Annotated in this window: 50 protein-coding genes and 1 tRNA gene (2 of these 51 cut by a window edge); 34 read left to right on the top strand and 17 right to left on the bottom strand. The window is 65.6% G+C overall.

What is annotated here, in order from left to right; translation table 11 throughout:
• Window positions 1-65, top strand: the 3' end of a protein-coding gene (locus SD72_RS04725) for a pyridoxal phosphate-dependent aminotransferase (protein ID WP_420038414.1). It extends 1,051 nt beyond the left edge of the window; only the last 65 of its 1,116 coding nucleotides appear in the window; the start codon falls outside the window, past its left edge; it ends in the stop codon at window positions 63-65.
• Here SD72_RS04725 and SD72_RS04720 read toward each other — a convergent pair.
• The 4 genes from SD72_RS04720 to ald form a co-directional block, all read right to left on the bottom strand.
• Entirely contained in the window at window positions 62-574 is a 513-nt protein-coding gene (locus SD72_RS04720) for a helix-turn-helix domain-containing protein (protein ID WP_042543287.1), read from the bottom strand. The genes SD72_RS04725 and SD72_RS04720 overlap by 4 nt on opposite strands.
• A gap of 13 nt (window positions 575-587) precedes the next feature.
• Window positions 588-911, bottom strand: coding sequence for a hypothetical protein (locus tag SD72_RS04715; RefSeq protein WP_157000459.1), 324 nt, complete (start codon window positions 909-911; stop codon window positions 588-590).
• A gap of 91 nt (window positions 912-1,002) precedes the next feature.
• Window positions 1,003-1,512, bottom strand: a complete 510-nt coding sequence (locus SD72_RS04710) for a hypothetical protein (RefSeq protein ID WP_042543285.1) — start codon at window positions 1,510-1,512, stop codon at window positions 1,003-1,005.
• 32 nt (window positions 1,513-1,544) lie between these two features.
• Window positions 1,545-2,672 carry an alanine dehydrogenase gene (ald, locus tag SD72_RS04705; protein ID WP_042543284.1) on the bottom strand — a complete coding sequence of 376 codons (1,128 nt, stop codon included), beginning with the start codon at window positions 2,670-2,672 and terminating at the stop codon, window positions 1,545-1,547.
• 198 nt (window positions 2,673-2,870) lie between these two features.
• Here ald and SD72_RS04700 point away from each other — a divergent pair, with 198 nt between their 5' ends.
• Both SD72_RS04700 and SD72_RS04695 read left to right on the top strand, forming a co-directional pair.
• Complete coding sequence (locus SD72_RS04700; protein WP_042543283.1) at window positions 2,871-3,353, top strand: Lrp/AsnC family transcriptional regulator; 483 nt, start codon at window positions 2,871-2,873, stop codon at window positions 3,351-3,353.
• A gap of 189 nt (window positions 3,354-3,542) precedes the next feature.
• Complete coding sequence (locus SD72_RS04695; RefSeq protein ID WP_042543282.1) at window positions 3,543-4,124, top strand: isochorismatase family protein; 582 nt, start codon at window positions 3,543-3,545, stop codon at window positions 4,122-4,124.
• Window positions 4,125-4,166: 42 nt separating this feature from the next.
• Here the strand turns inward: SD72_RS04695 and SD72_RS04690 are convergent, their stop codons facing one another.
• The 4 genes from SD72_RS04690 to SD72_RS04675 form a co-directional block, all read right to left on the bottom strand.
• Window positions 4,167-5,603 (bottom strand): amino acid permease, encoded by a 1,437-nt coding sequence (locus SD72_RS04690; protein WP_042543281.1) that lies wholly within the window; start codon window positions 5,601-5,603, stop codon window positions 4,167-4,169.
• Window positions 5,604-5,837: 234 nt separating this feature from the next.
• On the bottom strand, window positions 5,838-7,577 hold the full coding sequence (locus tag SD72_RS04685) for a cation:proton antiporter (protein WP_042543280.1): 1,740 nt from the start codon (window positions 7,575-7,577) through the stop codon (window positions 5,838-5,840).
• 114 nt (window positions 7,578-7,691) lie between these two features.
• Window positions 7,692-8,900 carry a winged helix DNA-binding domain-containing protein gene (locus SD72_RS04680; RefSeq protein ID WP_042543279.1) on the bottom strand — a complete coding sequence of 403 codons (1,209 nt, stop codon included), beginning with the start codon at window positions 8,898-8,900 and terminating at the stop codon, window positions 7,692-7,694.
• A gap of 3 nt (window positions 8,901-8,903) precedes the next feature.
• A complete protein-coding gene (locus SD72_RS04675) occupies window positions 8,904-9,992 on the bottom strand; it encodes an NADH:flavin oxidoreductase/NADH oxidase (protein ID WP_042543278.1) in 1,089 nt (362 codons plus the stop codon).
• A 186-nt stretch (window positions 9,993-10,178) separates the two neighbouring features.
• Here SD72_RS04675 and SD72_RS04670 point away from each other — a divergent pair, with 186 nt between their 5' ends.
• The 5 genes from SD72_RS04670 (at window position 10,179) to SD72_RS04650 (ending at window position 18,491) form a co-directional block, all read left to right on the top strand.
• The gene (locus SD72_RS04670) at window positions 10,179-11,390 is read left to right on the top strand and encodes an exonuclease SbcCD subunit D (RefSeq protein WP_042543277.1); all 1,212 of its coding nucleotides are present in this window, start codon (window positions 10,179-10,181) and stop codon (window positions 11,388-11,390) included.
• Complete coding sequence (locus SD72_RS04665) at window positions 11,387-14,560, top strand: AAA family ATPase (RefSeq protein ID WP_042543276.1); 3,174 nt, start codon at window positions 11,387-11,389, stop codon at window positions 14,558-14,560. Before SD72_RS04670 ends, SD72_RS04665 begins: the two co-directional genes overlap by 4 nt.
• The gene (locus SD72_RS04660) at window positions 14,557-17,139 is read left to right on the top strand and encodes a DEAD/DEAH box helicase (RefSeq protein WP_042543275.1); all 2,583 of its coding nucleotides are present in this window, start codon (window positions 14,557-14,559) and stop codon (window positions 17,137-17,139) included. The genes SD72_RS04665 and SD72_RS04660 overlap by 4 nt, the downstream gene beginning before the upstream one ends.
• 123 nt (window positions 17,140-17,262) lie before the next feature.
• Window positions 17,263-17,952, top strand: coding sequence for a deoxyribose-phosphate aldolase (gene deoC / locus SD72_RS04655; protein WP_042543274.1), 690 nt, complete (start codon window positions 17,263-17,265; stop codon window positions 17,950-17,952).
• Window positions 17,953-17,966: 14 nt separating this feature from the next.
• Window positions 17,967-18,491, top strand: coding sequence for a GNAT family N-acetyltransferase (locus tag SD72_RS04650; protein WP_052492474.1), 525 nt, complete (start codon window positions 17,967-17,969; stop codon window positions 18,489-18,491).
• 18 nt (window positions 18,492-18,509) lie between these two features.
• On the opposite strand, the gene SD72_RS04645 is transcribed toward SD72_RS04650, so the two are convergent.
• The 3 genes from SD72_RS04645 to SD72_RS04635 form a co-directional block, all read right to left on the bottom strand.
• Entirely contained in the window at window positions 18,510-18,884 is a 375-nt protein-coding gene (locus tag SD72_RS04645) for a GntR family transcriptional regulator (protein WP_042543273.1), read from the bottom strand.
• 65 nt (window positions 18,885-18,949) lie between these two features.
• Entirely contained in the window at window positions 18,950-20,377 is a 1,428-nt protein-coding gene (locus SD72_RS04640) for an APC family permease (RefSeq protein WP_042543272.1), read from the bottom strand.
• A gap of 32 nt (window positions 20,378-20,409) precedes the next feature.
• Window positions 20,410-21,522, bottom strand: a complete 1,113-nt coding sequence (locus SD72_RS04635; RefSeq protein ID WP_042543271.1) for an alcohol dehydrogenase catalytic domain-containing protein — start codon at window positions 21,520-21,522, stop codon at window positions 20,410-20,412.
• Window positions 21,523-21,661: 139 nt separating this feature from the next.
• Here SD72_RS04635 and SD72_RS04630 point away from each other — a divergent pair, with 139 nt between their 5' ends.
• The gene (locus SD72_RS04630; RefSeq protein ID WP_042543270.1) at window positions 21,662-23,098 is read left to right on the top strand and encodes a PucR family transcriptional regulator; all 1,437 of its coding nucleotides are present in this window, start codon (window positions 21,662-21,664) and stop codon (window positions 23,096-23,098) included.
• Between the two features lie 12 nt (window positions 23,099-23,110).
• Here the strand turns inward: SD72_RS04630 and SD72_RS04625 are convergent, their stop codons facing one another.
• A complete protein-coding gene (locus SD72_RS04625; RefSeq protein ID WP_042543269.1) occupies window positions 23,111-24,223 on the bottom strand; it encodes a Zn-dependent alcohol dehydrogenase in 1,113 nt (370 codons plus the stop codon).
• A gap of 159 nt (window positions 24,224-24,382) precedes the next feature.
• Here SD72_RS04625 and SD72_RS04620 point away from each other — a divergent pair, with 159 nt between their 5' ends.
• From SD72_RS04620 to SD72_RS04535, 16 genes are all read left to right on the top strand, one after another.
• A complete protein-coding gene (locus SD72_RS04620; RefSeq protein ID WP_042543268.1) occupies window positions 24,383-25,342 on the top strand; it encodes a Ppx/GppA phosphatase family protein in 960 nt (319 codons plus the stop codon).
• A gap of 251 nt (window positions 25,343-25,593) precedes the next feature.
• Window positions 25,594-26,199 (top strand): hypothetical protein, encoded by a 606-nt coding sequence (locus tag SD72_RS04615; RefSeq protein WP_042543267.1) that lies wholly within the window; start codon window positions 25,594-25,596, stop codon window positions 26,197-26,199.
• Between the two features lie 124 nt (window positions 26,200-26,323).
• Entirely contained in the window at window positions 26,324-26,506 is a 183-nt protein-coding gene (locus SD72_RS04610; protein ID WP_042543266.1) for a hypothetical protein, read from the top strand.
• Window positions 26,507-26,601: 95 nt separating this feature from the next.
• Window positions 26,602-26,934, top strand: a complete 333-nt coding sequence (locus SD72_RS04605) for an SAV_915 family protein (RefSeq protein ID WP_232299644.1) — start codon at window positions 26,602-26,604, stop codon at window positions 26,932-26,934.
• Entirely contained in the window at window positions 26,931-27,227 is a 297-nt protein-coding gene (locus SD72_RS04600) for a hypothetical protein (protein ID WP_042543265.1), read from the top strand. Before SD72_RS04605 ends, SD72_RS04600 begins: the two co-directional genes overlap by 4 nt.
• A gap of 229 nt (window positions 27,228-27,456) precedes the next feature.
• Window positions 27,457-28,374, top strand: coding sequence for a hypothetical protein (locus SD72_RS04590; RefSeq protein ID WP_157000458.1), 918 nt, complete (start codon window positions 27,457-27,459; stop codon window positions 28,372-28,374).
• Window positions 28,375-28,495: 121 nt separating this feature from the next.
• On the top strand, window positions 28,496-29,140 hold the full coding sequence (locus tag SD72_RS17665; RefSeq protein WP_232299643.1) for a hypothetical protein: 645 nt from the start codon (window positions 28,496-28,498) through the stop codon (window positions 29,138-29,140).
• Between the two features lie 256 nt (window positions 29,141-29,396).
• On the top strand, window positions 29,397-30,497 hold the full coding sequence (locus SD72_RS04580) for a BMP family lipoprotein (RefSeq protein ID WP_042543261.1): 1,101 nt from the start codon (window positions 29,397-29,399) through the stop codon (window positions 30,495-30,497).
• 116 nt (window positions 30,498-30,613) lie between these two features.
• A complete protein-coding gene (locus tag SD72_RS04575; protein WP_042543260.1) occupies window positions 30,614-32,128 on the top strand; it encodes an ABC transporter ATP-binding protein in 1,515 nt (504 codons plus the stop codon).
• Window positions 32,125-33,381: an ABC transporter permease gene (locus SD72_RS04570; protein ID WP_042543259.1), complete on the top strand. Its 1,257-nt coding sequence runs from the start codon at window positions 32,125-32,127 to the stop codon at window positions 33,379-33,381. The genes SD72_RS04575 and SD72_RS04570 overlap by 4 nt, the downstream gene beginning before the upstream one ends.
• Window positions 33,378-34,667 carry an ABC transporter permease gene (locus tag SD72_RS04565; RefSeq protein ID WP_042543258.1) on the top strand — a complete coding sequence of 430 codons (1,290 nt, stop codon included), beginning with the start codon at window positions 33,378-33,380 and terminating at the stop codon, window positions 34,665-34,667. The genes SD72_RS04570 and SD72_RS04565 overlap by 4 nt, the downstream gene beginning before the upstream one ends.
• 4 nt (window positions 34,668-34,671) lie before the next feature.
• The gene (locus SD72_RS04560) at window positions 34,672-35,073 is read left to right on the top strand and encodes a cytidine deaminase (protein WP_042543257.1); all 402 of its coding nucleotides are present in this window, start codon (window positions 34,672-34,674) and stop codon (window positions 35,071-35,073) included.
• 76 nt (window positions 35,074-35,149) lie between these two features.
• On the top strand, window positions 35,150-36,454 hold the full coding sequence (locus tag SD72_RS04555) for a thymidine phosphorylase (RefSeq protein WP_042543256.1): 1,305 nt from the start codon (window positions 35,150-35,152) through the stop codon (window positions 36,452-36,454).
• 113 nt (window positions 36,455-36,567) lie between these two features.
• Window positions 36,568-36,642: transfer RNA gene (locus SD72_RS04550), tRNA-Gln, on the top strand.
• A 1,056-nt stretch (window positions 36,643-37,698) separates the two neighbouring features.
• Window positions 37,699-37,935 (top strand): hypothetical protein, encoded by a 237-nt coding sequence (locus SD72_RS04540; protein ID WP_157000456.1) that lies wholly within the window; start codon window positions 37,699-37,701, stop codon window positions 37,933-37,935.
• 47 nt (window positions 37,936-37,982) lie between these two features.
• Window positions 37,983-39,695 (top strand): long-chain-fatty-acid--CoA ligase, encoded by a 1,713-nt coding sequence (locus SD72_RS04535; RefSeq protein ID WP_042543253.1) that lies wholly within the window; start codon window positions 37,983-37,985, stop codon window positions 39,693-39,695.
• A 139-nt stretch (window positions 39,696-39,834) separates the two neighbouring features.
• On the opposite strand, the gene SD72_RS04530 is transcribed toward SD72_RS04535, so the two are convergent.
• Window positions 39,835-40,710 carry a 3-hydroxyacyl-CoA dehydrogenase family protein gene (locus tag SD72_RS04530; RefSeq protein ID WP_042543252.1) on the bottom strand — a complete coding sequence of 292 codons (876 nt, stop codon included), beginning with the start codon at window positions 40,708-40,710 and terminating at the stop codon, window positions 39,835-39,837.
• Between the two features lie 94 nt (window positions 40,711-40,804).
• On the opposite strand from SD72_RS04530, the gene SD72_RS16830 reads away from it, so the two are divergent.
• On the top strand, window positions 40,805-41,509 hold the full coding sequence (locus SD72_RS16830) for a TetR/AcrR family transcriptional regulator (RefSeq protein WP_052492473.1): 705 nt from the start codon (window positions 40,805-40,807) through the stop codon (window positions 41,507-41,509).
• Here the strand turns inward: SD72_RS16830 and SD72_RS04520 are convergent.
• Window positions 41,466-42,389: an ADP-dependent NAD(P)H-hydrate dehydratase gene (locus SD72_RS04520; protein WP_042543251.1), complete on the bottom strand. Its 924-nt coding sequence runs from the start codon at window positions 42,387-42,389 to the stop codon at window positions 41,466-41,468. The genes SD72_RS16830 and SD72_RS04520 overlap by 44 nt on opposite strands.
• Window positions 42,390-42,529: 140 nt before the next feature.
• On the opposite strand from SD72_RS04520, the gene SD72_RS04515 reads away from it, so the two are divergent.
• Window positions 42,530-43,483, top strand: a complete 954-nt coding sequence (locus SD72_RS04515) for an alpha/beta fold hydrolase (protein ID WP_042543250.1) — start codon at window positions 42,530-42,532, stop codon at window positions 43,481-43,483.
• A gap of 2 nt (window positions 43,484-43,485) precedes the next feature.
• On the opposite strand, the gene SD72_RS16825 is transcribed toward SD72_RS04515, so the two are convergent.
• Complete coding sequence (locus tag SD72_RS16825; protein WP_052492472.1) at window positions 43,486-44,568, bottom strand: collagen-like protein; 1,083 nt, start codon at window positions 44,566-44,568, stop codon at window positions 43,486-43,488.
• Window positions 44,569-44,699: 131 nt separating this feature from the next.
• Between SD72_RS16825 and SD72_RS04505 the strand changes: the two genes are divergently transcribed.
• From SD72_RS04505 to SD72_RS04480, 6 genes are all read left to right on the top strand, one after another.
• Window positions 44,700-45,623 carry a helix-turn-helix domain-containing protein gene (locus SD72_RS04505; RefSeq protein WP_042543249.1) on the top strand — a complete coding sequence of 308 codons (924 nt, stop codon included), beginning with the start codon at window positions 44,700-44,702 and terminating at the stop codon, window positions 45,621-45,623.
• A gap of 39 nt (window positions 45,624-45,662) precedes the next feature.
• A complete protein-coding gene (locus SD72_RS04500) occupies window positions 45,663-46,442 on the top strand; it encodes a helix-turn-helix domain-containing protein (protein ID WP_052492471.1) in 780 nt (259 codons plus the stop codon).
• Window positions 46,443-46,626: 184 nt separating this feature from the next.
• Window positions 46,627-47,424: a siderophore-interacting protein gene (locus SD72_RS04495; protein ID WP_042543248.1), complete on the top strand. Its 798-nt coding sequence runs from the start codon at window positions 46,627-46,629 to the stop codon at window positions 47,422-47,424.
• Window positions 47,424-49,133 (top strand): ABC transporter ATP-binding protein, encoded by a 1,710-nt coding sequence (locus SD72_RS04490; RefSeq protein WP_198141862.1) that lies wholly within the window; start codon window positions 47,424-47,426, stop codon window positions 49,131-49,133. Before SD72_RS04495 ends, SD72_RS04490 begins: the two co-directional genes overlap by 1 nt.
• On the top strand, window positions 49,130-50,866 hold the full coding sequence (locus SD72_RS04485) for an ABC transporter ATP-binding protein (RefSeq protein WP_157000454.1): 1,737 nt from the start codon (window positions 49,130-49,132) through the stop codon (window positions 50,864-50,866). Before SD72_RS04490 ends, SD72_RS04485 begins: the two co-directional genes overlap by 4 nt.
• 209 nt (window positions 50,867-51,075) lie before the next feature.
• Window positions 51,076-52,593 (top strand): ABC transporter substrate-binding protein, encoded by a 1,518-nt coding sequence (locus SD72_RS04480; RefSeq protein WP_042543247.1) that lies wholly within the window; start codon window positions 51,076-51,078, stop codon window positions 52,591-52,593.
• A 29-nt stretch (window positions 52,594-52,622) separates the two neighbouring features.
• On the opposite strand, the gene SD72_RS04475 is transcribed toward SD72_RS04480, so the two are convergent.
• Window positions 52,623-54,065, bottom strand: a complete 1,443-nt coding sequence (locus SD72_RS04475) for an amidase (protein WP_042543246.1) — start codon at window positions 54,063-54,065, stop codon at window positions 52,623-52,625.
• Between the two features lie 27 nt (window positions 54,066-54,092).
• On the bottom strand, window positions 54,093-55,634 hold the full coding sequence (locus tag SD72_RS04470) for a flavin-containing monooxygenase (RefSeq protein WP_042543245.1): 1,542 nt from the start codon (window positions 55,632-55,634) through the stop codon (window positions 54,093-54,095).
• Window positions 55,635-56,275: 641 nt separating this feature from the next.
• Between SD72_RS04470 and SD72_RS04465 the strand changes: the two genes are divergently transcribed.
• Window positions 56,276-57,671, top strand: partial view of an ABC transporter substrate-binding protein gene (locus SD72_RS04465; RefSeq protein ID WP_042543244.1) — the 5' portion only. It continues 131 nt past the right edge of the window; 1,396 of the gene's 1,527 nt are visible here — the first part of the coding sequence; the start codon lies at window positions 56,276-56,278; its stop codon lies beyond the right edge, outside the window.

The following is a 57,671-nucleotide window of genomic DNA, read 5'->3' as shown; positions in this document are numbered from 1 at the left end:
ACGCGGCTGGCGAACCGGCGGTGGCTGAAGCGCTTGACCGGATTATTCGGTTTCAACGCGACTAGCGCGCAGCGAACTGTCCGACGGTCTTCCCAAACGGGGAGGTGATGGGGCGCCCTTCCCGGGCCCCATCGCGCGCACCGGCCTCCCGTTGGGTGGCGTCCCGTTCACCGGCTTCCCTCTCGGTGGTCTCCGCGCTGCGGCCGGAACGAGCGTGCTGCCCGTCGCCCGGTTCCGCCTGACGCGGAGAGGTTTCCTCGTCGCCCGCGGAGTGCACTGTTGTTCCCTCCCGATCGACACTCACCCTGAGGACGCCGGCTCGTGCGAGTCGCTGGAGCGAGTCGAGAGACGGCGTCACATCGCCCCGCTCGAGCCGCGCAACGTGCGGCTGCTGCCAGCCGAGGAGTCTGGCGAACTGGGTCTGCGTGAGCTGATTGCTTGCGCGGAACTGGACGACCGCGACACTGACAGCGCCGGCGAGCGCGACCCGATCCGACTCCGCAGCGTATGCGGGGCTGGTCGATTGCTGGGTGCACGCGAGCTCGGCATGACTCTTGAAATCTTCAAGATCCATTGTGCTCATTTCCTCATGTAAGGCTCTCGAGCCTGGCTTCTGCGAGTTCGCAGGCGCGCGTGAACGCTGCTGGCTCGCCCGCTTCCTCGGGGCCGTACGCCCCGATCACGAAGCGATCGCCAAACTGGCGGTAGAGCGCCTGCGTGATGCTCCGGCCGCCCCGCGGGCGAAGCTCGCGGAGGCGGTAGGTGCCTTTGACCGCACTACTGTGCGGAAACCCCAGCGCTGGACCGATCGCGCGGAGTTTGGCGATCGCGTTGTCGACCGCCACCTGTTCACTAGCATCGAGCACCGCATACTCTGCTGCAGCGCTCGGATGATCCCGAATATCCCACATGTGTCTATTATAACACGAATGTTATATAAGTCCACTGCGTGCATTTCCGCCAGGGCCAAGCTTGCCTTCGCGGCGGGGCAGAACTACCGGGCTAGCGAGCGTGGACAGGGGTGCCCGCGGAGACTCCCCACCTTGCCTGCAGCGCGTCGTCGACGGTGCCGGACGCAGGAACTCCGAGCAACTCGATGATCGAATCGGCGTTTGGTACATCAAGCTCAATCGACGTTACCGCTGAGGCGAGTGGGCCTTCGAGTGCGGCGACCGCGCGCGAGATGGCCGAGCGAACTGCCCGCATCACCGCGTCGGTATCGGCGGGGTCAATGGGCTCACCCGAGTCGATCGGGAGTGGGCCGCCGACGCCCTGGGCGCGCTTGAGGGTCACCTCGCTGCGTGTGTAGGTCACACCGTCACCGGTAATGACCTCTGCGATGGCCGTTGCGCCCTCGGGTGACGTTACGAGGCGCACGAAGATGCCGAGCTCGCTCGAGGTTGAGGTTGCGGACGACGCGACGCCGGCGAAGGGGAGGGGGATGCCCGAAGGGGCGCCACCGTGATCGTGTTGATCAGGTGACGCCCCTCCGAAGGAGAACTTAAGATCCATGAGATCCAGCGTACTCCTGTGTGATTGTGAGATTACGCGTTTGCCGCGAGAACCTCGTCAACAGCCTTGAACGGCAGCTCGGGGAACGCGTCGACGACACCCTTGAAGGTGATGACACCGTCGTGGGCGTTCAGGCCCTTGGCGAGTGCCTCGTCGGCAGCGAGCGCCTTGACCCAGCCCTTGTCGGCGAGTGCGACGACGTAGGGGAGGGTTGCGTTGGTGAGCGCAGCGGTCGAGGTCTCGGGGACAGCGCCGGGCATGTTTGCCACGCAGTAGTAGATCGAGTTGTGCACCGGGAAGGTGGGGTCGTCGTGCGTGGTGGGGCGCGAGTTCTCGAAGCAGCCACCCTGGTCGATTGCGATGTCGACGAGGACGGAGCCTGCCTTCATCTGCGCAACCATCTCGTCGGTGACGAGCTTGGGGGCCTTCTCGCCGGGGATGAGGACCGATCCGATGACCAGATCGGCGTCCTTCAGCGCCTCGGTGATGTTGTGTGCGTTCGAGGTGCGCGTCTGGATGCGACCGTTGAACTCGTCCTCGAGCTGCTTGAGGCGGGGGATCGCGATGTCGATGACGGTGACCTCTGCGCCCATGCCGTAAGCGATGCGTGCTGCCTGCTCGCCGGCTGCGCCGCCGCCGATGACGACGACCTTGCCACGACGGGTCGCGGTGACGCCGCCGAGCAGGATGCCACGGCCGCCGTTCGCCTTCATGAGCGAGTAAGCGCCCACCTGAACGGAGAGGCGGCCAGCCACCTCTGACATCGGTGCGAGGAGCGGGAGGCCGCGGTTCGCGAGCTGCACGGTCTCGTACGCGATCGCGGTCGTGCCCGAGGCGACGACAGCTTCGCTGAGGGTCTTGTCAGCAGCGAGGTGCAGGTAGGTGAAGAGCACCTGATCCTTGCGCATCTTGCTGTACTCGGAGGGGATCGGCTCCTTGACCTTCAGGATCATGTCACTGTCGGCCCATACCTGGTCGGCCGACGGCACGATGGTCGCGCCAGCTGCGACGTACTCGTCGTCGGTGATGGCCGAGCCGAGGCCAGCGCCCGCCTGCACGAGAACCTCGTGGCCGCGTCGCTTGAGCTCGAAGACGCCCGCCTGCGTGATGGCGACGCGATTCTCGTTGTTCTTGATTTCGGTGGGAATACCGACGCGCATGATCTTCTCCAAATAAATGCGTAACGGGTGTGTGGTGAAACCGCGCGATCCACTGGGTTTTCCCCAATAACGGGGTCGAAACCGCGGATGTGGCGCGATAGAATTGAAGTATATTCGAGATCCGTAGAGATTTGGTGAATTCTCTTCGGAATCAGTTGTTATGCTCACCTCGCACGAAGCGGAAGAGGGAAATCACGCATGGAATCGAAGAATCTGCGCCCCGAGAGCGATCTCGATGCGGTAGACCGCAAGATCATGGAAGAGCTGCAGGCGAACGGTCGAATGACCAATGCTGAGCTCGCTGAGCGCGTCGGCGTCGCCGCGTCGACCTGCATTGCGCGGGTGCGTAGCCTCGTTTCGCGGCGTGTGATTACGGGATTCACCGCCGCGGTCGACCCGCGAGCGATGGGGCTCGACCTGCAGGTGCTTGTGAGCGTGACCGTGCGATCCGGCGCGCGGCAGCGCATAGCCGAGATGAGTGACGAACTGCGTTCCCTCCCAGAAGTGATGCAGCTCTTCTTCCTCGGCGGAGTCGAAGACTTCATCATTCATCTTGCTGCCCGCGACTCAGACCACGTGCGCGACTTCGTGATGGAGAACCTCTCAGCGCATCCCGCTGTGTCCTCGACTCGGACGAGCATCGTCTTCAGCCATCACCAGAACCCCGTCAGGCAGGCGTAACAGCCCCCACCGACTCCGCTCGGGGCGGGAGAGTCGCCCCATCGCATTCCGCCAGCTGCCGTGACGGCGACTTCCGCTGGGCGACGGGGCGCCTGGCGGCGTATGGTGGGAGTGGTCGCAGCGGATCAGCTGCGCGCCAGTCGAACACGACCCGCCGCGCTATCGGCGGAGACTGAGGGGTGGATCGCTGTGTCTCGTGCGCTACTGATTGTTGACGTGCAGAACGACTTTACGGAGGGCGGAGCGCTCGGAGTCACCGGCGGCGCGGCGATCGCGCAGTCAGTGACGAAGCTCCTCCGGAACGAGCGGGAAGCCGAGCGCTACGCCCTTGTCGTCGCGTCCCGCGATTGGCATGACCCCGAGGGTGACAACGGCGGCCATTTCGCGGCAGCTGGCACAGATCCCGATTTCGCCGGAACCTGGCCCGTTCACTGCGTAAGCGGCACACCGGGCGCGCAGTATCATCCGGCGCTCGACATCGACCGGATCGACGTGCACATCCGCAAGGGCATGGGGGAGCCGGCATACTCCGCCTTTGAGGGTGTTGCCGGCGACGGCCGCACCCTCGCCACCGTTCTTGCGGAGGCAGGCGTAACCGAGCTTGACGTTGTCGGCATCGCGACCGATTACTGCGTGCGCGCGTCAGCGCTCGACGCGCAAGACCTCGGGCTGCGGGTGCGGGTGTGCGGCGAGCTCATCGCCGGGGTCGCGCCTGAGACATCGGTCGCAGCGATTAAAGAGCTCGCGGCCGCCGGCATCGAAATCGTGTAACGATGCCGCCGGCCGCGATGGGCGGGACGTTCCAGCGCTCGGCTAGTGGTGCGCGGCGTCGGGGAGATCGACCGCGGCCGTGAGCGGCTGACCGTTCTTCACCAGGCGGCGCTTTGTGAACTGCCAGAGCACAGCGAGCAGCACGAACCACACCGGGGTGAATAGCAGCGGCAGCCTGGTGTCCTCAGCGAGGGACAGCGTGACGAGGATGAACGCGAAGAACACGAGCACGGCCCACGGGGTGATGCGGGCGAGCGGTGTGCGGAACGCGGAGGACCTGTGCCGCTCAGGGTAGCGGCGCAGGTAACGGATGAAGCTGATCGCGATCATGCTCCAGACGAACAGAATGAACGTCGATGCGACCGAGGTGACGAACGTGAACGCTTCGATGACGCTGTCACCGAGCAGCAAGATCGGCACAGAGGAGAGCACGAACACGGTCGAGAAGAACACTGCGCGGCGCGGAACGCCGCGCGAATCGGTGAGCGCGAAACCGCGCGGCGCGTGGCCATCGTGCGCGAGCGAATGCATCATGCGGGTGCCGGAATAGAACCCGGAGTTCGCGCTTGACGCCGCAGACGTGAGCACGACGAGGTTGATCGCGAACGCGGCCGCGCTGAAGCCCGCGTAGGCGAACGTCGTAACGAACGGGCTCAGCGCTGGGTCGAGTTTGTCCCACGGGGTGATCGCCATGATCACGGTGAGGGCACCGATGTAGAAGATGAGCACGCGCACGACGATCGAGTTGATCGCCCTGGGGAGGTTGTGCTGGGGGTTCTTCGTCTCGGCCGCCGCGGTACCGACGAGTTCGACACCGATGAAGGAGAAGATTCCGAGCTGGAAGCCGAGAAGGAACCCGCTCGCACCAAACGGGAACATGCCGCCGTGATCCCACAGGTGCGTGATCGACGATGCCGTGCCGGTGTCCGGGTTTGTGAAGCCGGTGACGAGCAGGATCACGCCGGTGACGATGAGCGCGAGAATGGCGACAATCTTGATGATCGAGAACCAGAACTCGAACTCGCCGAAGAACTTCACTGGCTGCAGGTTGAGGATGACGAGGACGAGCGCGGTGACGAGCGCTGGCACCCAGTTCGGGATGTCGGCGTTGATGTAGGAGACGTAGCTCGTGATGGCGATGATGTCGGCAATGCAGATGACGATCCACGTCACCCAGTAGGTCCACGAGACGAAGAATCCCGCCCAGGGGCCGATGAGGTCCTTCGCAATGTCACCGAAGGTCTTGTAATTGAGGTTGGAGAGCAGCAGCTCTCCGAGCGCGCGCATGAGGAGGAACATCATGCACCCGATGACCGCGTAGATGAACAGCACCGACGGGCCAGTGAGGCTGATCACCTTGCCCGAGCCGAGGAAGAGCCCCGTGCCGATTGCGCCGCCAATTGCGATGAGCTGGAGGTGGCGGTTGGTTAACCCGCGCTCGAGCTCGTCGTGTGTGCCTGATGGGCCGGTCTGAGTCATGGTGGATCCCGTCTCTGCTCGGCTCCGAGCCGAGTTCGTTCTTCTGCGCGTGCCGTGGAGCGCACGGAAACCGTGCCCTACGATCGCGTTAGCCGCCACACAGACTACCCCGGCCAGAGACCGCAACAGGCAGTAGAAACCTCAAGGCTTGCTCAAGGTTTTCGGGCGTGAGCGTTCCGCCCAGATTCGGTGCGACGACGGGGGTCGTGCACGCCTCACCCGCGAGCGGCGCGACTATCCCTCGCCGAACTGTGGGTGGATACGCGCCTCCTGCGCATCAAGCGCCAGGCCTGCTGCGCGCAGCGCGCGTGAGCTGTAGCGGCCAATCGCGCGCTCCTCAATGAGCGTCGCTCGCTGGGCCTCGAGCGCGATGCGGGTGAGCCGCATGTACGCCTCGGCCGGTGTCTCCGCCGTTGGCACGGCGAGCGCACCCGTCTCGTGAAACCGCAGTGCGAGCGGCCCGAGCGCCGCCTTCGTTGCGATCTTCGCCCGCTGCACGACCGGCTCAGGGGTGATCGTGCGTTCCGGATCCTCGCTCTCGATCGTGAGCTCGTCATCGATCGCACTGATGCCAGCATCGACGAGGTCATGGCTCAGCGCAGCGACCTCGGTGTTGTCCGCACCGGACTTCACCCCGAGGGGCCAGAGCCAGTTGATCACCGCGGGGAGTGTGAGCCCGTGGAGCAGCAGGGTCGCGACCGCGACAACAAACGCGATGAGGATGATCTGCGGCCGGTACGGAACATCTGTCGAGATTGACTGGGCGGCGGCGAGCGTCACCACGCCGCGCATCGCACTCCACGTGAGCACGACGCCGTCGCGCCACCCGAGCTGCTGCTCAATCTCGTGGTCGAGATCGGCCTGCGCGCGATCCCGCAGCAGTTTCAGGCGCCGCTGCGCCCGTTCGTCGTTCGCACGGCCGTTGCGCGCGAGGCGCGCTTCAACCCGTGCGAGCTCGTCGCCGCGTGCCCGCTTCCTGCGGGTCTCGCCCCGCATCAGGAACACCAGCGGGACGACAAATAGCGCCCTGCTCACAATGAGGAGTACGACGAGCCCGCCAGCGATGAGCGCAACGTGGCCGAGGTGGAAGGTCGAGTCCGTCACCTGGTTGACGAGCACGTGCAGTTGCAGCCCCATGATGAGGAAAACGCCGTTTTCCAGGATGAACTGCACCGTGCGCCAGTTGAGGCGTTCGTTGGTGCGGGCGACCGCGCTGAACCTCCGCACCGAGTGGTAGCCCGTGTACAGGCCGGTCACGACGACCGACAGCACGCCGGAGGCGCCGATGACCTCTGCCGGGATGAACGCAACGAACGGCACAACGAATGAGACGAGCGTGTCGTGGACGGGGTTATTGAGCCTTGCGCGGATCCACACCGTGATGAACCCCATGAGCAGGCCGACGCCGATCGCTGCGACCACGGAGAAGGCGAACGCGCCCGCAGCCTCCCAGAAGACAAAGCTCCCCGACACCGCTGCGAGCGCGGTTCGCAGGAGCACGAGTGAGGTTGCGTCGTTGACCAGGCTCTCGCCCTCGAGGATGGAGACGATCCGGTCTGGCAGGCCGAGTCGCTTGCCGATTGACGTCGCGGCGACCGCATCCGGTGGGCTGATGACCGCGCCTAGCGCGACCGCAGCTGGGAACGGGAGCACCGGGACTGCGAGGTGCAGGATCCACCCTACGAGCAGCGCAGACAGGATGACGAGGAGCACCGAGAGGTCGGCGACCGGTCGGAGGTTTCGGCGGAAATCGACGAAGGGGACGTTCATCGCTGCGGCGTAGAGCAGCGGAGGCAGCACGCCGAGCAGGATAATTTCCGGGTCGATCTCGATGAGCGGCACCCACGGGAGGTAGCCGATCCCGATCCCGACAACGACGAGCACCAGCGGGGCGGCAATGCCGATCCTGCCGCTCACAAGCGAGACGCCGACGAGCACGACAACGGCAGCCACTGCGACAAGTGCTAGCTCCATCGCCCCAGTTTCTCATGTGCGTTGGCATTGCGCTCGGTCAGCTTGCGCTGTGTCCGGTCCGCTGCGGTCTTGCCGAGCACCCACCACCGGCGGATGACGGCGGCGCGAAGCCGGTCACACCTCTGATGCACCCGCAGCAAGCTCAGGCTCAGGCTCTCCGTAGAATGCGGCCCATCGCCGCAGCTCTGGGGCGAGCGCAGCGGCATCCAAGCGTTCACCGGGGAACGGCGAAGCGGTCACCGCTCGGCTCTTCGGGTCGCGCCGCCACGTGCCAACCGTGCGGCCGTCGTGCACAACGGTCGCAAGAAACACGCCGTTCTTTCCCGGAACGAGATGCTCCAGGTGTTCCGCTGCGAACTGTGGGGACCGGTCGGAATACCCGAGCAGGTGTTCATCGAAGGCGGGGAGCAGCTGCCACCCGCTCGACGTCTCCGTTGCCGGCCCGTGGTCTGTGGTGTCGAGCGCGGCGGGATCCGCCCACAGCGCCCCGGCAGCCCCGGGGATGCCTGCCCGCGTTGCCGCGACAACCAGGCCAGCCTCCGCGGCGAGCTCGAGCGCGCGTGAGACAGCCGCAGCGGGCAGCTGCGCCCACGAAGCGAGGTCCTTGCGCGACACCGCGCCGCGCCCACGAACGTAGCGCGCAGCGAACTCGCACAGGGCCTCATCGCCAGTGAGGTCGCGCGGCGACGGAATCCATTCAGACGCGAGCACGAGTCGCGGCTCAGGGTCGGATTTGGCTCCGGATGCCGCCGGTACCGGCCCGAATGTCGTCAACCCGTTCTGGCACAGCCACCAGATGAGGTGGTAACGCCAGTTCGGCTTCCAATCGATTCCAGCGTCCGTCCAGACCTGCGCGATTTCTGTGCGATCAAGACTGTTTCCGCCTGCCAGGGCCGCGAGCGACACCTCCGTTGCGCGCTCGAGCACTGCGTCACTCATCCCAAGGAACGCGCGTCGCTTAGGTGCGCCCGCGAGTACCCGCGCGTTGGTGAGCTGCTGCATCCACCCGATATCTTCCGCCGCAACCAGGTGCACCGTGCCGCGCATCGGCCACGAACGCACGATCATCCCCGCATTCATCGCAGCAACAACGTCAGCCGCCGCGATTCCAGGTGCGCGCACCCCGACCGCCCACTTCGACGACCGCCAGTCCTGCCCCTGCAGGCCGAACATGTGCGAAACCACCGCGCTCGCGCTGGCCGCACCAGCCGCGACGTCAGCAGGGGGCGACGGCACCGCGGGAGTTGCCGAGCTGGCCGCACCGAGCCGGAGGGCCCGCATGCGCACCCGCAGCACCTCCTCCGCACTCAGCACGGCAGCCATCGGCTAGAACCTTGCCCGGTGGTACTGCGGCGGCACAAGGCCCGCGGCGTTGGGCGAGCGAAGCTCAGCGGCCCACTGCAACGGCAGATGCGGGTTCGCGAGCAGTGGCCGCCCAAGGGAGATGACGTCGGCCTGACCCGTAACGAGAATCCCTTCGGCCTGCTGCGCCGACGTGATCGCGCCGACGGCGCCAACTGCAAGCGCACCCGCTCGCCGCACCCGTGCGGCGAGCGGCACCTGATAGGACGGGCCGACCGGGATGACGCTCAGCGGCGAGTTCCCAGCAGACGACACGTCGACGAGATCGGCGCCGTCCTCTGCGAACCACTCGCTCACGGTCGCAGCTTCCTCGACCGTGAAGCCACCGTCCACCCAGTCAGTGCCGGAAATACGCACGATGATCGGAAGATCCGGGTGGTCGCCCCGGATCGCGCGAATGACCTCCCGCGTGAACCTCGCGCGGTTTTCGAGCGGCCCGCCGTACGCGTCTTCGCGGTGGTTCGACAGCGGCGAGAGGAACTCCTGGAGCAGGTAGCCGTGCGCGGCATGCACCTCGACGGCGTCAAACCCCGCCTGCACGGCTCGGCTCGCCGCCGCAGAAAACGCACCAACAAGGCCAGCAATCTCATCCACCGTGAGCTCGCGCGGCGTCGCGTATTGCTCGTCGAACGGCAGCGCGGAGGGCGCAACGGTTTCCCAGCCTCCCTCGGACTGCGGCACGGAGCCGTTGGGCTCACCCGGCCACGACCGGTAGGTGCTCGCCTTCCGGCCGGCGTGGGCGAGCTGCACAGCGATTGCGGCGCCGTGGGCGTGGGCGATACCGCTGATCCTCGCGAAGGCCGCCTGCTGCTCCTCGTTCCACAGACCAAGATCCTCTGGGGAGATGCGCCCTTCTGGTGCGACCGCGGTTGCCTCCATCACAACGAGCCCCGCACCGCCACGCGCCAGCGCGCCGATGTGCTGCAAATGCCAGTCGCGGGGCACCCCGTCGCGCTCGGTGACGGAGTACTGGCACATGGGCGCCACCCACAGCCGGTTGCGCACGGTAAGGCCGCGCAGCGCGAACGGTTCAAAGAGGAGCGGATGTGCCATGCACATAGGGTAGCGAATAGCGCACCCAGCTCCGCAACACTGCAATCGGGCAGCCTCGCGGTGGCGTGCGCCGCAGAGTGACACCCCGACGCCCGAATGTCGCAACCCTGTGCCAGGCTTGACCCAGTAGAAGCCACGCCGCAGCAGATGCGCGTGCGGCACTGCCCGATTGAGAGAGGACCCGTCTTGCGACTGCTGCACACCTCCGACTGGCACCTTGGCAGGAGTTTCCACGGCAACTCCACGCTGCCGCAGCTGCGTGAGGTGCTCGGCGCAATCCCCGGCATTGTTCGCGAGCACGGGATAGATGCTGTCCTCGTCTCAGGCGACGTGTTCGATCACGCCGCTCCCGCGGCCGAGCTTTATGGCGTGCTCGCGAGCGTCATCCAGGGCATCCGCGCAGCCGGAGCCACCGTGGTAATCACGAGCGGCAACCACGACAACGCGGCGCGCCTCGGCTTCCAATCCGAGTGGGCAGCGCTCGGCGGCGTGCACGTTGTCACACACGCAGACGCGTTTCGGCGTCCGGTGCAACTCACTGACGAGCTCGGCACGGTCGACGTGTACGCGATCCCGTACCTCGAACCCATGCTCAACACCACCCTCTTCCCCGGCGAGCAGCTGCGCAGTCACCAGGCGTTGCTCGGCCGAGTGATGGACGAGGTGCGCGCGCTCGCCGCAGCTCGTGGCAACCGTTCCGTGGTGATGGCTCACTGCTTCGCGGTGAACGGCGGGGGAGACGCCGCTGAATCTGAGATCGAGAAGGCCGGTGAGGGGTTGGTGTGGGATCTCACCGCCGGTGGGCTCGACGTCGTGCCTACGGCGGTGTTCGCGGGAGTCGACTACGTCGCGCTCGGGCATATTCACGGCCGCGCGGAGCTCACCGCCCAGATCCGATACAGCGGTGCGCCAGTGCATTTCTCCTTCAGTGAAGCGGCGAAGCCGCGCGGTGGGTGGATCGTGGAGCTGCACGCCGAGGGGTATCACGACGCGACCTGGGTCGACTTCCCGGTGCCGCGCCCGCTCGCGAGGATTCGCGGCACACTCGACGAACTTCTCGGTGACGCCGGGCTCGCAGAGCACGAGGCAAGCTGGGTCGAGGCGACACTCACGGACGCGGTGCGCCCGATCGATGCGATGCGGCGGCTCAGGGAACGGTTCCCGCACTGCGCCCACATTGAGTTTGCTCCCGCTGCCCGTGGCGAGCGTGTTGAGACGAGTTACACGGAGCGCGTCGCGAAAAAGAGCGATGTTGACATCGTCGACGAGTTTCTCGGACTGGTGCGGGGCGGCGAACGGCTTGACGAGTCCGAGCGAGAGCTCATACGCGCGGTAATCACGCAGGTGACAGGCGCCTCAGGGGCTACCGCCGTGGCCGCTGAAGGGGGCGACTCATGAGGATCGTGAGGATCGACATTGAGGGCTTCGGGCCGTTTCGCGACAGGCAGGTGCTCGACTTCGCGGCGGCGGCGGCCGGCGGGCTGCTGCTCATCTCTGGGCGCACCGGTGCGGGGAAATCGAGCCTGCTCGACGCAGTGAGTTTTGCGCTTTATGGGGCGGTGCCGCGCTACGACGGGCAGGTGTCGCGCGTGCGTTCCCACCACGCTTCGGCTGAGCGGCAGACGCTCGTGCGTCTCGACTTCGAGGTTGCCGGTGAGCGATATCGGGTCGAACGAAGTCCCGAATACAGCCGCCCAGCGAAGCGTGGCGGCGGCACGACAACGCAGAAGACAGAGGCGCGACTGTGGCAGTGGGACGCCGCGACGGACGAGTGGCGCGGGCTCGCGTCGCGACCCGTCGACGTTGCCGCGTTGCTCGCGCCAGTGCTTCGCCTCAACCACCAGCAGTTCTTGCAGGTTGTCATGCTCTCCCAGGGAGGCTTTCAGCGCTTTTTGCGCGCCGCAGACGACGAGCGACAGGCCACGCTCCGCACACTCTTTCAGACGGAGCGATTCGCGGACATAGAGGCGGCGCTCGCCGAGCAGCGCCGTGAGCTTGATGGCGCAGCGCGTGAGAGCGAGGCGAGAATCGAAGGGCTGCTCGGCGGGCTTGAGGATGCGCTCGAGCGTGACGCAGTCGCGGCCAATGACGGCAGCGCCGCCGCGCTCTCTGCCGCCGCGATCTCCGCCGCTGAGGTGCCACAAACACTCGTCGCAAGGCAACGCGCCGCGGGCGCCGCCGTCGCCGGTCTCGAGGCGCGTGCCGACGGGCTCGCTCGCGAGTCTGAGCGGCGCCGCAGCGAACACGGCGAGGCCGTTGCTGCGCTCGACCGAGCGCGGACCATAGCCGCAGCGCAGGAGCGGGTGCAGCGTGCCGAGGCGAGGAAGGTTGAGCTCGACGAGCAGCGGGCAGACGTTGAAGCGCTCCGCGTGCGGCTTGACCGTGCGGATCGCGCATCCAGGGTCGTAGGAGCACGCAGCACCCGCGACCGTGCGCGCCAGCAACTCGCGGAAGCGGACGCGCTGTGGGATGAGGCATGGAGCGCGCTGCTTCGTGAGTACGCTGACGGGGATCCGCTTGCGCAGGGAACCGAAGGCGCAGAACCCGCCGCACAGGAAATCCCCGAGCAGGGCGCCGCCTGGGAGCTGGTTTCTCAGTGGCTCACCACGGAGCGAGACCGCGTCGCACGGCTCCTCGGCTCGTTGGTCGAGGCCCAATCCGACGAACAACAGCACGAAAAGCTCACCGGCGAGGTTGAGGAACTCCGCGCCGCTGTGGCACAGTCCTCAGCTGAACACGAGATCGAGACGTCAGCGCTTGCCGCCCTCCCCGCCAGCGTCGCCAAGCTGCGGTCTGAGCGTGAGCGGGCGGCGCTCGACGCGGCGCTCGAGGCGCCACGCAGCGAGGACGTTGCGCGGGCGAGCACTCGACTGGATGCCGCACGGTTGACGAACGCGCTTGCGGCTGAGCTTCGCGCGCTCGAGGAACGGTCCGCTGAGCGTGCGGCGACGAGCGCTGAGCGCGCGGCGACGGTCAGCGATCTCCTTGCCAGGCGTATCGCTGGCATGGCGGGCGAGCTCGCGGACTCGCTTGCGGCAGGCGCACCATGTCCGGTGTGCGGATCAAAGACCCACCCGCAGCCAGCTGAGCACTCTGACCCGGTGACGCCGGAGGCGATCGCGCACGCCGAGGCGCAGCAAGCGCTTGCGCAACGCGCACTCGACGACGCGCGCGCCGAGGAACAACTGACAGCCACCAGGCATCTCACCGCGCGCGAGGGGGCGGCAGGATACACCGAAGCGGACGCAGCGGCGGCGCTGGAATCGGCGTCCGCAGCGCTCGCACAAGCGCGGGAAGCGTCCGCAGCGCTCGCCGAGCTTGACGCACAGCTCAGCGCGCTCGAAGCGGAGGCAGGGAGCCGCGCCGAGCGTGTGAGTGAGCTCGCAGCCAGATCGGCTTCGCTGCACGCAAGCGCTGAGGCCAAAGCGGCGCAGGCTGCGGCGCTCATGGCCGAGATTACGTTGGCGCGCGCCGGGTTCGATCGCATCGCGGCTCGAGTCGCGATGCTGGAAGACCTCGAGGCAGCCCTCGAGCGGGCCCTCAGCGGCGGCGGCGCGCTGGATTCCGCCCGTTCCGGGCTCGCAGCAGCAGAGGAACGCCTGGCCGATGAACTGGTCGTCGGGGGCTTCGCCCAGCCACACAGCGAAGCTCCGGAGTACCAGCGCGCAGCCGATGAGGCCGCGGGGGCCCACCTCGAACCGGGGGAGCGGGAGCAGCTCCGCGCTCGAGTGAGCGGCTTCGACGCGGAGACACAGCGCAATGCTGGTGAGCTCGCGGCGCCCGACCTTGCGGAGCTTGACAGGACGCCTGTGGCGCTCGAGCCGATCGCCGAGGCGGCCGCGACGGCAAGCATGTTGGCGGAGAGCGCGATAGCCGAGCACGCCGCAGCCGCCCGAATTTCGCGTGAGCATCGATCCACCCTCGAACGGGTCGACAGGGAGATCGCTGGCTCATCGGCTACGGGGGAGGCGCTCCTGCGGCTGCGACGGCTCGCCGACACGCTGCAGGGCAAGGACCCGAATACGAAACGCATGCGCCTCGAGGTATTTGTACTCGCAGCCAGGCTCGAGTCGATCGTCGTGGCGGCAAATCGACGGCTCTCCACGATGGTCGGCGGGCGCTACCGGCTGCAACACGACGACGGCCTGCGTGCCCGTGGACGGCAGTCGGGCCTCGGGCTCGCCATCATCGACGAGTACACGGGCAGAGCGCGATCGACCGATTCGCTGTCCGGCGGTGAGACCTTCTTGGCCTCCCTCGCACTCGCGCTTGGTCTGGCCGACGTGGTCACCGCGGAGTCTGGCGGGCTCGAACTCGATACGCTATTCATTGACGAGGGGTTCGGATCGCTCGACCCCGATGCGCTCGATCAGGCGCTCGCCACTCTCGACGCGCTGCGGGAGGGAGGCCGCACGGTCGCACTCATCAGCCACGTGGCAGAGCTCAAAGAGCGACTTGCAGGCGGGCTCGAGGTCGTCGCAGACGGCCAGGGCGTGAGTAGCCTGCGCGGCGACGGGGTTGTTTCCCCCGGCCTCGCCACCCAGCACAACGGAAAGGACCCGCGATGAGTCTTGCGCGCCAGCTCGACGAGGCCGCCAGGTCGGGGAAGACTCCGACGGCGGACGACACGTTCGCAATGTTCGAGGAATGGGCTTGGGAAGAGCGCGGTCTGAGGCTCTACCCCGCGCAGGAGGAAGCGATCCTCGGGATGGCGATCGGCTCGAACGTCGTGCTCGCGACCCCGACGGGAACGGGGAAATCACTCGTTGCGCTCGGGGCGCACTTCGCGGCGCTCGCTGAGGGCCGACGCACCGCATACACGGCCCCCATCAAAGCGCTGGTGAGCGAGAAGTTCTTCGAGCTCGTCGCGGTGTTCGGGGCCGACCGTGTCGGCATGATCACGGGTGACACGGCAATCAACGCCGATGCCCCGATCATCTGCTGCACCGCAGAGATCATTGCGAACCTGGCGCTGCGCGACCGCGATGTAAACGGCATCACACAGGTGGTGATGGACGAGTTCCACTTCTACGCCGACCCCGATCGCGGGTGGGCGTGGCAGGTGCCCTTGCTACTCATGGAAGACGCACAGTTTCTTCTCATGTCGGCGACACTCGGCGACGTCACCGAGCTCGCGGACGACCTCTCACGCCGCACGGGCCGCGATACCGAGCTCGTCACGGGCGTCGAACGGCCAGTTCCGCTCTCCTTCGCCTACGCGGTTTCGCCGACGCACGAGGTCGTCGAGCAGCTCGTAGCGGATCGCGAGACACCCGCCTACCTCGTCCACTTCAACCAGTCGCACGCCGTTGAACAGGCCCAAGCGCTCTCAAGCCTGAAGCTCGTCGACCGGGCAGGGCGCGACGAAATCGCCGAAGCGATCGGCACGTTCCGGTTCTCAGCAGGCTTCGGCCAGACACTATCCAGGCTCGTCCGCTCCGGCATCGGCGTGCACCACGCGGGGATGCTCCCGAAATATCGCAGGCTCGTCGAACAGCTCGCGCAGCGGGGCCTCCTCAAGGTCATTTGCGGAACCGACACGCTCGGTGTCGGCATCAACGTGCCCATCAGGACGGTGGTGATTACCGCCCTCACGAAGTATGACGGAGAGCGGATGCGCAGGCTCTCCGCGCGCGAATTCCACCAGATTGCCGGCCGCGCTGGCCGAGCAGGATTCGACACCGAGGGAGACGTTATCGCCCTCGCTCCCGAGTTCGAGGTCGAGAACGCGAAGGCGGCAGCAAAGGCGGCTGCGAAAGCAACGGGCGGCAAGAAGGCAAAGCCCGCGAAGAAGAAGTCTCCACCGCAGGGTTTCGTCGCGTGGACCGAGCAGACACTCGACAAGCTCGTTGCAGCGTCACCCGAGCCGCTCGTGAGCCGGATGCGGATCACGCACGCGATGGTGCTTGGCGTGATCGGGCGTGGCGAGGAGTACGAGGGCGACGCGCTCGAGACGTTGCGCACGCTGGTATTCGACAGCCACGAGCCGCGTGCCGCACAGTTCGCGCACGCGCGCACAGCGATCGACATCTTCCGCACGCTCGTGCGTGGCGGAATTGTGGAGTATCACGTCGACGGGCGCGGGCACCGGTTGCTGCGACTCACGGTCGAACTGCAGTCAAACTTTGCACTCAACCAGCCGCTCTCACCGTTCGCGCTCGCAGCCCTCGAACTGCTCGACCCAGATGCGCCGAGCTACGCACTCGACGCGATCTCCGTAATGGAGGCAACGCTTGAGGATCCGCGCGCAATCGTTCGCGCGCAGGAACACAAGGCCCGCGGCGAGGCCATCGGCCAGATGAAAGCGGACGGGATCGAATACGAGGAGCGCATGGAGCTTCTCGAAGAGATCACCCACCCGCAGCCGCTCAAGGAGCTCCTCGGGGAGGCCTTTGAGGAGTATCTCAAGGAGGTGCCGTGGGCCCGCGACTACGAGTTGCACCCGAAATCGGTCGTGCGCGACATGATCGAGCGGGCATTCGGCTTCCGTGACCTTGTGAACTTCTACGGCCTCGGCCGGTCTGAGGGCGGCGTGCTTCGCTACCTGAGCGACGCATACCGGGCACTCGAGCGTACGCTGCCCGAGGCCGCGAAGACCGACGAGCTCGACGAGATCATCGACTGGCTTGGCGAACTCGTTCGGCAGGTCGACTCGAGTCTCGTCGACGAGTGGACCGAGCTGTCGAACCCGGACATTGCGGCCGAGCTTGCTGCGCGCCACGGCTCCGACGAGGCGGCCCTCGTCGGGCCTCCGCCAGCGCGTTCGCTGCTCGCAAACGAGCGCGCATTCCTCGTGATGGTGCGAAACGCGCTCTTCAGGCGGGTACAGGCGGCAGCGTTTGAGCAGTACGACGAACTCGAGGCGCTCGACGCGCCCCACGGATTTGGCGTGCAGCGGTGGCGCGAAGCCCTCGACGGGTACTTCACCGAATACGACGAGATCCGCGTCGACGCTGACGGCCGTGCCGCTGGCCTCCTCAGCCTCGACCGGTCCACGGCGGCGGCGGGGGTCTGGGGTTTCCGGCAGGTGCTCCTCGATCCCGCTGGCGACCTCGATTGGGCAATCGAAGGCGAGATTGACCTTGCAGCCTCCGAGCTTGAGGGGGAGCCCGCCGTGCGCGTGACGCGCGTCGGGCCGACGGTCTAGACGGGGAGACAGGGTCGCCGCGAGACGGGGCGCGATCAGCGCACAGACCGATTCTGACGCGCCACTACTGCGAGTTTGCCGCGCCAACTCGCATCCCTGATCGCGCTTACCTAGACTCAAGCTATGACTCTTGAGGCATTGACCCCTGAACACTTCCTCGCGAACGCAGATCACACGCTGCTCGCCCCACCGACCACCGCAGCTGAGCTTGACGCATTCCTCACCGACGCTGCGGCGCTTGGCGTAAAGCGCGTCTGCGTGAGCCCCTCGCTGCTCCCCGTTGACAAGCGCGGACTCGAGATCGTCACGGTCGTAGGGTTCCCCTCGGGCGTGCACAAGGCTGAGGCCAAAGCCTTCGAGGCTTCACAGGCCGTCGCAGACGGCGCCGACGAGATCGACATGGTCGTCAACCCGGCACTCGTGCACGCCGGTGACTGGGGCGCGGTCGAGGCGGAGATCAGGACAGTGCGCGCCGCATGCCCTGACAGCGTGCTCAAGGTGATCATTGAGAGCGCATCGCTCACGGACGAGCAGATCGTCGGCTGCTGCACGGCAGCCGAGGCCGCCGGAGCGGATTTCGTGAAGACGTCGACCGGGTTCAACGCGGCAGGCGGCGCAAGCGTGCACGCTGTCCGCATCATGGCTGACACCGTTGGCGGACGTCTCGGAGTGAAGGCTTCCGGCGGAATCCGTGACGCCGAGACCGCCCGTGAGCTGTGGGCAGCCGGCGCGACGCGCTTCGGCGTCTCGGCTACCGGTGCGATCGTTGCTGGGTGGGGATCCGCCGCCGCGGCCGAGGGCTCCGGCTACTAGCATCCGCTCGCGGCGTGGCCATCCAAATTGAGGTAGCCGCACGATTTGACCCTGCCGTACACGGGGAGATCGAGCGTGCTGCAGATGAGCTATTTCGGCAGTACTTTGGGAGGCTCCCCTGGGACGAGGGCGCCGCGGAAGCCGCGGCCGTTGCCGAACACGGCCTGCGTGAGCGACTCCTTGAGGCGCGCGCAGGTTCCGTGGTCGTCGGCTTTGCGCGACTACTTGAAGCAGGGGACACGCTGCACCTCGAGCAGCTCTCTGTGCTTCCCAGCCACGCCAGGCAGGGGGTCGGTGGCGCGCTCCTCAGCGCGGTGCTCACGGAGGCTTCGGGAAGCGGTTTCCGCGCGGTGACGCTCCGTACCTTCGCTGACGTCCCGTGGAACGCGCCCTTCTACGCTGGACGCGGGTTCAGGGTAGTGCGGGAGGCGCCGAGCGCCTTCCACGAGGGGCTCGTGCGTACCGAGCGCGCGCTCGGCTTGCTGCAGCACGGTGAGCGCGTGCACATGCTCGCGGATATCTCAGTGTCGCGAGAGTGAGCGGATCTCCCGCAGCAATCAGGCATCTGCGATCGCGAACGCCTCGCTGAGGAGCGTGAGGGCGCGGTTTCGATCCACACCGAGTTCGGTGAGCGATTGGGCCGCGCCCTGCGCGATCTCCCGCGCCCGCGCATCAATCGGGTCGTCGCCGAGACGCACGAAGGTGCCCGCCCTGCCACGTCCCTCGACGACACCGGCCTCCTCAAGGGAGCGGTATGCGGATGCGACGGTGTTCGTCGCGAGGTGCAACTCCGCAGCGAGCGCGCGCACGGTTGGCAGGCGGGAACCCGGCAGCAGCGTGCCGTCCGCGACGGCTGCCACCACGGCGTGGTGGAGCTGCCGGAACGGGGCAGTGGGGGAGGTCGGGTCGATCGCGGCTGCGAAGGGTGTCATACGGCCAAGCATAAAGCCCGGCCCCACCAAGTGGGGCCGGGCTTTGAGCTGAGCTGCAGCGTGGACTAGCCGATACCGGCCATCTCCTCGACGTGCGTCTTGCCGATGCGGGTGAGCACGGCGGGACGCTTTGCCTTGATCCACCAGTACCGCGAGAACGCAAGGAGCATCGTTGCGATAAAGATGTACGGGAGCACGTTGAGCGGGAATACCGGAACCGGGTACACGTTCGCGATGAACACGTACGCCATTGCGATGACGGCGACGACCGCTGTCACCCACACGAGGCGGTTCTTGATGCCTTCTCGTGTGGTGTACACCACGCCGGCGATGGCGACGAGCGAGTAGGCGACCATGTACCCGTACGTGCCGTAGGTGTCGACCCAGACGGTGATGTCCATCGGATGGGTTCCGAGGAGCAGCAGGATGATGTCGAGTGCGATCGCGGCCGGTCCCGCGATGAGGAGCACGCGGTGCGGCGTGAGGTGGGTCTCGTGTGTGCGGCCGAACCGCTCGGGCACCATGCCCTCCTTGCCCATCACGTAGATGATGCGCCCAACGACGTTGAGTGGGGCGACGACGACGGCGAAGAACGACGCGGCGACACCGAACACGAGAATCGGCGTGAACCAGCCTGGCATGTTCACCTTTTCCGCGACAGCCTGCAGCGGGCTGGCGACCTCGCCGAGCTCGTCGCCAAGGACGGCGATCTGCGTGTAGGCGGCGAAGACGTACAGCACGCCAACGGCGACCGCACTCCACATGATGGCGCGGGGGATCGCCTTCTTCGGGTCCTTCGCCTCGCGGCCGAGCGCGTCAGCCGAGGAGAATCCGACGAAGCCGAGGATACCGAGCACCATGCCTGCTGCGACGCCCTGGAACGGAACGCCCTCGAAGCGGAACTGCGAGGGATCCCATGCGGCGTCACCGAGCACGATGAGTGCGGTGATAAGGAGCACCAGGATGATCGCGACCGAGAGGAGCTCGAGCACGAGCGAAATGCGTGCTGAGACGCGGATTCCTCTGATGGTGAAGAACGTTGCCGCGCCGCCGATGACGATCGCGAGCACGATGAGCCACGTCGTGGTGCCAGCCGAATCAAAGCCGAACATGACGAGCAGGTCGGAGGCATAGGAGACGGCGCCGCCGAGTGAACCGGCTGCGATACCCCACGAGCCGATGAGGAGCGCGACGCCCGCGGCGAAGGCGCCGGCCGGGCCGAGGCCCTGGGCGACGTAGGTGTACAGCGAGCCCGCGGAGGCGTGGCGCTTCGCGAACATGCTGATGATGTAGCCGACACACAGGATGACGATCGTGGCGAGCACGAAGGCAAACATGGTGCCGCTGCCCGCCCCGAGGAAGATCGAAGCCGCGGTGAATGCGATGACCGCGCTTGGCGCGATGCTCGCGATAGCCTGGGCCGCGAGTTCGGGGCCAGACATCACCCCTTCGCGGAGGCCGGCGTCGACCTTCTGGGTTGTGGACTGGGACATGCAACTCTCCTTTGAGAAGTGTGAAACGAGGGTTAAGGGATGAGGAGCGTGCGCAGCACGCCGCCCGAGGCGAGGTCGTCGAGCGCTTCAGCGGCTTCGTCGAGGGGACGGCGGCCGGAGATGAGCGGATCGAGCTTCAGCTGACCGTCCATGTACCGGTCGACGAGCGCCGGGATATCGATCGACGGGCGCACAGAACCGTAGTTGGATCCGAGGATGCGCTGATCCGCCTCTGCGAGCACGAGTGGCTCGAACGATGCCTTTGCGCCGGTCGGCGGCAGCCCAACGATGACCGCTGCGCCGCCGAGGCCGAGCATCTGAATCGCCTGCTCGGTGGTGACGGTGCGGCCGATCGCATCGAATGCGTAGTCAACGCCGTCCGGGATGAGGGCGAAGAGCTGTTCGACAGCGTTGCCTTCTGACGCGTCGATGCGGTCCGTAGCACCGAACTGCATCGCCATGTCGGTCTTCTCGGGTACGACATCGATCGCGATGATGCGTTCGGCGCCGGCGAGCTTGGCTCCCTGAACGACGTTCAGTCCGACTCCGCCGCAGCCGATGACGGCGACCGTCGCGCCGGGCTCAACCGCTGCGGTGTTCATCACAGCGCCAACACCAGTGGCAACGGCGCAGCCGACGACGGCGATGACATCGAGTGGTGCGTCATCGCGCACCTTGATCGCTCCTGACGCCGGCACAACGACCTCCTCGGCGAAGGAGGAGACGCCGAGGTAGTGGTGCAGTGCCTCGCCCTCATCATCAGCCTGCGTAATGCTCAGCCGTGAGGTGCCGTCGAAGAGCGAACCCTTCGCGTTGATGACCTGAGCCACCTTCTGGCAGCGCGCCTCATGGCCCTGCAGGCAGTAGCGGCATTCGCCGCACGGCGGCACCCAGCTCAGCACGACGTGGTCTCCGACGGCGAGCGACGTGACGCCCTCACCGAGTTCGAGTACCACTCCTGAGCCTTCGTGACCCATCACCATCGGCGCGGGGGCTTCCCACTCGCCACGCTTGACGTGCAGGTCAGAGTGGCACACTCCGGCCGCGGCGATCTTCACACGAACCTCACCGGCCTTGGGCGGTGCGAGCGTCACATCGGCGACGGCGACTCGGGTGCCAGGCTCCCGGAACACGACTGCTTTCATGTTGTTCCTCCTCCATTGGGGTGCGCACGCTTGGGCGCAAATGTTCAACTCAGTGAGTGTAAGTACGTTTGGAACCGCATGTCACTGCACCAAATGATGATTCTGTGAGACGCGTCTCGACAGTTGGTACGATTTGGGCATGAGTTTCGATCTGCGTACGGTGACCCGCGTCGTTGGGGGGAGTTATCTCGACTTCGGCATCGCCGACCACACCTCGTGCGAGGGCCTTGCGCGTGTTGGCGAGTATGTCGTGGTGGCCAGCGCAGAGTTCGCGACGCTCGTGACAGGGTCAGTCGACGATCTCTCCGCTCGATTCGCACAGGGGAGCGAGGCGGCAGCCGTCACCGCTCGGGCCGTGTTCGTGAGCGACCAGGACACCCCGCGGCTACGGAAGACGCTTGCCGCCCACGGCATGAGTGCGGTGCTCGGCGCTTCGCTTTCTGGTGACGCCCTGCACTGGCGGCTCGCGGCCCTCCTCGCAGACGATCGCGCAGCAGCAGACCGGCTCGTCACCGCTGGGACGCGCGTGCTCACGCAGGTTGCGAGGCGTGGGGGAGCGACAGCCGTGATGGCGGAGCTTGCGCACCGCATCGACGGCTGGGCCGTGCTGCTCGACGCACACGGGCAGCTCATCGCGAGCGCCGGTGCAGGCCGGCTGCACCTCGACGATGCAAAAGCCGTCGCCCTCGGCACCCCTGTGCGGGTGCGCCACCCCGGGCTGCAGACACACCAGGTTGGCTCAGATCTCGACTTCACCGGCTATCTGGTGGTCGCCTCACGGTCGAGTGCGACAGGCCGGATCCGCGACCTCGCCTCGCAGGCGGCAGCGCTCTTCGACCTGGTGCTGCGCACGCGGAACCCGTCGCTGACCGAGCATCTGGGGCGTGAAGCGCTGCTCGATATTCTGGAGGCGGGTGGTCGCGAGGCCGCAGTGCTGCTGAGCCGCTGGGGCGTGCGAGAGGTGGAGCTCACGGCGTTTGTCCTCGGATCACGAACCCGCACCGTCGACCTCGAACGGCTGGTGGAGCGCTGGCTCGACGAGCTGGGAATCGAGTACCTCTTCGTGGCGGATCCTGGCCGTGTTCGTGGGTTTCTACCAGAGCAGCTGGCGGGGGAGCTTGCCTCGCGTGTCGCGAGCTTCGCGCCTCCAGGCGCGAGCACCCTGCATCTCGGCCTTGGCACCGCGGCAGCGGTTGACGCGCTCGGGCGGAGCGCAGTGCAGGCGCGGCAGGCGTTCGATGCCGCAGCGGAGGGCGGGGCCGCCGTGCAACGCTACGCGGAACTGCCAACCGTCGACTTCGTGTTGGACGCGATCTCGGGCGATCAGCGCACGCAGCTTGGCGGAATCCTTGATGAGCTGCGAGACGAGCTCGGTGCGCACGGCGAACTGCTCGAAACCCTGCACGTCTTCCTTGCCGAGCACGGTGCGCACCGGGCGAGCGCAGCGAAGCTCGGGATCCACCGCCAAACGCTGGTCAGCAGGATCCACCGCGTTGAAGAGCTCACCGGCCTCTCAATGAGCCGCCCAGACGACCGTGCTGCCGCATGGCTCGCGCTGCGTGCGCTCGGCCGGTGAGCTCAGCTTCGACTATGGGACCAGCAGGGTGCGCAACACGCTCCCAGACGAGAGGTCCTCGAGCGCCGCAGCCGCATCGTCGAGTCCGCGGCGCCCTGAAATGAGTTCTTCGAGCAAGATTTCGCCAGCCATATACCGATCGACGAGCGCAGGGATGTCAATTGCGGGGCGAACCGAACCGTAGTGCGATCCCAGTATTCGCTGACCGGCAAGCGCGAGGATGAGCGGTTGAAACGCTGCGGTCTCGCCGTCGCGCGGAAGGCCGACAACCACTGCTGTTCCGCCAATACCGAGCATGGCGATCGCCTGTTCGGTCGTCGCCGGACGGCCGATGCCATCGAAAGCGTAGTCGGCGCCGACTGGCGCAACCGCAAAGACCTGCTCAATGGCGTCTCCCGCCGAGGCATTGACCGTGTGGGTCGCCCCGAACTGCTTGGCGATGTCGAGCTTGTCGTCGAGCACATCAACGGCGATGATGCTCGCTGCGCCGGCAAGCTTCGCCCCCTGGACAATGTTCAGACCGACACCGCCGCAGCCGATCACAACAACCGTGGACCCCGGTTGTACATCCGCAGTGTTGGTCACCGCGCCAATCCCGGTTGCGACAGCGCAGCCGACTACGGCGATCACATCCAGCGGAGCGTCCGGGCGAACCCGTATCGCGCCGGAGGCAGGCACGACGGCTTCCTCCGCGAAGGCTGAGACGCCGAGAAAATGATGGAGAGTCTCGTCTTCGCCGGCTGCGCCGCGTGCGCTGAGTCGGGAAGTCTCGTCGAACAGTGTGCCCTTGGCATTGATCACCGTAGTAACGCGTTCGCAGTTCGACTCTTCCCCGCGCAGGCAGTGTCTGCACTCGCCGCACGGCGGCACCCAGCACAGCACAACATGGTCACCAACTGCGAGCGACGTGACCCCCTCTCCGAGCTCGGTCACTACCCCTGAGCCCTCGTGGCCCATGACGAGCGGAGCGGGTACCTCCCAGTCTCCCCGCTGAACGTGGAGATCGGAATGGCAGACGCCCGCCGCGGAGATCCGCACGCGCACCTCTCCAGCCTTGGGTGGTGCGAGTGAGACTTCCGTCACCGAAACTGGTGTCTCTGGGTCTCGAAAGACGACAGCTTTCATGATGTTCCTCTCCGTTGAGGCCCGGCTCCGCAGGTTCGTTCCCGGGCGCTGACACCGCAAGCGTAGACGATAGGCGACGAATGTTCACCTGTGATGTGCTGAGTGTGGTGAAGCATTGGTGGGGGCTGTGAGGGGCCGCGACGCAATAGACTCTTGCTCATGCGACTCGGAGTCATCGATGTAGGTTCGAATACTGTTCATCTCCTCGTGGTTGACGCGCACCCCGGTGCGAGCCCGAACCCCTACCACTCCCAGCGGTCGACGCTGCGGCTTATGCGGTACCTCGACGACGACGGGGCGATCACCGAGGAGGGCGTCACCCGGATCATCGCGGCTATCGCTGAAGCGGTAGCGACCGTGCAGGAGATCGGTGTCGACGACCTGCTCGCGACCGCGACCTCAGCAATTCGTGAGGCAGCGAACGGTGAGGAGGTGCTCGCGCGCATTGAAGGCGAGACGGGGCTGCGGCTCGATGTGCTTTCGGGTGAGGATGAAGCACGGATCACGATGCTTGCGGTGCGGCGCTGGCTCGGCTGGTCGGCAGGCGAGATTCTGCTGTTCGACATCGGTGGAGGCTCGTTCGAGATCGCCCAGGGTGCCGACGAGTATCCCGACGTGCAGGTGTCGCTACCGCTCGGCGCCGGACGCTCGACGATCATGTACCTGCCCGAGGATCCGCCGACCGCGGAGGGAATCTCCCGACTGCGGGCGCACGCCCGAGCCGAGTTCACGCAGGCCCGCAACGAGTTTTTCAAGGGGCGGCCGAAGCCGAAGCGTGTCGTCGGCACCTCGAAGACGATCCGCTCGCTCGCCAGGCTCATCGGCGGGCCACCCGACCCGGCGACCGGCGATCTCGCGGAGCTGCACTACGCGGGCCTGCGCGAGTGGGAGCCGACGCTGCGTGACATGCCTGGCTCGGTGCGCGAGTACCTGCCCGGCATCACCCCCGAGCGCGGCTATCAGATCATGGCCGGCGCGGTCGTGCTGCGCACCGCGATGAAGGTGTTTGACGTGTCGACGCTCACGATCTCGCCGTGGGCGCTGCGCGAGGGCATCGTGCTGCGCTACATCGACGCGCTCGACGGGCGCGGCACCGACCCTGTCACAGAGGACAGCTAGGGGGCTGCGCCGCCAGTTTGTGCCAGGATGCGGGCGTTCTGAAGCTCTGGATGCAAGGGACTCCGACTATGTATTTGGGTAGTGTGCGACGGTACTCAGCTGATCTTGGCCAGCAACACATTGTGCTTCCCAGCAACTATCAACGACCGACAGCCGGAAGGCCGATGTTGTGGGTTGGTAGCGGCCTCCTGCTGAGCCTAGGGGCGCTCTTTTGGGCTCTAGCGACTTCCGTTGTTGGAAGGACTATTGCGGTGCTCGCGGTTTGCTGGTTCATCGCCCTTCTGGCCTGGCTTATCCGCGCAGGCTTTGCGGCATACCCCGGGCGAATTGGAATTCGAGGGGATGGAGCGATTCGGTTCGCCTCGGATCGGTTCCTGGGCGTATGGGCGATAATCATGGTGCTGTGCGCGATGGCAGGGCTGACGCTGCTCGCGCTAATCGTGGGCTCGCCGACCTCGCTCGGCGGTAGCCTGCGGGCGCTTTCGTTTCGGGAGATATTTCTCGGCCTCGCGCTTTGTGTTCTCGTCGTGTACCCCTTCCACCGCGGGGTGCCTCCTGTTGGTATCGAACTGCATACCGACGGAGTGCGCACTCGAAAGGGGCTGTCGCGTCTCTTTCTGCCTTGGGACGAGCTGCTGCCTCCCGAGATTCATATGCTGAGCAAGAACCCGGTGCTGGGGCTCGCAGATACCTCCGGCGGTGCGCACATTGTGTACCCGATCTATTTCGGGTCTGACCCGGTGATCGTGGCCGAGGTGATCGAGTACTATCGCACGCACCCGGAAGATCGTCACCTGCTCGCGGATCCGCTCGCCGCCCTTGAGCGTGTTGTTGAGCTGGACGCACCGACGGCGTGAGTGCCGGGGGAGCTGCCCCGTTGCGCTGCGCCGCCGATCGACTCGCAGAGGAGCGGGCAGCACTTACCTGCGTTGCGGTTTCGCGCGACATTTGGGGGATGTGCGTAGCTTTTGAGCGCAGTTGATGCGTTTTCATATCGGAATCGCAACCATTTCTGGGAACGCGGTCGTGCTGCGCACCGCGATGAAGGTGTTTAACGTGTCGACGCTCACGATCTCGCCGTGGGCGCTGCGCGAGGGGATCGTGCTGCGCTACATCGACGCGCTCGACGGGCGCGGTGCGGATCCAATCCCTGACGCAGAGTAGGGTGTGAGGATGGCTCTCGGGGCCCTGAGGTCGCCTTCTCAGGCATTAGGATGGTGAGGGCTCAACTCATGTACCGCAGGTGGTAGTGTGAAAAAATGAACCTTAGTGTCCATGCTGACGCCCCTGTGTACCAGACCTCACAATTCCGGGATGCCGGAAAGCTGATCCCACCAGTGCTCTACCTCCCGATGCGGATGTCGGATGACGGGACTAGCGGCGCAGATCTGCGGGAACTTCCCGATGGACGACGTGCTCTGCTGGCTTACACTGCCCTTGACCGTTTGGCTCTTCAGTGCGGCGAAGAGCAGCCGTGGAGTCTCGTTGGAATTGAAGCCCTGGCTGAGCTTAAATCCGAGCACAAGTTCGATGTTGTGGCATTTGATCCGGAGATTGCTCCGCAGCTGCGCGTCGGGGGGAAACTGCTATGAGTCAAATCGAAATTGACGCCGAGATGATTTCGGAACTCCTCAAGAAGAATGGCGAGTTTGCAACCGAGTCGGCGGATGGACTCGGTGGTTTTTCCTCAAGTTTTGACGGTGGTTTAGCGAGTGGGGAGATCTCGATTATTACGCGCTTGGCCATCGAAGCTGCACAGCTCGCAGCCGATGCCTCGCAAGCGCTTGGAGTTGTTGCTGGCGCCGCCCTCGATGGGCAACTTGTCGATGAATCGGAAGTAGCAGAAGCACTCGACAATTTCACGAGGTCGGAGTTCGGTGAATGAGCATCGATGTGACGATTGAGGGCGACCCGAGTGGCGTATTCGAGCTTGCGACCTGGTTGGATAACAAGGTCTCAGTGCCGAGCAATGACTTGCAGCAGCGGTTAAAGAAGACTTCAGCTGAGTCAATTGAGTTTTGGAAAGGTCGGAGTGGGGAGGCTTTCGCGACAGCACTGACGCGATCGCCGCAGCTGCAGATCCTGTAGATGTATATGCCGCCGACGCTGCAACAGTGTTTCGTGCTTACGCGCGCCGTATCGAGCGTGGGCGTCTTACTTTCGCCGATTATCTGGACGAAGCAGCGACCGCGCGTTTGTTGGTGAATGGCAACCTCATCGATATGCCCGAGGCGCCGAAAACCTACATCGCAGCGCCAGGTGCACCGAACCCCTACGCGGTCGGCCCGAACGGGGAATGCGTAGACGTCATGACCGGTGACGAATATGCAGAAGCGGGTCGAGTGTTTCAGCGGATCGGCGAGAAGGTGGAAGCCTGGTGGATCGATCTTGAGGACTGGATCATTGACCACATGCTTCCCCTCATTGCGCGCGCGACGGACTTCGACGCGCTTTCCGCGGCGTTCGAAACGCTCAAGAAGGGAAATGAAGCAATTAGAGGCTTCCCTGTCGCTCTTTCAGGGGCAGTATGGGCAGAGAACTTGACTGTCTTCGAACAACGATTGAAGGAAGCGCAGGTGGCCCGGGATTCGCTGGCTGAGCGGCGGCGCTCCGGCAACAGGGCCGTGCGTATTCCTGCTCAGGCCACTGATGCCGCAAAGCTTCGGGCGGAGGCCGATGCTCTTGCTGAGCAGGTGCGCTTCATGAAGACCGGGAAGCTTTTTCTGGGCGCCGGTGGAGGAGCGATCGAGATAGTTGCAGCAAGCATCGAAATTGCGAACGGCGGTTCTTGGACGTCCGTGTCGATTGGCGCCGTTGGTGCTTTGAGTGGCGGGATCGTTTCAGGGGTAGCGCTCGGTTCTCTATCTGTTGCTCTCCCCCCGGTTGGTATTGCTGTTGTGATTGGGGCGGCGGGATACGCGGTGGGAGAGCTGAGCAAGTTTGGTTGGGAAAGATTGGTTCCCCTGGATGTTCGCGAAGCGGTAGATGCCCTGGACTTTGACTATCTTGTAGGGGAGCGCATTGTACGTTAATGCGAAACCCAGAGTGCCACTACTCGGTGAGCAGACGCAGTTTCCCTCACGCCGGAAAAGCTGGTGGGCCACGCTGATTTTCGGCGTATGCCTGGCAGTGCTGATGCTTATACCAGTGTGGGTGTCATCTCAACCTGAAGCGCGCATCGCATTTGGGATGCTTGCGGTCGGCGTATTCGCGATGACGGTGTGGATCCTGCAAATTGTGGCGGAGGTGATCGATGGGAGAGTACGTATTCAGCGTAGAGGTCCGCTGGCATTTGCGTCACACAGATTCGCAGGGTTTTGGGGGATTCTCGCGGGATCGGCGATAACTGCGGGGGCCTTAGTTTTCGTGATTGCCTGGCTCCTGCCGGGGGCACGACAAATTACGTCTGCATCCGGCGGAGTTCTGGGGAACCCAGTTGGATTTGTGCTTGTCGGGCTGGGATTGCTCGGCTTTGTGCTCCACCGCGGTGTGCCTGCTGCAGGTCTCGTCGTGGAGGTGCAGGGGGTCCGCTCCCGAACCGGCCTTTCTGCGGTGCAACTTAAATGGGACGATTTACTTTCGCCAGTTCTGCTGAACCGCCGGAGAAACAGCGTGTTGTCGCTTGAACTTGAGAGCGGAGCGAATTTCGTGCTGTACCCGATCTATTTCGGGTCTGACCCGGTGATCGTGGCCGAGGTGATCGAGTACTATCGCACGCACCCGGAAGATCGTCACCTGCTCGCGGATCCGCTCGCCGCCCTTGAGCGTGTTGTTGAGCTGGACGCACCGCCGGCGTGAGTGCCCCGGGGAGTAGCCGCCTCCCGTTGCACTCTGATCGGCTCGCTGAGGCTCAGGCAGCACAGGCAAGCGTTGCGGTTTCGTGCGACCTGGCAAGCGAGCAGAGAGCCTTTGCGTCGCTAAACTCCAATTTCATATCGAAAACGCATCTGTTTGAGCGTTTGGGGCTCGTCACGGGTCGGCGTGCTGTAGGAATACACTATGAGTTAATAATCGCCCGCGGCTGGCGCGGGCACTCATCCACGGGGGTTATACATTGACCATCTCAACTACGAAGAAGATGCTCGGCGTCACCGCCGCAGCAGGCCTCGTGTTCGGCCTTGCTGCGTGTGGGCAGGCGCCTGAAGCTGGCAACGAAGGCGGCGCTGAAGCCGTTGCAGGTTTTAAGCCCTGCATGGTGTCGGACGAGGGCGGCTTCGACGACAAGTCGTTCAACCAGCTCGGCTACGAAGGCCTGACTAAGGCTGCCGAAGAGCTCGACGTGAAGCTCAACGAGACCGAGTCCAAGAGCGCGAGCGACTACGCTGCGAACCTCAACGGTCTTGTCGACTCGGGCTGTACCTTCATCGTCTCGGTGGGCTTCATGCTCTCCGAGCCGACCGTGAACGCTGCGCTGGCGAACCCGGACATCGAATTTGCCATCATCGATGACTGGGCAGACAACGACTTCGACGGCGAGACCGACGCACCGAACATCAAGCCGCTCGTGTTCGACACGGCGCAGGCTGCGTTCCTCGGCGGCTACGCTGCCGCGGCGGTTTCAGAGTCCGGCACTGTCGGCACCTTCGGCGGCGGCAAGATCCCGCCCGTCACCATCTTCATGGACGGCTTCCAGCGTGGTGTCGACTACTTCAACTCGGAGAACGGCAAGGACGTTAAGGTCCTTGGCTGGGACTTCGATAAGCAGGACGGCCAGTTCACCGGCGAGTTCGCTGCGAACGACACCGCGAAGCAGATGGCGCAGGGCCTGCTCGATCAGGGCGCTGACGTGCTGCTTCCCGTTGGCGGGCCGATCTACCAGTCGGCTGCTGAGGCAATCCGTGACTCGGGAGACTCCGCAAAGCTCATCGGTGTTGACGCGAACGTCTTCGAGACTGACCCGAAGGTCCAGGACATCCTTCTCACCTCCATCATGAAGAGCATGGACGTTGCTGTGTACGACGCTGCGATGGAAGCAGCGCAGGGCAAGTTCAGCCCCAAGCCCTTCGTTGGTGTGCTCGAGAACGGTGGCGTGAGCCTCTCCTCGTTCAACTCCTTCGAGGACAAGGTTCCCGCTGACCTCTCGACGAAGCTTGACGAGATCAAGGCTGGCATCATCGACGGATCGATCGACGCAGAGTCGCCTTCCTCACCGTAAGGCACTAGGCACGGGCCGGTGACTCGGCGCTCCCGAGTCACGGCCCGTGCTATTTTTATGCGCGGCCCATGTGGCACCCACTACCGACACCACTTGAACTTGGATAGATTTACGGCATGACGCTCGAACTGCGCGGGATCACGAAACGCTTCGGATCATTTACCGCGAACGACCGCATCTCCCTTGAGGTGCGACCCGGAGAAATTCACGCCCTGTTGGGCGAGAATGGTGCCGGAAAATCCACCCTGATGAACGTTCTCTACGGTCTCTACCAGCCGGACGAGGGCGAGATCGTCGTCGACGGCGAGGCGAGACACTTCCGCGGGCCCGGCGACGCGATGGCCGCAGGCATCGGTATGGTGCACCAGCACTTCATGCTCGTCCCGGTGTTCACCGTGGCGGAGAACGTGATGCTCGGTCACGAAAACACCAAGTTTGGTGGTGCACTCGACCTTGCCAGCGCCCGCGCCCACGTGCAGGAAGTCGCTGACCGGTTTGGGTTCGAGGTAGATCCCGACGCGGTCGTCGAAGACCTGCCGGTCGGAGTGCAGCAGCGTGTCGAGATCATTAAGGCGCTGTCGCGCGATGCGAAGGTACTCGTGTTTGACGAGCCCACAGCAGTGCTCACTCCGCAAGAGACTGACGAGCTCATGCAGATTATGCGCCAGTTGCGCGATGAAGGCACGGCGATCGTGTTCATCACGCACAAGCTGCGTGAAGTTCGTGAGGTTGCAGACCGGATCACCGTGATCCGCCTTGGCAAGGTCGTCGCCGAGGCCTCGCCTGAGTCCTCAACCAACGAACTTGCCTCGCTCATGGTTGGCCGCGCTGTCGAGCTGACGGTGCAGAAGGAAGCCCCGAAGCTCGGCGACGGCGGCCTGAAGATTAGTGATCTCACCATCGCAGACAGCACGGGCCACATCGTTGTGGATCGTGTGAGCCTCGAAGTGCGCCCGGGGGAGATCCTTGCGATCGCCGGCGTGCAGGGAAACGGCCAAACCGAGCTCGCGGAATCGCTCGTTGGTCTGCAAACGGTCACCACGGGAGAAATCTCGCTCAACGGCGAGACGCTCATTGGCAAGCAGGTCAAGCAGATTATCGATGCGGGAGTGGGTTTCGTACCTGAGGATCGCATCGAGGACGGTCTTGTCGGATCATTCTCGGTCGCCGAGAACCTGATGCTGAACCGGACGAGCGACGCCGAGTTTGTGCGCGCGGGAACTATCCGGCGCGGTGCACTCAACGACTTCGCTGAGGCAAAGATCACGGAGTACGACATTCGCACTCAGGGCGCAAGCGCCCCAGCAGGCAGTCTCTCTGGTGGCAACCAGCAGAAAGTCGTCATCGCGCGCGAGCTCAGCCGCAGCCTGAATCTTCTCGTTGCATCGCAGCCGACGCGCGGTGTCGACGTCGGGTCGATCGAGTTCATTCACACGCGCATCGTTGAGGCGCGTGACGCCGGAGTTCCGGTCGTGCTCGTCTCTACGGAACTTGACGAAGTGTCGGCGCTCGCCGACCGCATCGCGGTGATGTACAAGGGCGCGATCATCGGCATCGTCCCCGGAAACGCATCGCGCGAAACCCTCGGCCTCATGATGGCCGGCGAAACCCCAGAAGGAGTTGCGGCGTGAGCGCACCGACCCTAGAGACACCCGGTACGCCCGCGGGAAACGAACGCAAGTCCACCGAGCAGCCGCACCAGAACCGGCTCATCTCTGAGCTCCTGTCGAGCTCGGTGACCACCACGGTGCTCGCGATTGTGCTGTCGATGCTCATCGGTGGCCTGCTCATTGCGTTCACCGCCCCCGAAGTTGTTGACGCGCTCGGGTATTTCTTCCAGCGCCCTGGAGACACCTTCGCCGCAGTGTGGGACGCCGTAGCTGGCGGCTACGCCGCGCTCTTCCGTGGCTCGATCTTCAACTATGAAGCACCAACGTTCCTGCGAGCGATCAAACCGCTCTCAGACACCCTGAACTTCGCAACACCGCTCATCATGGCCGGCCTCGGCGTTGGGCTCGCGTTCCGCGTCGGGCTGTTCAACATTGGTGGGCGCGGCCAGATGCTGATGGGCTCTGCAGCTGCGGGCTTCGTGATGTTCGGCCTCGACCTGCCGTTGCTGCTGCACCTTCCGCTCGTGGTCATCGCTGGTATCGCCGGCGGCGCCATTTGGGGTGGCATCGTTGGCTTCCTCAAGGCACGCACGGGCGCACACGAAGTGATCCTCACGATCATGCTGAACTTCGTTGCGTTCTACTTCGTCGCGTGGCTGCTTTCGACGCCCGGCCTCCTCATGCGGCCGGGAGGCAACCAGCCGATTTCTCCGGTGACACCGGAGAGCGCAAAGTTCCCACTGCTGTTCGGAGCGCCACTCACCACGCACTGGGGGTTCATCGCCGCGCTGCTTGCCGCGCTGTTTGTGTGGTGGCTCATGGAGCGTTCCTCGCTTGGGTTCCGCATGCGCGCCGTCGGGGAAAACCCGCATGCGGCTCGCGCGTCCGGCATCAAAGTCGAACGGATTATTTTCTACGCGATGGCCATCGCGGGTGGCCTCGCCGGCCTCGCTGGCGCGAACCAGGTCGCGGGAACGATCACGACCGGCTTCGGTAGCCACATCGACGCTGGGATCGGGTTCGACGCCATCACCGTCGCGCTGCTCGGGCGCTCACGCGCCTGGGGCGTCGTCGCAGCAGGGCTCCTCTTCGGCGCGCTCAAGGCCGGCAGCTTCACGATGCAGATCAACGAGGGTATCCCGGTCGACATCGTGCTCGTCGTGCAGGCGCTCATCGTGCTCTTCATCGCGGCACCACCACTCGTGCGCACAGTCTTTGGCTTGAAGCGTTTTGACCGAGTGCGCGCACTCCAGCAGAAGGGGGCATCGGCATGAGCGCGGTTCATGAACTCACCGGTACTCAGGTCGTCGTCGACGGGTCCGGCGTCGTACGGACACGCAGCATGAAGGCTCCGATTGCCTTTGCGGTCGTCGCGCTCATCGGGCTCGTGCTCGCGTTTCCTGGCGCACGCTCGGGGGAGAGCACGTACCGGCTCAGCGACCGAACGCAGTCGCTTGAGCTCGCAGACGTCGCGCTGCCGACCTCCAGCACCGTTATTGCCTGCGCGCTGATCCTCGCGGCTATGGCTGTGCTGACCTTCGTGTTCGCGCGCCAGTACAAGAAGATCCCGCTCTGGTTCACCGTCGTATTCGCGGTCGTCGGGATCTTCCTCTTCCTCACCTGGTCCGCTGCCGGCGGCATCGTGCCCGTCACCGGGCTGCTTTTCGGCGCGCTGTCGCTGTCGGTGCCACTGATCTTTGGTGCCCTCGGCGGCGTCATCGGTGAGCGCGCTGGCGTTGTGAATGTGGCGATCGAGGCGCAGTTCCTGTTCGCTGCGTTCACGAGCGCACTTGTTGCCTCGATCACCGGCTCCTATGTTGCCGGTCTGCTCGGGGCGCTCATCGCGGGTGCGCTGGTCGCAGCGATTCTCGCGGTCTTCTCGATCACGTACGTGGTGACACAGGTCATCGTCGGTGTCGTGCTCAACGTGCTCATCACTGGCCTCACGAGCTTCCTTCACGGCGCGCTCATGCAGCCGAACGCCGCGACCCTGAACTCCCCGCCGCGCTTCCCGCGCTGGGCGATTCCAGGGCTCAGCGAGATCCCCGTTCTCGGGCCGGTGTTCTTCAACCAGACTCTTATCGTCTACCTCGCCTACATCATCGTGCCGCTCGTCACGTGGGCGCTCTACCGGAGCCGCTGGGGCCTTCGCCTCCGCGCTGTCGGCGAACACCCGCAAGCAGCCGACACCGTCGGCATCAAGGTCAACCCGACCCGCTTCTGGAACCTGCTGCTCGCCGGCGCGATCGCCGGTATCGGCGGCGCCTACTTCACACTCGGCTCCGTCGGAGCGTTCGACAAGGAGATGGCTGGAGGCCTCGGCTTCATCGCCCTCGCGGCGGTCATCTTCGGTGGCTGGGATCCGTGGAAGGCGACGCTCGCGGCGCTTCTCTTCGGCTTCACGAAGAATCTCGAGACGCTGCTGAACAACCTCGGGTCACCGATCCCGTCGGAGTTCATGTCGATGCTGCCCTACGTCGTGACCATCCTCGCCGTCGTCGGGTTCTCAGGCAAGTCGCGTGCGCCAGCCGCAAGCGGCAAGCCCTACATCAAGGGATAGCGCAATGACCGATATTGATTGGGCGGCGCTGCGCGAGCAGGCCATCGCCGCGCTTACGCACGCGTACGTGCCCTACTCGAAGTATCCGGTGGGGGCTGCCGCCCTCACCGACTCCGGGCGCATCGTCTCCGGGTGCAACGTTGAGAACGCCTCGTACGGGTTGACGCTGTGCGCGGAGTGCGCGCTCGTCGGTGACCTGCACATGGGTGGCGGCGGCAAGCTTGTCGCGTTTGTTTGCGTCAACGGCAACGAAGAAACGATCATGCCGTGCGGCAGGTGCCGTCAGCTGCTGTACGAACACTCAGCCGAGGGCATGCTCCTCGAGACGGTCTCCGGTATTCGAACCATCGACGAGGTGCTCCCCGACGCCTTTGGCCCCAGGGACCTCGCACGCGTCGCGGAGTAGCGTTGTTGTGTAGCGCCTGTGCCGCGAGTACGCTCGCGGCACAGGCGTAGATCCACCACCATCGAAGGGACCCAGAATGAGTGTCGAGCCGTTTGACGCCGTTGATGTGATTCGCGCGAAGCGTGACGGGGGAGCGGTTCCCGAACCCGCGCTCAGGTGGATGATTGACGCGTACACACGCGGCTACGTCTCCGACGCGCAGATGGCATCGTTCGCGATGGCGATCTTCCAGCGAGGCATGGTGCGCGATGAGATTCGCGTTCTGACCGACGCGATGATCAACTCGGGCGAGCGGATGAGCTTCGCCGGGCTTTCGAAACCGACCGTCGACAAGCACTCAACCGGCGGCGTCGGGGACAAGATTACGCTGCCGCTCGCGCCGCTCGTCGCCGCGTTCGGTGTTGCCGTGCCGCAGCTCTCCGGCCGCGGGCTCGGCCACACCGGGGGCACCCTCGACAAGCTCGAGGCGATCCCTGGGTGGCGCGCAGCGCTGTCCAACGAGGAAATGTTCGCGCAGCTCGACGGCGAGGCTGGTGCGGTGATTTGCGCCGCGGGCTCCGGCCTCGCGCCCGCCGACAAGAAGCTGTACGCGCTGCGCGATGTCACGGGCACGGTCGACTCGATTCCGCTCATCGCATCGAGCATCATGTCGAAGAAGATCGCCGAGGGCACCGACGCGCTCGTGCTCGACGTGAAGTTCGGCTCTGGCGCATTCATGCAGGACTACGCGATGGCCCGCGAGCTCGCTGAGACGATGGTCGCGCTCGGCACCGACTCCGGCGTCCGCACGTCCGCGCTGCTCACCGACATGAACGTGCCGCTCGGGTTCACCATTGGTAACGCGAACGAGGTGCGCGAGTCAGTCGAGGTCCTCGCTGGTGGGGGCCCAGCCGACGTGCGCGAGCTCACCCTCGCGCTCGCACGCGAAATGCTCGCCCTCGCAGGCCAGCCAGACGCCGACGTTGCCGCCGCGTTGGACGACGGCCGCGCGATGGACTCGTGGCGCGCGATGATCGCGGCGCAGGGCGGCGACCCCGACGGGCAGCTCCCCGTCGCCCGCGAGACGCACGTCGTCACAGCGCCAACGTCCGGCGTGATGTCGAAGCTGGAGGGGTTGCCCTTCGGCATCGCCGCTTGGCGCCTCGGGGCGGGTCGCGCGCGTGCGGAGGATCCGGTGATCCACTCCGCGGGGATCGACCTCCACGCGAAGCCAGGCGACACCGTCACTGCCGGGCAGCCGCTGTTCACGCTCTCGGCGGAGGACGCAGCCCGCTTCCCGCGCGCGCTCGAGACGCTCGACGGGGCGTGGGAAATTGATGCTGATGCTGCTCCCGGAGCTCACGCGCCAGGCCCGCTCGTGCGCGAACACATCACGGGGTAGGCCGCGGCGCGCGCGGACTGCACGCTGCGCGTGCCGCATTTTGAATTCCGCGCTGGAGCCGGGTATAGTTATCTCTCGGTGCCGCAGCCCGAAAGGGTAGCGGATTTCCGCTTTGGGATATGGTGTAATTGGCAACACTACGGTTTCTGGTACCGTCATTCTAGGTTCGAGTCCTGGTATCCCAGCCATCAACCCCCGCTTTTCTTGAGAAAAGCGGGGGTTTTGCGTTTCTGCCGAGTGCTCCTTAGAGCCGTGCATATATGCGCCCTACGAAGCGGAGCTTGCGCGACCGGGGCATTAAACAGTCTTGCCGCGCAGCGCAGCGGGACGCCGGAGAGCTTGACTCGGGGGTGACGGAACTTGAACGTGTGTTGGGGGTCTTCTCTGACGCATGGTCGGGACTCTCCGCTGCGGCTGCCGCCGCACGGGGAGAAGCGTTAAGAACCGAGACGAGAGCAGAAGTGGATGCGGCGGAGACTGCGGCACGGACGCCCCGCCGGTACGCAGATGAGGTTGAGGCAATCACGCATCTTGCCGAAGAGCAAATTCGCATTCGGGAGATTTCGCGTAGGCGTATGGCCAGCATCCAGGTTGTTGAGTTTGGCAGAGCGGCGACAATCGGTTGATAGTTCGGTTCTGGTGGCGCTTCGAGCTGTGCTCGCTGCTACCTGGGATGTTCCGCCGGGTGAGTGGCCCAGTGAGCGGACAGCGGAGCAGCACCCCTCCTACACCTACGACAAGGAGCATCTAGTACACCCAATGGGGCGGGGCACAGTGCGAGAGATTCGATGGATTTGTTCAAAGCCCATCAGGACAAGATCTTCCCCTTCCCAGCGGAAGGGAGCCCGCGTGGGTTCGGCGATGGGGAAGTGTTCGAGCTCTCGATAGTGGAGCCAGACGGTTGGTTTGTGCTCTGAAGAGTTGCTGATGCGCAGCAGGCTGATTCCCGCGTTGCAACTGGGGGCTCCTGCGGGTGCCGAGTTTACTTGGCTCCAGCAGGCCAAAAACTTCTCGAAGGTTGTCAGTGAAGATGCCAAGTAGTCAGGCCAGAAAAACGTTTGCCCAGGCCGCGGTCCGGCTGTGTCTATACGGTGCTGCCGTCACGGGGCTGTCTGCGGCACTGCAGACGATCATCGTGGGAATCACCGATAGTCACGGATTGGCGGCGACCGTTGCGTGGGGGATGCTGGTGTTCATCCTGCCGTGCGCGGGGATGGGGGGCGGTCCTTGGTGCCATCGGGATCTTGCCTTGGCTCCTCGCCCGAAAACTCCCGATGGGTGCTGGCGGGGCGTTGACGCGCGCCGCTGTTGTCGGCGTGATCACCGGTGCGGTAGGCGCATATCCGATTGGGGGCTTCATCGCGAAGAACCCCTTTGGTGTTGACCTGCCGTTGGGGATTCCGGTGACGGGCATCTATCTGGCAGTCATGTTTGGTGGCTTCGTGCTGTGGTGGGAACGATGGATGCCCTCTCGCGGATAGGGCACTGCCTAGGCTGGGGTGACACCGACGATAGGACGGCCAACACCATGACTGCAGTTTTTGACGGGGCCCGGGCAGATGACTCGCGCCCATGGCTGACTTCCTATGCCGAAGGCGTTCGCCCCGAAATTGATCCGGTGGAGCAGACTCTCCCCGAAGCGTTGAAGGCCAGCGCACAGCGGTTCCCGAACCACGTCGCGCTTGAGTTCTTCGGGCGCACCACGAAGTACAAAGAACTGTACGAGCAAGTCGACCGTGCCGCCTTGGGGCTGCGCAAGCTTGGGGTGAGGGCAGGAGACCGGGTCGCGCTTGTGCTCCCGAATTGCCCGCAGCACGTTGTTGCGTTCTATGCAGTGTTGCGGCTGGGCGCAGTCGTCGTCGAACACAACCCCCTGTACACCGAACGCGAACTGCGCCACCAATTTGAGGATCACGAAGCAACGCTCGCGATCGTCTGGGATGTTGCGAGCGAGAAGATCGATCGCCTGCCCGAGGATGTGCGGCCGCAGCACATCGTCACCGTGAACATGACCAAAGAGATGCCAACGCTGCAGCAGATCGCTCTTCGACTGCCAGTTCCGGCGGCGCGTGCCGCGCGAAAGAAGCTCACCGCGCGACCCGCCTCGAAGGCGATGCGATCGTGGGAGTCGCTGCTGGGGAAGCGGCTGCCAAAGCGCGTGGCGGGCCCGAAGCTCGACGACATTGCTGTGCTGCAGTACACCAGCGGGACGACGGGCAGGCCGAAGGGCGCGATCCTGACCCACGCGAACCTGCGTGCGAATGCGATGCAGGGCCGGGAATGGCTGCCGGGGCTGCGCGAGGGCGACGAGGTGTTCTACGGCGTTCTGCCGCTGTTCCATGCGTACGGGCTGACCCTGTGTCTCACCTTTGCGATGAGTATCGGTGCCCGCCTGGTGCTGTTCCCAACGTTTGACGTCGGCCTCGTGAAGAAGGCTGCGAAGCACTCGCCTCCGACGTTCCTGCCGGGGGTGCCACCCATCTATGACCAGCTGGCGCGCGCGGCACTTCAGGGGGAGCTCGATCTCTCGACGGTGCGGTTCGCGATCTCGGGAGCAATGCCACTGCCGGTCTCGACGGTGCAGCGCTGGGAAGAGGTCACTGGGGGCCTACTCGTCGAGGGGTACGGCATGACTGAAGCCTCGCCGGTTGCGCTCGGAAACCCCGCCGGCCCATCCCGTCGGCCCGGGTCCGTTGGCGTCCCGTTTCCGAGCACCGAGATTCGCGTGGTTGACCCCGACAACCCGGCGGTTGAGATTGGTGTTGGAGAGCCGGGGGAGCTCATGCTCAGGGGCCCGCAGGTGTTCAAAGGGTACTGGAAGCGCCCGGAAGACACCGCGGAAACCCTGCTGCAAGACGGCTGGCTGCGCACCGGCGACATCGTGACCGTCTCAGCGGATGGGTTTGTGACGGTTGTTGACCGACGGAAGGAGCTGATCATCACCGGCGGCTTCAACGTGTCACCCTCCGAGGTTGAAGAGGTGCTGCTGTCACACCCCGACATCGAGGACGCGGCGGTCGTGTCACTGCCGCGCGGAGACGGGGCCGAGATGGTCGCGGCTGCGATCGTGACCCGCAGCGGTGCGCATCTCGAGTCGGAGGCAGTGCGCACGTTCTGCCGCACCAGGCTCACCGCGTACAAGGTCCCGAAGCGGGTTGAGTTCGTTCCCGAGCTGCCACGATCGATGGTCGGAAAGGTGCTGCGCCGCGAAGTGCGCGAGCTGCTGCTGACCAAGCAGTGACACCTGGCCAGGGCGGGGCCGCAGTGGCGCCCGCGGGGCGTCCAGATTGCGGGCCTCCAAGAGTCCCTGACCGAACGACAGTTCGCGTGACGAACCCCGGGCGACCCGAAGTGAGCGCCCGGGGTTCGTTGCCGACTGGCTACTTGTCGTAGCTGTAGAAACCCTCGCCGGTCTTCCTGCCAAGCTTGCCGGCGTCGATGTATGTGCGCAGCAGCTCGCGCGGGGCTTCCGGGAGGTGCGGGTTCTCGTCAGCGTAGTGCTGCTCGATGTCGAGCACGACGTCGAGACCAACCTGATCCATCAGCGCGAATGGCCCGGTCGCGATACCCATGTTGGCCTGCATGATCGCGTCGACGTCCTCGGGCGTGCTGACGCCCGCTGCGACAACCGCGAGTGACTCGCGCTTGATTGCCGCCCAGATGCGGTTGAAGATGAAGCCAGTGCTCTCGGCGTGTGCGATGAACGGGGCAAGGCCGAACCGCTTGAGCTCGTCGGCCACGGCATCGAGGAGGCCCTCGCTTGTGTGTCCGTCGCTCATGAGCTCGACCGCCATGCTCTGCGGCGGCATTGCGAAATGCATGTTGAAGACCCGCTCGGGGTGGGTGACCTCGTCGATAACGTTGCTCGATGCGTAGGACGACGAGTTGGTCGCGAGGAGCGCATCGGCGTCTGCGAGGCGGTCGAGCGTGCCGAAAAGTGGGCGCTTGATGTCGAGACGCTCGGGTACTGCCTCGACGACCAGCCAGGCGCCCGCCAGTGCGGTCTCGACCTCGGCTACGGCAGTAACGGTGCCGGCCTTGGCGCTGATGCCCTGCGATTCGAGGCGGGCCGTGAGCTCTGGCACGGCGGTCTCGACGTATTCGAGTGCCCCGGTGCGCTGGGCCTCTTGCAGGTCAGCAATCTTCACGTCTGAGCCGCCCGAAGCGAAGACCGCTGCGATACGGCGACCCAGTGTGCCGCCGCCGACAACGACGATCGGTCGTTCCGCTACGTTGGCTGGAAGTGTGAAGCTCATGAGATTCCCCAATTCTGGTGATGCACTCACCGCGAGTTTGGATACAATTTGTACTGAATTCATTATGCATCCAAAATGTTCTGAAAGGGAAGTCATGGAGTCGACCAAGCAGAAACTCCCAGATGGCACTGAGCCTGGTGCTGCTGCGGGCGACCTGCCGAAGCGGCGGGCTCGGGTCCACACCCGTGCAGCGCTCATCGACGCCGCCGAGGATCTGTTTGCTGAGCACGGCACACCGAGCGCGTCGATTGACGAGATCTGCACGCGCGCTGGCTTCACGCGCGGCGCGTTCTACTCGAACTTTCGCACGGTTGACGATGTGTTCTTCGCCCTGTACGAGCGGAAGACCGAGGATCTCAGTCACCGGATGCTGAACTTCGGACGGTCGCTCGCCGGGGCGGAGGAGTCGGCGCAGCTCCGGCCAGGAGCGCTTGAAGACTTCGTGGATGCGCTGCTGGACGTTATCCCAGCTGACAGGCAGTGGTACGCCCTCAGGGCGCTCTACGGGCTGAGGGGGGCCAGTGACCCCGAGCTCTCACAGGTGCTTCGGGAGCACGGCGATGAATTCCAACGGGGCTTCACTGCGCTGCTTACACAGGTGGCGCGCACCGTTGGGGAGGAACTGCTCCCCACGCCACAGGCCGCTGCGCAGATCGTGACCGCCGCGCACGTCGGGGCGGTGCTTCAGGGATCGTTCGTCGATGAGCCAGCTTCGCTCCGCAGGAATGCGGTGTTGGCCGCGCTGCGCGGGGTGCTCAGTCGGTCAGGGAGCGCACCAGCGCGACCGCGGCAGGAATAGCTCGGGCGACATCGCCCGCGGTAATCGGGCGGGCGGATCCGCCCTTTGCGGTTTCCCGCGTCGCGATTCTGGCAGCCACGTCGTGGAGCACTGCCGCGGTGGCGCCCAACTTGGCGAGCAGGGAGGGGGACGTGCGCACCGTTGCGGCGTGCGTTGCGGTGAGCGCTCCCATGATCCCGGCAAGGACGTCCCCTGTTCCAGCGGTCGCGAGCCACGGTGTCGCCGGCCCGGCGCTCAACAAGAGCCCCTCGGGTGACGCAATCAGCGTGACCGCACCCTTCAGCGTGACGGTGGTCTGGAGCTGCCGTGCGAGCTCGATGGTTGCGGCGGCCGCTGTAGCCGGTTGGCGCAGCTTGAGCTCTTCCCAGAGGGCGCGAAACTCCCCGGTGTGCGGCGTCATGATGGCCGGAGCGTGCGTAGTTGAGCCCCCGGCCCTCGACGCAAGCAGGGTGAGCGCTCCGGCGTCGACGACAACCGGCGCGTCCCCGCTGAGCAGAGCAGTCAGAGCTGCCGTCTCAGCTGGCGTGCGCGAGCGTGGGTCGGTGCCGCTGCCGATCAGCCACGCATCGGCGCGCTCGGGCGCGGCCGTCACCACTGTCTCTGGGCGTGCCGCGATCACTGCAGCTGCCGGCGTTGGCAGTCCGTGTGGGGAGACGGAGTCCCCGAGCTGCGGTACGAACTGCACGAGCCCGAGTCCGGTGCGCCAGGCGGCCTCAGCGCCGAGCACGGCCGCGCCGGGGTAGCTGGTGGAGCCGGTGCGGAGCGCGAGCACTCCTCGCGAATACTTGTGGTCGCTCTCCTCAGGTGGGGAGAGGAACGCTGCGGCGTCGGTTGCGGTCCAGGTTTTTTGGGCGTGTGCCTGGGTGTGTGGCAGCGCCATGTGCGACCTCCTCGTGTGCTGCGGCGCTGGGGGGCGGGCACCGCGTGTCAATAGCGTAGCTGTGGTGCCTCTCGGTATCGCGCGACGTTGCCGTGGGAGGATGGAATGTTTGTTCGTCTCACATATGCGAAAGGCTCTCCGTGAAGAAGCCCCTTAAGGTCACCCTCATCAGCCTCGGCACCGTCGTCGCCCTCATCGGCGGCACGCTCGCGACGACATCAATCGTCAACGCCGTGCAGGGCCCGAAGGAGCTCGCGAACCTCGCCCCATACGGAGAGCTCGTTGACGTTGAGGGCAAGCAGATGAACGTGGCGGTCTTTGGGTCGGGAGAGCAGACGATTGTTCTCACGCCGGGGGCGGGGACGGCGTCGCCCGTCGCCGACTTCGCGCCCGTCATTGAGGGCCTCATGGATGAGTACCGGGTCATCGCGGTCGAGCCGTTCGGCTATGGTCTCAGCGATCAGGCCGATACGCCGAGAACGACTGAGAACATTGTCCGTGAGATCCACGCCGCAGTGAGCAGCGTCGGTGCGGAGGAGTACATCCTCATGGGGCATTCCATTACCGGTATTTATGGGCTGAGTTACGCCAACACCTACCCTGACGAGGTTACGGCCTTCGTGGGAATCGACACCTCGCTTCCCGAGCAGCCTGGCATGGACGAGGTTCCCGGGATTATCAAGGCCGGCCCGACGCTGCGTGCGCTCGGTCTGCTTCGCGTGGTGAACGCTGTGGTGGGGGACCCCCTTGAGGGCAACCCGGCGTACTCTGACGAGGATCGCGAGCGCCTGCGTGTGCTTTCGATGCGGAACACGTTGGCCCCGACGTATGTCGACGAGGTGAACCATCTCGGCGAGAACTTCTCCGCTGCCGCGGGAACAACCTTCCCGAAGGAACTCCCGCTGCTGCTCATGTATCAGGCAAAGAACCCTGACTTCCCGACGTGGAATGCGATGCACGAGGCGCAGGCCGCGACGGTCGACTACGCGGTGACGCGTGAGATCGATGCGGACCACTACCTGCACCACACGAAGAGCGATGAGGTAGTCGCCGCGACGAAGGAATTCTTGGCAGAGTTGCCCGCGACCGCCTGAGCTTAGGTGAGGCGCTCTACAATGAGCGTCACGTCCGTTGGCGTCGCCGCGGTCTGGAAATCGGACGCGCTGACGAAGCGAACGGTGTCGCCCGCCGCGGCGTCGACGTAGCTCGTCGCGGAGTAGGAGCCCCCCTGCACGACCGTGCGCATTGAGAGCACGAGGGCGATGTTCACGTCAAGCATGCTGCGCTCTACTGCAGAGCCGGCGATTGGTGTCGCCGTCCCGATGGCGGCCTCGTCGACGTTGTGGAAGAGCCCGTACACCCATTTCGAGTCTCTGCTCACAGATATCGTTGTGGTCACGCTTGAGTCTGGGGCGGCAACGTAGGTCAGTCGGTACGTGCCCGATTCCGGGAGCGTGACCGTGCTGCCGTCGTTCGAGGCGGCTGGGGTGGGGCTTGAGACCTCATCAGTGAACTGCACTGCTGCGGTGCCCTGCGCGAGGAGCGGGCGGGCGGTGAACACCGAATAGCTGACGACTGCAGACGCGCCAGCCGGGCCTGCTGGGCCCTTGGGCCCAGTGTCGCCCTTGGCGCCGGCGACGCCGGTGTCTCCCTTGGGGCCGGTGTCGCCCTTTGCTCCATCGGCTCCGGCGTCGCCCTTGTTGCCCTTCTCGCCTTTGGCTCCCGCGGACCCGGCTGGCCCCTCGGGGCCGACGGGGCCGATTGCGCCAGCGATGCCCCGCACTCCGATGGGGCCGATAGGGCCAACGGGGCCCATGAGGCCGGGGGCCCCTGGCACGCCCTGCGTCCCCTCGGCACCGGTGTCACCCTTGGTGCCTGACGACCCCGAGGGGCCTGCAGGGCCGCGCTCGCCGGTCACTCCCGGCGTGCCCTGTTCGCCCTGCTTGCCGGTGACGCCGGGGCTGCCTTGCTCACCCGCGCTTCCTGGCGCACCCCGCTCGCCCGGCTGGCCAGGTGTTCCAACTGCCGCCGGCTCATCTGCTGGGCGCTGCGATGTGGCGCCCGTGATCGCCGAGGTCGCGACGGTGCCGCCGACCCCGCCTGCGAGCCCGAGGGCGAGTGCGAGTGTGAGGACGGTTGCGGTGCTCAGCGCGGGGGCGCCGTCAGGACGAGGCATCATTGTCTCCGAGTAAGAAATCGATAGGTGCAACATCGACTATTCGTCGACAACGCGTAGTTTAGGTCTGATTATAGTTATCGACGGGCTGTGTCGCACCCGCCGGAGAGCGGCGGATTGTGTACCGTTAATCCATGGAAGAACCGAGCGCCCCGCGCCACATCGCCGACAGAGAAGTCGCGGAGTTCTCGAGCGCCGACCTGCACCGTGAAGGCACTCGCAGCCGAGACGCCATGGCGATGGACGCCGTGGTGCACGCCTTCGGCCCCGTATTCGTCATCGAGGCCTCCGGGGGCCCGACTGAGATCGAGCGGCGCCCACTTTTGCCTGGCATGCCCACGATCGATTTCGTGTTCGTTGAGCGCGGCACCTTCACGTACCTCGAAGACGGGGTGTGGCACGAGTCAGACTTCCCGCTGCTCATCGCGCCGAGCGGCCTCCCGCTTCGCGTCCGCTTCCTCACCCCGTGGAAGTTCCTCGTCGTACGCGTGAACCGGGAGGCGCTCGTGCCCTTCCTGCCGCGACTCCCGGACGGCTCCACCGTGTATCCGGAGCTCACGCTCCCTGAGCGGGCGATGCGCGGCTATGTTGCCGAGCTTGCGACGGCCCAAGCGAATGTCGCAGCCGGGGACGCTGCGACGGTGTCTCGGGTCGCCATTGAGATGTCAGGGGCTCTGCTGCGCCGACGGTTCCCTATGTTCGTGCAGCAGCAGCCAAAGGGGACGCACGACGTGTGGGGAGACGCGATCGGGGTCATCGCACGCGAATGCCGAGACCACACCTTCGATACGGCTGCGCTCGCCGCCGCTGTCGGCTGCTCGGTCAGGCAGCTACAGCTTGCGTTTTCCCGGCACGCGACGAGCGTTGCCGCGGAGCTGCGCCGAGAGCGCTGCCGGATCGCGCGCTCGCTCCTGCAGAACCCCGAGCACGACGATCTGCTTCCTGCCGAGGTGGCTGCGCGGGCCGGGTTCGGGTCAACCTCGACGATGTACCGGGCCCTCCTCGCCCTGTACGGGGTCACGCAGCAGGAGCTGCGGCGCAGGGGAGCTGCGGCGTAGCAGGAGCGCGGCGGACTGCGCAGTCGCTACGCTTGGCGTGTGACCGGCGACCCAACCCACATCTCCACCGCCCCCAAGCGGATCCGGGGGTTCCTACTGACGAGCGTGCGGCACGCGAGCCGCAGCATTCGTGCGTGGGACGTTGAGACGCACCGCGAGGACGAGCTCATCTGGTCGACCGCCGGTGTCGCGCGCGTGCGAGCCGGTGACTCGCTCTGGACGGTTCCGGCGCAGCGCGCCGTGTGGGTGCCTGGCGGTGTGGCGCACACGATCGAGACCTCAGCCGACTCGCTCTTCTACTCCACCTTTCTCGAGCCAGGGATCGCAGCTCAGCTGCCGCGGCACGCGATGATTGTCGAGCTCATTCCCGCGGTGCGTGAGCTGCTGTTGCTCAACGCTGAGGCGGAGATGCCGACCGAGACGCGACTGCGGCTCCAGCGTCTCGTCATCGAGCTGCTTCGCCCTGCGCCTGGTGCGCAGGTGGATCTGCGCATGCCGGAGGCGCCGACGGTGCGCTTCGTAGCAGAGCGGATCCTCGCCGCACCGGCGGACGCAGGCACGACCGTGGACTGGGCGGACAGGATCGGGATGCCTGCGCGTGAGCTCTCCCGGGTGTTCGTCGAGGAAACTGGGCTGTCACTCACGCAGTGGCGGATTCGAGCGCGGGTGCGCGCATCGCTTGTGCCGCTCGCCTCCGGGCAGACGGTGGCCGCGACGGCGCGGATGCTCGGATACGCGAATCCGAGCACATTCATTGAGCAGTTCAAGGGTGTCGTGGGAAGTACCCCGGCGGCCTATTTTCAGGGCCCAGAGCACTAGCCCACACAAAAACCAGCATAAGTTGGCAACATAACGGTATTTGACTTCGGTAATGTTGGAGCAAGTAAGGCAGACCTTACTAACATCGCATCTTTCCCCGAAGGACTTCCTGTGCAGCTCTCCTCGTTCCCCTCTCAGCCAGTGCGCCGCAGTGCGCCCCGCACCGGAACCGAGGGCTGAGCACATGGCAATTCCCTGCGCACCCGCCATGGTCGTTGGCACCCGGCGGCTCACACCGCACATGATCCGCATCAGTTTCGAGGCCGTAGGGGACTGGCGGTGGCACGTCGACGGGCGAGGGGACGAGCGCATCGATATCGCGATCCCCAGGCCTGGAGCTACCCAAGCCGAACTCGATGTGTTCAACCTGCCGGAGTATGGCCGCGGGTGGGTTGGCGAGGAGCCGCCGTGGCGGCACTACACCGTGCGCGCTGTTCACGACGGCGGCAGGCGCATCGACATCGACTTCGTTGTGCACGAGGGCGGCATTGCGTCGAGCTGGGCCGAGCGAGCTGAGCCCGGCCACGTCATCGGCGTCTTCGGCGCAGACGACCGTCACACCTCCTCCTACTACGGCGCGCCAGCAGATGCCGGCTTCCAGCTGCTCGTCGCCGACGCGACCGGCCTGCCCGGCCTCGGCAGGATCCTCGAGGGGCTCCAGGCAGGATCGCGCGCCGTGGCGATCATCGAGGTGCCAGACGAAGCCGACATTCAAGAACTGCAATCGCCAGCCGACGTCAGCTACGTGTGGCGCACCGGAACGGGCAATGGCAACGCGCCGAGCGTGCTCGCAGCCGAGGTCGAGAAGATCACCGCTCCAGACGAGCCATGGTACGCGTGGGTGGCGTGCGAAGCCGCAACCAGCCGGGCGATCCGCCGCGACCTGCGCACGAGGCTCGGCCTGGCCCGCGACAGGCATCACGCTATCGGGTACTGGACGCACAACCAGTCAGGCGACCGCCCGGCAGACGTTGGGGAATAGTGAGCACAGCCCGCGACGCGGCCGCTGGCCCTGGCACGCCCCGCGTGCCCAACCTGCTCAAGCTCGCGCTCACCGGTGGTCGCCGCGGCCGCCAACTCGCGTTGGCAACGGCCGGGTTTATGCTGCACCAGGCATGCGAGGCGGCCGTTCCGATCCTCATCGGTGTCGTCATCGACCGCGCGATCGCGCCACACGACCTCGGCGGCTTGATGCTCTGGCTTGGCGTACTCGGGGCAGTGTTCCTCGTGCTCTCCCTGAGCTACCAGCGCTCAGCGCTGGCGATGGTGAGCGTCTACGGGTACGGGGAGCATGACCTCAGGCTGCTCGCGGGCAAGCGCGTACTCCACCCCCGCGGGGTACGGGCGAACAGACACGCGGGTGAGGTGCTCTCGATCGCCACGAGCGACACCGGCCGTGTCGCCGGGATCTCGTGGAGCATCGCGCAGCAGGCGGCGACCCTCGCGGCCATACTCGCAGCGACCATTGCGCTGCTCGTCATTTCCGTGCCGCTCGGCGCAGGCGTCGCAGTCGGCGCTGTGCTCGTGCTCGTGGTCATGCAGTGGCTCGCACGCCCCATCGAGCGTGCAGGGTCCATCGAGCAGGGCGCCGTCGCGCGCGCAAGTGAGGTCGCGACCGACGCGCTCGGCGGTCTCCGCGTGCTCCACGGGCTCGGAGCCCAGGCCGAGATGGTGCGGCGATACCGCGTCGCGAGCTCCGCGTCACGCGACGCGGGCATCGCCTCCGCGCGCCTTCTTGTCACCTACCAGTCGGTGAGCACCATGGTCTCCGTTGTCTACCTCGCAGCGCTGGCGCTCGCTGCCGGCTGGCTCGCGGTGCGCGGCGACATCACCCCTGGGCAGCTCGTCACCGTCGTCGGCCTCGCGCAGTTTCTGCAGGGATCGCTCGCACACGTCGGCACGTTCGGCGCGAACTGGGCGCACAAGCGCGCCTCAGCGGTGCGACTGCGGGAGCTGCTTGAGGAGGACTACGACCTCGCGGCCGGAAGCGGCCCCGCCGCAGGCACTCCCAGCGCGATCCAGGGAATGAGCTCAGCCGAGGCGCTCCTCGAATGGGATGCGCCGAGCGGCGACACCCTCACCGTCAGCGCCGGTGACGGCCTCGTTGGGGTGCGCGTGCGCACCGCCGCCGAGGCGCGGACGGCCGCAGCAACACTCGGATTCCGGCGAGACCCGGCGCCAGGGGAGTTGCGCATTGGGGGCGCGTGCGCCTGCGACCTTGGCCCCGAATGCGTCGCCAGGCGGATCGTTGCCCCACCGCACGACGCGGCACTGTTCACCGGGACCCTCCGCACCAATGTCTCGCGCGACGGCTGCCTGCGCGACCGACCGCTCGCGGCAGCAGCGCTCGGCGACGTCGTTGCGCACCTCGGCGACGCCGATGTTGAGATCGGGGCGGGCGGCAGACGCCTCTCGGGCGGGCAACGGCAGCGCGTGCTCCTTGCCAGGGCGCTGCACAGCCCCGGGGACGTCGTCGTGCTCGACGAACCAACGAGCGCACTCGACCCGGTCACCGAGCAGCGCGTCGCCGAAGCACTCGGAAAGCTTGGCAGGCCAGTCGTCGTCGTCACGGCAAGCCCAGCGCTGCTCGCAGCGTGTGAACGAGTCATCGACGGGCGCTGCCCCGAGCCAGTACGCACGTGCTGTGCCAGCGGCGGCGGGGCGTGCTGCCCGCTCGGGGGTGCGCAGTGAACGACCTGCTCCCCACCTCAACCACGCGCGAGGCCGCCAGCCTCGGCATGCGCCTACTCTGGCGCCAGCGGGGGCTGCTCGTCGCGACGGTTGCGCTCCTCCTCCTCGGAACCGCAACGATGCTCCTCATCCCACCGCTGCTCGGGGCTATCATCGACGCCGTCATTGCGGGCGAGCCGTTCGTCAACATCCTCTGGCTCGGCGCAGCCATCGCTGCTGCCGGCGTCACAGCGGCCGCGCTCGAGGGGGCAGGCGGCATCCTCCTCGTCCGGTGCTTGCAGCGCGCCCTTGCCGCACTCCGCGAAGACGTGTTCGAGGCGGCCCTCGCGCTCCCACTGCGGCGCGTCGAGGCCGCAGGCGATGCTGACGTCATCTCGCGGGTGACCAACGACGTCGAGTCGGTGACCGAAGCCATCTCGGGCGTGATCCCGATGTGCGCTCGCGCCCTGTTCACGATCGTGCTCACCCTCATCGGCATGGCGGTGCTCGACCCCTGGCTCGCACTTGCCGCCCTCATCGCCGTGCCTATCCAGGTACTCACCACCCGCGTCTTTCTCCGACGGTCTCGCCCGCTGTACGCCCGGCTCCGCGTCGAAGAGGCAGAGCGCGGGAGGGCACTCGTCGAGGCTGTTGCCGGCGCCGATACCGTTCGCGCGTACGGCACCGCCGACGAGCACCTTGACGCGATCGCCACGGCGAGCGAAATAGCGGTGCGCACGCAGCGGGAAGCGGGCAAGGCCCGCAACATCTTCAGCGCCGGACTCAACGGGGCGGAGTTCGTCGGGCTCGCCGCGGTGCTCGCTGTCGGATTCATTCGCGTTGCAACCGCAGGGCTTTCGGTTGGCGCCGTCACCGCAGGGGCGCTGTACTTCCACCGCCTGTTCAACCCGATCGGTGAACTACTCGGCAGTATGGACGACCTCCAGCGCGCGCTCTCCGGGCTGCAGCGACTCACCGGAGTCGTGCTCTCGACCGGGGCAGCCACAACACCCGACACCTCCACCGAGATCGCCGACGGTGCCGTGGATGTGCTCGGCGTGCGCTACCGCTACGGTGCAAGCGCCACACGTGACGCGCTCCGTGGCGTCGACCTCGTTATCCCGTCAGGGGCGACCGTCGCCCTCATCGGCAGCTCAGGCTCAGGCAAGAGCACGCTCGCGCGCCTCATTGCGGGGTTCGACGAGCCGCTCGCCGGTGAGGTGCGCATCGGCGGCGTCGCAGCTCACCTGGCTCGATCCGCTGGCCGCCCAGCCGCACTGCTCGTCGCCCAAGAGACACACCTGTTCGCAGGGACCGTCGCCGAAAACGCACGCATCGCCGCCCCCGCAGCGAGCGACGACGAAGTCACGGCAGCGCTCTCCGCTGTCGGGTTCAACCTCGCTGAGGTGCCAGGGGGTCTCAACGCGACCCTGTCGGCCTCGGTCAGCCACCGCGAGGCGCAACAACTCGCCCTCGCGCGCGTGCTGCTCGCCGACCCGCCAGTGGTCGTACTCGACGAAGCAGGCTCGCAGGCAGGCGCGGACCCAACGCTCGCCGCCGCGATGCGGCGGGCAAGCGAGGGGCGCACCGCGATCATCATCGCGCACCACCTTGACCAGGTGCGCGGCGCCGACACCATCGTCGTGCTCGAAGACGGGCGCATCACCGAAAGCGGGGCACCAGACGAACTCCTCGCGCAGCCAGAGGGCGCGTTCGCGAAGCTCTGGCAGCTGTCGCGGGGACCGTTGGGCTAGCTGCTCCCTGGCGTGTCGATTCGGGGCGGTGAGGGCTGGTCTTGGGGCCCTCACAGCGTTACCCTGAGTGTGCACGTGTGGGTGAAATAACTCCCGGCTGTGTTTGTTCGTGAGGAGGCGCGTGGCGCTGCGGAGGCGACATGGGCGCCCGGGCACCGACAGTCTCGTTCCCGACGGGCGGCAACTGCGCAGCCAGATGGAGGCCTGCGATGAACTCCAAGAAGCCGCTGTTTGGCTGCCTCGCCGCGGCGGCTGCGGTCGCGTTGCTTGCGTCGTGCGCGAGCGGCGCGGCAGACTCAGAGGCCGAGCGCGCGTTGCGGGTCGCTGTCGCAACAGACGCATCATCGCTCGACCCAATCCGCGGCAATTCCGGTGGCGACCACGTCTTGCTCTTTCCGATCTATGACACGCTCATCTCATACACCACTGATCTCGAGGCTGCGCCTGGTCTCGCGGCCGAGTGGGAGCTCGTCACGCCGACCGAGCTCACCCTCACGCTCCGCGAAGGCGTCACCTTTCACGATGGCACGCCACTGAACGCCGCCGCGGTGAAGTACAACATCGACCGGGCGCAGGGGGAAGGCTCGAATATCCTCTCTGACGTTGCCTCCGTAGACGAGGTCCGTGTCGACGATGAGCTCACCGCGACGCTTGTGCTCGCGGAGCCCGACGCTGGCCTGCTCATGGCGCTGTCTGACCGTGCCGGAATGATGGTGTCTCCCACGGCAGCTGAGGCGGCCGGGGGAGATCTCAGCACAGCGCCGGTTGGCGCGGGCGGCTGGCAGTTCGGCGAGTGGCGGCGCGGTGAATCGCTGCGTGTGGAACGCTTCGACGAATACTGGGATGCCGCGAGCGTGCGTGCGCCGGCACTCACATTCAGCATGCTCCCCGAACCGAAGACGCGTGTTGGTTCATTGCGTGGCGGGCAGCAGGACATCGTGATCGATGTTGCTCCGTCAGACGCAGGGGCGCTCGAAACGGAGAGCGACGTGAAGCTCTTTCGGGCACCCCGCGTGAACAACAACATGATCTTCATCAACACCGGGTCCGCGGAGCTCGGGGATCCACTCGTCCGCCGAGCGCTGTCGATCGCCATCGACCGCGAGGCGCTCCTCGAGAGCGGCTTCTTCGGGTACGGGCGCGTGGGGCACAGCGTGTTTCCCGAGGGCTACTGGGCTGCGCCCCCTGCCTCAGTTGAATACGACTACGACCCAGATGAGGCGCGACGGCTGCTGGCTGAGGCCGGAGCGCAGGCGCTGATCTTCGACCTCACGATCGTCGCAGACGCACAAACAACCCGCATTGCCGAGATCCTCAAAGACCAGTGGGCGGAGGTCGGTGTCACCGTGAACCTCCTCCCGCGTGAGGTTGTTCAGCAGGCGCAGGAGTTCTTCGTCGACAAGGAGTATCCGGCGATGTTCTCGCAGTGGACTGGGCGACCGGACCCGGCAATGACCTACGGCCTTGCATTCACCGCCGAAGGCTTCTTCAATCCCTCTGGTCTTGAAGCGCCAGGACTCGCCGAAGCGCTCGCAGCGCAGAACGAGTACCTGGAGAGCGCCGATCGCAAGCCTGGCCTTGACCGTGCCGCCGAGGCCGTGTTTGCCTTTACCCCCTCATTCCCGCTCGTCTTCGTAGACTCGCTCGTCGGGCTCGGGGAGGGCGTTGAGGGCTTCGAACTGAGCCTGCTTGGGAAGGCGAAGTTCGGTGGCGTGACCGTCAGGTGAGCGGCCCTCGCGCAGCCGGGCGCGGCGCTCTAGCTGCCAGCAGGCAGTCTCGACACGTGGTGGGTCGGGGTTCTCGCGGCCCAGGGGATGGCGACCTCAAGCTCAGCCGCGAGACTGAGTAGCAGCCCGTCGCCGCCCTGAGCGGCGGTGAGTTGCACCCCGACCGGGAGGGTGCCGGCGGAGCCCACCGGCACACTGATCGCAGGCTGTCCCGTGACGTTTGCCAGCGCGACGAACGGGGAGAGCGCAAGGCCCTCCCTGAACCATTGCTCAGGCGAATACTCGGGATCGTCCTGATCCATGGCGCCAACAGGCCAAGCCGGCCGGGCGACCGTCGGGGTGAGCTGCACGTCGTATCCCTCGAAGTAGGCGCCCGCGCGCCGCGTGAGCACGTTCTGGGCGGTGCGTGCAACAGCCACGTCATGCCAGCTGAGCGCGCGGCCGCGCTCAGCGAAGCGCGCGGTGACTTGCTGCAGTAGCGCGTCCGCGCGCGCCTGAGGGCGACCCGCCGCGAACGCTGCAACGACCTCAGATATCGTCGCCGCCCAAAACGTGGTGACCATGGCGGAAAACTCGTCAACATCGAACGCGAGACTCTCCTCGACGACGTGATGCCCTTGGTTCTCAAGGGCTGCCGCTGTCGCCTCGACGGCCTGGACGCATGCGGGGTCGACCGGCCCGCCAAACGGGGAGGCCGTCGAGAACGCGATGCGCAGGGGTCTCGCTGCCTTCGGTCGTCCCGATGAGGCGGGATCCTCACCCATGGGGAACTCGATTCGGTCGCCGGTCGCCGTTCCAGCAACGGCGGCGTACAGGCGGGTCGCGTCACGAACGGTCCTGGTGACCGCAAACTCAGTGCTCGTGCCGAACAGCGGATCATCTCCGCCCGGTCCGGGAGGGATGCGGCCGCGGGTTGGCTTGAGGCCAACCAGTCCGCACAGCGACGCGGGAATCCGAATCGACCCTGCCGCGTCGTTCGCGTGGGCGAAGGGGAGCGCGCCCGACGCGACGAGCGCAGCAGATCCACCGCTCGAGCCACCGGGGGAGCGGCTGAGGTCCCAGGGGTTGTGCGTCGCGCCGTTGGCGCGTGACTCGGTGCAGAGCGACAAGCCAAACTCGGGGGTTGCCGTGCGGGCGAGCACGGCCAGCCCGGCGCCCCGCCACCGGGACATGAGATCCGTGTCGAATGCCGGGGTGAAGCCCCGACACAGCTCGCTTCCGCTCTCCTGCGGAACGCCCGCCGCATGGCAGACGAGATCCTTTATTGCGAACGGGACACCGGCGAATGGCCCGTCGGTTGCTGCGCCTACCGGATGGTCGAGCAGCGGCCCCACGACGGCGTTGAGTGCCGGGTTAACGAGTTCAATAGCGCTACGAGCGGCTGCTTGCACCTCGGCGGCGGATACATCCCCGCCGCTGATCAGCCCTGCGAGGGCCGTTGCGTCAAATGCTGCATACTCCGAGGCCTTCATTGCTTCTCCACTCGGTTGGTGCTTCGACTAGGGCAGGGTTGGGGGCGAGGCTGTGGCGCTGGCAGCGGCGGGGGAGTGCGAATCGGTCGCAGCCTCTGCTCTGGGGCGTGGCTCGAAAGCGAGGGTGTCGTCACTCACGGGATCACCTGACAGGATCTCTAGCGTCTCGCCCCACGTCTGCGGGTACACCCACGGCGCGTTTCCCTGTCGCGGCAGCAAGTGGACTCCGCGCCGGATGTACCCCGAGGTCATGTCGGCGAGGAACGGACGTGTTGGGGCGCTCAGATCCTGCTCTCGGAGCACCGGTGTGAAACGCTCCGCGCCAACGTCGCCCATCCGGCTGAGGATGCGCATCCAATATTCGTTGACGAGTTCGAGTCGCAACGTCCATGAGGAGTTGAGAAACCCAAAGGCCGCAACGAGGTTTGGCACGCCCGAAAATGCCATGCCCTTGTAGGTCAGCGTCTGATTGAAGTCGACCAATTCGCCGTCGACCACGAACGCGGCGTCTCCCACCACGTTGAGTGTGAGCCCCGTCGCTTTCACAATGATTTCAGCTGCGACGAAACTGCCGTCCCGCATGCGCACCCCGTCTGGGGTGACGCGTTCGATCTCGCCCGTTGCAACGCTCGCGCCACCCTCGCGAATCGCGTGGAAGATGTCACCGTTTGGGGCGAGGCAGACGCGCTGATCCCATGGCGCATACGCGGGGGTGAAGTGGGCCTTGCGGACTGCTTCGCCGACGATCTCTTCGATGGGGCGGAAGAGCTCGGCTGCGAACTCCTCCGGGTGCTTGCGCGCGCTCGCGAAGCGATCCTGTTGCTGGGTGAGGTTTCGCAAGCGCACCCGTGTGAAGGCTTCGCTCGCGCCGACCGTTGCCCTGAGCTCGTTCGCCTCTTCGTCCTCATCAGGCGACACGTGGATATAGCCGGGGGAGCGCTGGATCATTGTCACGTGCGACGCGACGGTCGCAAGGCTCGGAACGAGCGTGATCGCTGTCGCGCCGGAGCCGATCACGGCCACACGCTTGCCGGTCACGTCGAGATCTGCCGGCCACTCTTGCGGGTGGATAACCTCCCCGCGGAACGCGTCCTCACCGGGAAGGGGCGGGTTGTAGCCGCCGCGGTAGCTAAAGTACCCGGTGCCGAGGTAGAGCTGCGAGGCAGTGAGTGTCGTTTCGCCGTCAGCGCGCGAGAACGTGAGCGTCCAGCGATTGGTGGTGCTGTCCCACGATGCGTGCGTGAGCCTGTGACCGAATCTGATGAGCGGCCCGAGTGAAAACTCGTCCACCGTTTCTTGCAGGTAGCCGAGAATGGCATCGCCAGACGCGATCGCCTGTGGTTGAACCCACGGCTTGAAGCTGTAGCCGAGCGTGTACATGTCGCTGTCGGAACGGATGCCGGGGAAGCGAAACAGGTCCCATGTCCCCCCGAGGCCGTCGCGCATCTCGAGGATTGCTACCGCCAGATCTGGGCGAGTGCGACGCACCTCGACTGCGGCGGCGATACCCGAGATCCCAGCGCCGATGATGGCGACATCGAGGTGTTCAACTGCCTGGGACTGATCCATCTCTAGCTCCTCGGTGATGACGTGCGCTGCGGCTCCGGCGGGGCGAGACCGGCGGGGCGTATCGCGACGTTGCGTGCGGACCTGTCGCGGGCACAGCGTTGTTGTGTGCGCACCCCACCTGCGTCCGGGCTGTGGATCACGATACGGTGCTTTTTCGCGAGCGGCAAGATTTTTCTGACGACTATCGGGAAGTTGAGTAGCGCCTGTTGCTGTTGCACTGGTGGACTACGCAGGCGGGGTGGGGTGGTGGGCCACGAGGGGTGGATGATTGCCCAGGTGGCGTGGGCCGCGAATGATGCTTGCGCTTGCGAGAATCGCGTGTTTAAATTTCCGACGAAACGCTGAACATATTTGACACGTGATGAATAGTGTCTGGTCCCCGCGCGCTCACCGACGGAAACGGGGCCGCTGCCCGGCAGGGCTGCCGCGCAGCACACGACCTCCCCGTTTCGGTGACCGGGGCCCCTCGGCTCCCTCCATCGCATGCTCCAACGAAGGGATAACGGTGTGACAGTCCTCGCGTTGCGTTGCCCCTGCGTCGCTTGCATGCGTGACCGCGCCATCCATGAAGCGGCGTCTGTGCGCTGACCCCGGCAATCACCGGGGAGCGCTGGTTCGCTGCGGCTGAAAGGAGAGAACAGATGATGTCTCGGAAAACTCTGGCCGTTGCGGCTGCGCTCGCCGCCACAGCGCTACTGCTCAGTGCGTGCGACAGTGGCGGCGGGGACGGAAGCGCGGAAGGCGACGCGGACAGGCCCTTGCGGATCGCTGCCGCAACGGACGCATCCTCGCTCGACCCGATCCGCGGGAATTCGGCTGCTGACCAGCAGTTGCTGTTTCCGATCTACGACACCCTGGTCTCGTACAACTCCGACCTCATCCCAGAGCCCGGCCTCGTTGAGAGCTGGGAGCTGCCCTCACCGACTGAGCTGCAGCTCAACCTGCGCGAAGGCGTCACGTTTCATGACGGAACGGACTTCGACGCCGAGGCCGTGAAGTACAACATCGAGCGTGGACAGGCCGAGGATTCGCTCGTTGCGCCGGAGCTGGCTGCCATTGACGAGGTGCGAATTGACGACGAGCTCACAGCAACCCTCGTGCTGTCGCGCCCTGACGCATCGCTGCTCATGAGTCTCGCCGATCGCGCGGGAATGATGGTCTCCCCGACCGCGGCTGAGGAGGCAGGCGGGGATCTGAGTACTGACCCGGTGGGCGCGGGCGGCTGGGCGTTTAGTGAGTGGCGCCGCGGCGAGATCCTCAGGGTCGAACGCTTCGAAGAGTACTGGGATGAGAGCGCCGTCAGGGCTTCGGAGATATCCTTCTCGATCCTCACCGAGCCGCAGACCAGAGCGAATTCCCTTATCGGTGGCCAGCAAGACATCGCGCTTGACATCGCGACACCACACGCCGACCTCGTGCGTGAGGCCGACGCGGTGTCCCTGTTCGAATCGGTCCGGCTGGTCAGCAACGTGGTCTTTCTGAATCCCGCATCGGATGCGGTGAGTGATCCGCGCGTGCGCCGCGCCCTCGCCCTGTCTGTCGACCGGGAGGCACTGCTCGAAAGCGGGTTCTTTGGGTTTGGTGAGCCTGCGCGGGGAATCTACCCTGACGTGTACTGGGCTGGCCCGCCAGAATCAGTTGGCTACGGCCTGGACCGCGATGAGGCACGGAGATTGCTTACGGAAGCGGGCGCTGAAGGGCTGACGTTTGACCTCGTCGCCATTGCGAACGCCCAAACCACGCGCATCGCTGAAATCCTCAAAGAACAGTGGGCAGAGGTGGGGGTGAGCGTCGAGATCATCCCCCGTGAGGTTGTGCAGATGAACCAGGAGTTCTTCGTCGAGGGGGTGCATCCGGCTGCCCTGACTCAGTTCATTCCGCACCCTGACCCGGCGATGACGTACGCCCTAGCGTTCGGATCAGCAGGCTTCTTCAACCCGGCAAAGATCGCCGCGCCTGGCCTTGAAGAGGCCCTGGCTGAGCAGAATCAGTTCAGCGAGATCGATGACCGTAAGGATGGGCTCGATCGCGCGGCCG

Source organism: Leucobacter komagatae (assembly GCF_000834055.1).
GTDB lineage: Bacteria > Actinomycetota > Actinomycetes > Actinomycetales > Microbacteriaceae > Leucobacter > Leucobacter komagatae_A.
Note: the sequence above shows the minus strand (reverse complement) of the source record. Positions and strands in the feature narration are given on the sequence as shown.

Excerpts from the sequence above, each read along its gene's own strand:
- SD72_RS04720 (WP_042543287.1), bottom strand. The coding sequence starts at position 574 with ATGGATCTTGAAGATTTCAAGAGTCATGCCGAGCTCGCGTGCACCCAG.
- SD72_RS04715 (WP_157000459.1), bottom strand. The coding sequence starts at position 911 with ATGTGGGATATTCGGGATCATCCGAGCGCTGCAGCAGAGTATGCGGTG.
- SD72_RS04710 (WP_042543285.1), bottom strand. The coding sequence starts at position 1,512 with ATGGATCTTAAGTTCTCCTTCGGAGGGGCGTCACCTGATCAACACGAT.
- ald (WP_042543284.1), bottom strand. The coding sequence starts at position 2,672 with ATGCGCGTCGGTATTCCCACCGAAATCAAGAACAACGAGAATCGCGTC.
- SD72_RS04700 (WP_042543283.1), top strand. The coding sequence starts at position 2,871 with ATGGAATCGAAGAATCTGCGCCCCGAGAGCGATCTCGATGCGGTAGAC.
- SD72_RS04690 (WP_042543281.1), bottom strand. The coding sequence starts at position 5,603 with ATGACTCAGACCGGCCCATCAGGCACACACGACGAGCTCGAGCGCGGG.
- SD72_RS04685 (WP_042543280.1), bottom strand. The coding sequence starts at position 7,577 with ATGGAGCTAGCACTTGTCGCAGTGGCTGCCGTTGTCGTGCTCGTCGGC.
- SD72_RS04680 (WP_042543279.1), bottom strand. The coding sequence starts at position 8,900 with ATGGCTGCCGTGCTGAGTGCGGAGGAGGTGCTGCGGGTGCGCATGCGG.
- SD72_RS04675 (WP_042543278.1), bottom strand. The coding sequence starts at position 9,992 with ATGGCACATCCGCTCCTCTTTGAACCGTTCGCGCTGCGCGGCCTTACC.
- SD72_RS04665 (WP_042543276.1), top strand. The coding sequence starts at position 11,387 with ATGAGGATCGTGAGGATCGACATTGAGGGCTTCGGGCCGTTTCGCGAC.
- SD72_RS04660 (WP_042543275.1), top strand. The coding sequence starts at position 14,557 with ATGAGTCTTGCGCGCCAGCTCGACGAGGCCGCCAGGTCGGGGAAGACT.
- deoC (WP_042543274.1), top strand. The coding sequence starts at position 17,263 with ATGACTCTTGAGGCATTGACCCCTGAACACTTCCTCGCGAACGCAGAT.
- SD72_RS04645 (WP_042543273.1), bottom strand. The coding sequence starts at position 18,884 with ATGACACCCTTCGCAGCCGCGATCGACCCGACCTCCCCCACTGCCCCG.
- SD72_RS04640 (WP_042543272.1), bottom strand. The coding sequence starts at position 20,377 with ATGTCCCAGTCCACAACCCAGAAGGTCGACGCCGGCCTCCGCGAAGGG.
- SD72_RS04635 (WP_042543271.1), bottom strand. The coding sequence starts at position 21,522 with ATGAAAGCAGTCGTGTTCCGGGAGCCTGGCACCCGAGTCGCCGTCGCC.
- SD72_RS04630 (WP_042543270.1), top strand. The coding sequence starts at position 21,662 with ATGAGTTTCGATCTGCGTACGGTGACCCGCGTCGTTGGGGGGAGTTAT.
- SD72_RS04625 (WP_042543269.1), bottom strand. The coding sequence starts at position 24,223 with ATGAAAGCTGTCGTCTTTCGAGACCCAGAGACACCAGTTTCGGTGACG.
- SD72_RS04620 (WP_042543268.1), top strand. The coding sequence starts at position 24,383 with ATGCGACTCGGAGTCATCGATGTAGGTTCGAATACTGTTCATCTCCTC.
- SD72_RS04610 (WP_042543266.1), top strand. The coding sequence starts at position 26,324 with ATGCGTTTTCATATCGGAATCGCAACCATTTCTGGGAACGCGGTCGTG.
- SD72_RS04605 (WP_232299644.1), top strand. The coding sequence starts at position 26,602 with ATGAACCTTAGTGTCCATGCTGACGCCCCTGTGTACCAGACCTCACAA.
- SD72_RS04600 (WP_042543265.1), top strand. The coding sequence starts at position 26,931 with ATGAGTCAAATCGAAATTGACGCCGAGATGATTTCGGAACTCCTCAAG.
- SD72_RS04575 (WP_042543260.1), top strand. The coding sequence starts at position 30,614 with ATGACGCTCGAACTGCGCGGGATCACGAAACGCTTCGGATCATTTACC.
- SD72_RS04565 (WP_042543258.1), top strand. The coding sequence starts at position 33,378 with ATGAGCGCGGTTCATGAACTCACCGGTACTCAGGTCGTCGTCGACGGG.
- SD72_RS04560 (WP_042543257.1), top strand. The coding sequence starts at position 34,672 with ATGACCGATATTGATTGGGCGGCGCTGCGCGAGCAGGCCATCGCCGCG.
- SD72_RS04555 (WP_042543256.1), top strand. The coding sequence starts at position 35,150 with ATGAGTGTCGAGCCGTTTGACGCCGTTGATGTGATTCGCGCGAAGCGT.
- SD72_RS04535 (WP_042543253.1), top strand. The coding sequence starts at position 37,983 with ATGACTGCAGTTTTTGACGGGGCCCGGGCAGATGACTCGCGCCCATGG.
- SD72_RS04530 (WP_042543252.1), bottom strand. The coding sequence starts at position 40,710 with ATGAGCTTCACACTTCCAGCCAACGTAGCGGAACGACCGATCGTCGTT.
- SD72_RS16830 (WP_052492473.1), top strand. The coding sequence starts at position 40,805 with ATGGAGTCGACCAAGCAGAAACTCCCAGATGGCACTGAGCCTGGTGCT.
- SD72_RS04520 (WP_042543251.1), bottom strand. The coding sequence starts at position 42,389 with ATGGCGCTGCCACACACCCAGGCACACGCCCAAAAAACCTGGACCGCA.
- SD72_RS16825 (WP_052492472.1), bottom strand. The coding sequence starts at position 44,568 with ATGATGCCTCGTCCTGACGGCGCCCCCGCGCTGAGCACCGCAACCGTC.
- SD72_RS04505 (WP_042543249.1), top strand. The coding sequence starts at position 44,700 with ATGGAAGAACCGAGCGCCCCGCGCCACATCGCCGACAGAGAAGTCGCG.
- SD72_RS04495 (WP_042543248.1), top strand. The coding sequence starts at position 46,627 with ATGGCAATTCCCTGCGCACCCGCCATGGTCGTTGGCACCCGGCGGCTC.
- SD72_RS04480 (WP_042543247.1), top strand. The coding sequence starts at position 51,076 with ATGAACTCCAAGAAGCCGCTGTTTGGCTGCCTCGCCGCGGCGGCTGCG.
- SD72_RS04475 (WP_042543246.1), bottom strand. The coding sequence starts at position 54,065 with ATGAAGGCCTCGGAGTATGCAGCATTTGACGCAACGGCCCTCGCAGGG.
- SD72_RS04470 (WP_042543245.1), bottom strand. The coding sequence starts at position 55,634 with ATGGATCAGTCCCAGGCAGTTGAACACCTCGATGTCGCCATCATCGGC.